A 53,098-nucleotide genomic window follows, 5' to 3' on the forward strand; every position below is an offset into this window, starting at 1 on the left:
TTGAAAAAAGAAAGATAAAGTTTCTGAAGTTCGATAGGTGTCCAGGTACAGCGCCTAGCCCCTGTGAAAGATAACCTCTTGTCTCTAAAAGTAAAAGACACTTTTTGAGACAAGAGAACATTTTTCTTCGGGGCTGGTCAAGGCGCTTTCGCTTTTCTATTAATCAAACGTTTGTTTAACGAATTTTTACTTCTTTTTTCTCGTCAGCTGGAATGCTTACGTACACAGTTTTTGTATTTGTATCATAGAAGAATGTATTCGTTTGTTTTTGTGCTTCTTCTAAAGAAGCTACTTCTGTGTATTTAGTGTTGCCAGCTTTAACGCGAGTTGGCTTTTCTACATTATTTACCTTTAATGTATATTGTGCAAGTTTAGAATCACTGTAGTTCTTCGTTTTTTGCTTTTGTTTAAATGTAATAGAGTTGTATTTTTTCTTCACCTTAAACTCTGTTTCGTTAAACTCGCCGTTTTTATAATCCTCTGTTTCTGCGTCATCTTCATAGAAAGTGTAAGAAACTTCTTTATCTACATACGTATCAAGAACAAGATTTGTTAACGGTTTTTCATCTGTATATTGCTGCACTTCACGTGTAGGGATAATCGAGTCTTTTTTCACGAAAATTGGCAAATGATCAAGCTGTGCGTCTACTGTAATCGTTTGGCCGCCTTGATATTCTTGTCCAGTCCAATAGTCTGTCCAATTTACGCCTTCCGGAAGATACACTTCGCGGGAAGTTTGTCCTTCTTTCACTACTGGTGCAAGCATCATTGAATCACCGAACATATATTGATCGCTAATATCATGTGTGTTTTCGTCCTGTTGGAACTGGTAAACAAGCGGCTGCTGTATTGGCTTCCCGCTGTCTGCAGCTTCTTTAAACTCGTTATACAGATATGGCAGCAATTGATAGCGCATTTCGATATACTTTTTGCTGATTTGTTCTACTTCTGGACCAAATGCCCACGGTTCTTGCCCTTGTTTTACTGGTGCTTTTGCATCTGAATCATAATGAATGCGAGCGAATGGCAGGAAGGCGCCAACTTCGATCCAACGTGCAAATAATTCTGGACTTGGACGACTAGCAAAGCCTCCGATATCATTTCCGACAAAAGAAACGCCAGACATTCCAACATTCATATTCATAGGAAGTGACATTTGCAGATGTTCCCAGTTACTTACATTATCACCTGTCCATAATGCAGCATAACGCTGTGTACCTGCATACATATCACGTGTTAACACAAATGGACGTGTTCCTGGTTTATTGACTTTAAATGCTTGATACGTAGCATCCGCTTCATCATGACCATATGTATTATGGTACTCCGTATGAAGAATCTTATTATCCTCTGTACCAAAATAATTATCTAATGGCATTGTATGGGCATGGCGATCGTCATCACGGAAGACTGCAGGCTCATTCATGTCGTTCCAGATACCGTCAACTCCCTCGTTTAACAAGACATTATGGTTTTTAGCCCACCAATCACGCACTTCTTGTTTCGAGAAGTCAGGAAATGCAGAGTCTCCAGGCCAAACAGGACCAATATAAGGAGTGCCATCTGGATTTTTCGCCCAAAAATCTTTTTGTGTTCCTTCTTGATACAAGCTGTAATTCTCATCTTGTTTTACAGCTGGATCGTTAATCGCAATCGAATGGAAGCCTGGCATTGATTCTAACTGTTTCAACGCTTGTTTATATTGCTCGTTCCAAGTAAACACGCGATATTCATCCATATAGTCGATATCAAAATGCATCGTGTCGAGTGGAATATTTTTCTCACGATACGTTTTCGCTACATTGAGAATTTCCTCTGGTGTGTAGCCCCATTTACTTTGGTGCAATCCTAATGTCCATTCTGCCGGAACATCCATTTTTCCAGTCAGCTCTGTGTAGCGGTCAATAACATCGCCAACTTCTGGACCATAGGCAAAGTAATACGTTAACTTCCCGCCGTTTGCATAGAAGTAATAATAATCATCCGATTCACTTGCCATTTCATAATAAGAGCGATACGTGTTATCAAAGAAAATCCCGTATGCCTTTTCATTTTTTAAGCCAATGAAAAATGGAATAGACGTATAAAGATATTTTGTATCCTTTGTATAAGAATAAGCATCTGTATTCCATAATCCAATGCTGTCCCCACGTTTATTCACATCTAAACCGGATTGTTCTCCAAAACCATAGAAATCTTCATCTGTATCTGTTTTCTTGAAAACATAAGGTTTTCCATTTTCATAACCGGATGTTTTATCTTGATTTACATAATCTTCATTAATGACATTTCCTTCTTTGTCGAGGAATTTAACACCAAAAGGCTCTTTTTTAATTTCAACGGTTAGATCATCTGTTTTTAGGGTAATGATGCCATCTTTATCCTGTACTTTAAATCTAGGAGTCTTCCAATCTGCTTCTTTTTTCGCAATCCCTTGCGACTCAAATTCCTTTTCACCTTTTTTAAGGATGGATACTTTTACTAAGTCTTTGTCAAAAATCTTGATATAGGCTTCATTCGTGCCTAAATCAAATTTGACCCCAGTTGGCAGGTTTTCTACTCCCAAAACTTTTAGCTTTTCTAAATTTTCCTTTACTAATGGTGTATCAGGCTCTGGCTGTGTTACCGCTGCAAGTGCGTTTGGGGCTACCGTTGTTAAACTGACAGCAGCTGCAAGTGAAAGACTTGCTATCACTTTTAGTGGTGTTTTCTGTTTCTGTTTCACTTTACCCATTTTCTCACCTCATCAATTAATTGCATTACGAAGCAAATATACGAAACAGCAAAATAAACTACAATGAGATTTATTTCCAAAAATATCTATATGAAGGAAGGCTTATAAATAGCGGAAAATATAGAATGAAACCGCATACATTATTGGTTGATAGCAGTTTTAAAGAAAACAAAATTCCTTCTATATATCTGTTCATTTTAGGAATTAACATAAAAAACAAGGTAATAGACCTAAAAATGTAACAGAAACCAAAAACAAAATTCAGAATTTTTTCAATTGAAATAGTAATGAAATAATTTTAATAGAAATAAGCGAATAAATTAGTTAAAAGGAAGTGTTTTTAAAAATAGGCATGGGTAAATAAAGGAGTATATATTTGGAAATATAACTATTTTAGCGGGTTTTCTAAATATCAGCATCTTTTATTAATAACTCAACTTTCGCACCCAAATAATTCAGGAAACGAGTTGATCTTGTAACCATTATTGCACTTTCATTATGTTCCTTGACATTATTTATACAAATGAAAAAACACCTCGTTCTATGGTAAAGTGAGATTGACGAGAAATCACTACCATACAGAAGAGGTGTCCTCTATATGATAGAGCAGAAGGAACAAAATAATCAACTACCAAATGAATTAAAATCAGTATTCAATGAATTAGAAATCTTGAAACATCTTCGAAAATCAAACATTAAAAAGAATTTTGGCTTTACCTGTTCTTAATTATTCCAATTGGTGTTTTGTCTTATTTTCCAACAGAAGAATTGGTTTCGCCTTTTGGAATCTAAGAAAGCGGACAAGTTACCAGCAAAAGACGCAATCTATCGTTTCTTGAACCATTCGAAATTCGCTTGGAGACGTTTCCTATTGTCTTTTAGTTCTTCAACCATTGTCAAAGTAAGTAACCTAACGGATAAAATGCGTATCAAAGTATTTATTATTGATGACTCTATGTTTGACCGCAATCGCAGTAAGAAAGTCGAACTGCTTGCCCGATGTATGGATCACTCATCGCTGCGAAAACGATTCTATAAAGGTTTTCGTATGCTTACTTTAGGCTGGTCTGACGGCTATTCCTTTATGCCAATTGATTTTTCTTTATTAAGTTCCAAAAAGGCCCAAATCAACGGGATTTCTGAAGAAGTTGATAAACGTACATCTGGATATAAACGCCGTGTTGAATCATTACAAACAGCTCCTGAACAAATACCAGCCATGCTTAAGCGTGCCTTGAGTGCAGGAATAGAAGCCGAATATGTCTTGATGGATACTTGGTTTACTCAACAGCCTCTAATTCGGTCTATCGTGGAACAAGGACTTGATGTGATTGGCATGGTGAAGGCAACCAATCAACGGTATCTCATAGAAGACCGTTCTGTCTCATTAAAAGAACTCTTTCGTTTGTCTCGTTCATTCCAAGGAAAGAAAGGGATTCTTCGTTCCATTCACACAGTGATGGCGAATGGAGTTCCGGTTAAAGTTGTCTTTATTCAAAATCGAAACAAGAAAAGCGAATGGCTAGCTATTTTAAGCACAGATTGTACGCTAACCGAAGAAGAAATCGTACGTATTTATGGAATGCGTTGGGACATCGAAGTCTTTTTCAAAACGACAAAGTCACTTTTACGTCTACAGAAAGAGTTCCAAGGTCGTTCTTATGACTTGCTTATTAGCATACAACCATCGGTTTACCCGTTACATTGTCCTCTCTTGGCAGAATCGATGTAACACGGATGATCGTACCATTGGCGGTCTCTTTTATGAATTATGTGATGAAATTAGTGAACTCGATTGGGCTGTCGCTTTACAGCAGTTAATCGCGCTTCTTCAAGATACCCTAAAAAAGACAAACAGAATGACCAAAAAACTCATTGAAAGTCAACTACAACAGTGGATTGCAGGCCTTCCAAGCTACATCAAGGCTTATTTGCCAATTTCACTCTGCGAAAGTTGAGTTAATAATTTATATTCTTCTATTTGTAAAACTATCCGGATTCTGAATAAAACTAGATATTTATATAAAAATTGGTATAAATAGGGTAGGATAAAAATGAACGATGCAGCTGAATTTAGAAGGATATTAGGTTCTATTTAGAATGAAAGGAGATTAAAACATGGGAAAAAAGGATAGATTTTATGAGTGATATAATAAGTTATTACAGTCAATTTGATGAGTGGGGCAGACTTGAACGTGAACCGGTTGAATTCCAAGTAAATTGGCACTATATAAAAAAGTATATCCCGAAAACAGGATGTGTACTTGATAATGGTGCTGGGCCTGGAAAATATTCAATGGAACTTGCAAACGAAGGTTATAAGGTCACACTGACTGATTTAACGCCAAAGTTAGTTGAAATTGCTAAAGATAAAGCAAAAGAACTTGATTTAGAAGGACAATTTGATGGCTTTTATGCTGCTGATGCAAGAGAACTTAATATGCTTAAAGAGGAACAGTTCGACGCATCATTAATGCTTGGTCCTATGTATCATTTACAGGAAGAAAATGATCGCATTAAGGCTGTTAAAGAATTAAATAGAGTGACGAAAAAGAATGGGATTGTTTTCGTTGCTTTTATGCCAAGAATTAGACATATACTTGCATCACTCTTATCTCCAGAGAATTGGAAGCCAAACAACTACATGGATTCCATTATTCAATTTTATCAAACAGGTTGTTTTAATCACGCTGATAAGGGACGTTTTACAGGAGCGTACTATTTTAATATTGAAGACATCAATCCTTTTATGGAAGCACAGGGATTTGAAACTTTGGATTTAATAGGATCCAATGCAGGGGCTATTTTAAATAATGATAGTTGGAAGCACTGGCAAGACAAGGGTGAGCAAGAAGTAAAAAAAATAATAGATTTGATTAAGGAAAAAGCAACAGACCGTTATATTCTTGGGATTTCATCTCATTTACTTTATATCGGGAAGAAAAAGTAAACTAATAACATTGTTATAAACAAACAGACCTTTAAGCAGTTGGTTGATTAAAAATAAAGTTGTTTTACAAATTTCAAAATAGGGAGGAATTTTAAGTGAACTCTCATGCATTACAATTATATGATTATCACGTATGGGCAAACAGAAGAATTTTTGAGCATTTAAAAAAACTACCACAGGACATATACGACAAGGAGATTCAAAGTGTTTTTCCTTCCATATCAGAGGTGTTGGTGCATATGTACAATGCCGATACTATATGGCTGCGTGTTATGTCCGGTGACAGTTATGATGAAATCGTAAAATCAAGGAAACAACTGCAGGAGAAAACAAAAGGAAAAAGTATAGAAGAATTAGAGAAAATGTATTTTGATTTATCAGAGCAATATATAGTATTTTTTGATCGTCAAGGGAACTTAGATCAAACAACTTTCTACGAGCATCCTAAATTTGGCCGTCTGGAAACCAGTTTTTTTGAATTAGTACAGCATGTTGTCAATCACGGAACATATCATCGCGGAAATATAACAGCAATGCTAAGGCAGATAGGGCATTCTGGGATCATGACGGATTATGTTGTTTATTTGTATGACAAGAAGACAAAAAAATAGCTTTTTCCGAACTATTTAGAAATAGATGATGCTTTTTTTATTCCGTAATCGGACGTGATATTAAAAAGTTTCGTGAATTGATCTTGATGAACTTTTAAATCACGTCAATTTACGGTAAGCTAATAAATGAAAGCGGTTGTTTATGAAGGGAATGAATATAAATTGAGCACAAGGAGTCGTGGGAATTTAATAGGACCTCCTCGTTTTAAAATTGCTGTGCGTGCGCTTGTATGGCTATCACGGAGTGAAGGAAAGTTGTCCAGTGCATCGATTGCATGTCAGGTCAATTCGCACGCCACTTTTCTAAGACGAGTTTTAGTTTTATTAGTAAATGCAGGAATGGTTGAGGCAAAGGAAGGACGAGAGGGAGGCTATATCTTAAAAAGACCTTCATCTGAAATTACGCTTGCAGATGTTTATTTGGCTGTAAAAAGCGAATGTTTAGAAACGGAAGAAACACCAAACTGCGGTGAAGCAGGAAAACAACTAGACATGGCTTTAGAAAATATTATGAATGAAGCAGAGCAAAAAACGCTTGATTCTCTTCGTCAATATACCATATCAGATTTAACAGCGAATATGGATTTTTTCGCTGAAATAAAAAAAGTATAATTTTGTTAGCATTATCCTTGCTTTGAAGATAATGTTCTTTGTATAATGTGCTTATAAAAGTTGCAGTTAGTTTTTTGCTTGCTGCATTTCTTTTTAATTGTAACTGTGCTTTGTTTAGTTGCAGTAAATTTACTCTTACTAGCGTAAACTGAACACCAAGGGAAGCTTTTAAAGAAAACTGTGCTAAATATTGAATAGTTTTTTGATTCAAGAGTTTTGGAAAATAGTATGAATTTAAGGCCGTTTTCTCAAAGTTTGTTGTTTTTCACCTGAAAACATGGGAGAAGAAGTACTCAGCAGACTGAATACACGTAGACTCCTGTGGGAATGCGAGAAAGACGAGACTTAAGCAGAGCGTAGGCGACGAGGAGGCTCGACGCTCGCCCACGGAAAGCGAAGTGTATTCAGGCTGCGAATTTAAAAGCAACAATCTATACGAAAACAGTCTAATTTAAATTACTTATTTTAGGAGGAGAAACAATGTCAACAAAAGCAAAACAAGAAGCGTTATTTTCTACTGTCATTCGAGATCGCCATTCCGTGCGAAAATATGATTCCAATTGGAAAATGTCTAAGGATGAATTAAATGAAATTTTACAAGAAGCGACACTGGCTCCTTCTGCTGCCAATATGCAGCCGTGGCGTTTTCTCGTAATTGATGATCAAGCCAAAAAAGATATTCTTTTGCCGATTGCACATAATCAGGAGCAGGTCGTGCAAGCATCTGCTGTTATAGCGGTATTAGGGGATTTACAACTAATAGAGAAAGTGGAGCAAATTTACAGTGATGCTGTCGAGGCTGGCTATATGACAGAACAGGCAAAAAGTCAGATGATTAATAATATACATGGCTACTTCTCTGATCCCCACTCTGACATAGTAAAGCGTACCGTGCTAATTGATGGCGGATTAGTATCTATGCAAATCATGCTGTCGGCTAAAGCAAGAGGATACGATACAGTACCAATGGCAGGATACAGCGAGCCAGCATTTCGAAAAGCTTTCGGCATTTCCGACCGCTATGCAGCAGTCATGCTTATTGCAATTGGTAAAGCGGCTCATCCTGCCCATACAACAGTGCGATTGCCTTTAGAAGAAGTTACATTTTGGAATACGATGCCAGAGCAAGGTTAATTGCACCTTATATTCAAAGAAAAAGGGCAGGAGATATAAAAATAGAGGAAGTAAGTTTTTGATATTGGGATAACTGAGCATCATATGGGGAACTTTGCTCTGAGGTAAGCGGAAGCACTCAAATTACGGGTGCTTTTTCTTCATTTTTATCATAGTTGAGCGAGAAGACTCCTTCCTCAAGGAACGAAGAGAGTAGGTGGGAGATGAATCGCCTTCTTTTTTTTTGTTTAAAAGAAGATATAACTGGAACATTCGTTCTTATTTTGGTAAAATATTCTTATCAAAAGTAGGTGGTGAAACAAATGCCAACCATTACGATTAAACTGCCCTTGTTTCAACCAACAAATGTGAAAGAAAAGATGTATGAAACGATGCAACAAAACTTTTCGGAAGCTTGTAATATAGCTATTCAATACAAAAAAGAACATCCTGCAGTAACAAAGTCGGAATTAGATAAAAGATTAGCTCCTATTGAACTTCCTTCTACCCTCATTCAAGAAGCTAGAAAACTAGCACTTAGTCGATACGAGGACTGGAAACAGAATGAGAAAACGAAAGGCTTTCCTTCTTTTCGCGGAAGAATATCCATTCTATTTAATAACCAGAATTGGAGGTTAAAACAGGATAATGGTTATCTTAAGTTGGGAATTCCTACAATGGAGAAGGGAAATCTTACAATAGATAAATACGTTCCTTTAAAGACCAATGCGTATAATCATTTTTGGATTGGTTTTCTTTTGACGGGAGAAATGGACAAAAACTCTCCATTCTTTCAAGCATCCTATGACAGTATCTCCAAATTAAAAAAGGGAAACGGACAATTGTTCAATAAGAAAGGAAAATGGTATTTTTCTTTTGCGCTTTCGTTTGAATTAGAGAAAAAGTCTACAGGTACAAAATCTATTGGGGTTGATAGAGGACTAAAATATATTGCGGTAGCCGGAGATAGGGAAACAGGCAAGTATATTCATTTTAACGGAAAACAGATTGGTCATATTCGTAGGAAGTTTTTTAAACTTCGCAGAAAATTACAAAAAGCGAAAAATACGAAGGCGTTAAAACGATTAGAAAATAAAGAACAACGTATCATTCAATACTGGAATCATGTCATCTCAAAGAAAATGGTTCAGTTTGCTAAAGATTGTGGTGCTTCTATCATTAAAATCGAAGACCTCTCTTCTATTCGTTCTATGAAAAAATATTGGAAAAAAAGCGACAGAAATATTCATTCCTGGTCTTTCTTTGACTTAGAAACAAAACTTATATACAAAGCACAATTAGCCGAGCTGGAAGTGCAAAAAGTAGATCCGTACAAAACGAGTCAAGAATGCTCCAAATGTGGACATACACAAAAAAAGAACCGTCGAGGCTCTTTGTATACAGGTTCGTGTGGATATAAACAAAATGCAGATGTCAATGCAAGTTTTGTTATATCTACACGACCATCAAAAGATATAACTGCGGCTTTAATATCCTTCGCAAGGCTCCTGACTGAGCTGTACACCTAGCTGATGATTCCCTACCGTTCTTTGTTTTAGAAACAACGTGCGGACAGGGAGGAGGTAATGGTAACACTAAAGGCACTGACGGTTAGTACCGCAGTGAAATCCCTTTGGAATCCCCTTCCTCAAAAAACGTTAGGATTTTAGGTAGGGGAGGATGTCAAGAAGTTCAGGTAAATAGGAATCATTTAATATTCAATGACTAATTTAAGACAAACAATGGCAGCCCTAACCCAGCTATCCATACCATGGGAACTAAATTAATTATAATCGCTACACGCTTGCTCCGCTCTTGAAGAAACCAAGCGAAAATGGAACAAAAGACGACGGCGATTGGATATAGACCAATTCCTACAACAAAAGCAACGTTAAAGACATGGATACCGCTGTCAAAACTCATAAATGAGAATCCAAAAACAACAAGCCAAGGTATGGTACATAGCAAATAAAAGATTTGGCTGATTACTAAAAATGTTTTCATATAATTCCCCCTTGAAATGGTTAGGTATAGGTATCATATGCTGTAAATATAACTTTAGAGCGGGAAATGAAAAAAAGGAATATGTCCATAGAATAAAACAAAAGAGGGAAACAGGAAAGCCTTCCTAAACTGATAAATTTTCTAACAATATCAATATAGTAAGTTAAACTACTAAATAACCTTTAACTTACTATTATTTGAAAATTACTTAAACTTAACGTTTTACATAAAATCACAAAAAAATGTAACATTCAACAAAATTTCCTCTTTATTCTAAAAAAAATCACTGTTATAATTAACCTAACCTAATAGTTCTGTAAAAAGAACGATAACGTTCTTTGTTAGCGACAAACGAAAAGAGGTTTTGTAGTGATTGATATAAATTGTCATTTATTATCGAATATAAAGCAGCCAGTTAAAAATTTTACAGAAAGCATCTCTATGGCTAGAAAGGCTGCGGAACAAGGTATTCGATTTTTGATCGCCACACCAACTTTAACGATAAATGATTCAAAGGATAATATTATTAACCAGGTGAAGGAGCTCAATATTAAATTGAAAGAGGAAGGTTTAGATATCACCATCCTTGCTGGTGCTGAAACTACAATGAATGATTCCTTTGTACGCCAAGTGAAAGAAAAGAAATTTATTCCGCTTAATCTAGAAAGCCCGTATCTGCTTATTAATATGTCATCAGAAGAAATACCTCATAATATAACTGAAATCATTTTTGAGTTGCAAATTCTTGGTTATCAAATTATTTTAGCAAATCCTGAACTGAATCTTCACTTTAGGAAAAATCCAATGGAGTTATATCATTTAGTGAGACAGGGTGTTCTTACACAAATATCTGCAGCAAGCATCATTGGAAAAAATGGATGGAAAGTTCAGAAAGTAACTGAACAATTAATTAAAAGGCAAATGACTCATTTTATTGCTAGCAGCGCTCAAAATGATAATGGCTTGTGGCTAGAAAAGGCTTATAACTATATAAGAAAACATTACGGCAGTGACCAAGCATTGTTTTATATGGAAAATGCCCAAGCAGTCATTGAAAAGAATAATATATATACTGATCAGCCGATAAAACCCAATAGTCGAAAACTGTCTCGATATTTTAGGGGTTAAATGTTCTTTATAACGAAAAATCCCTGTTCATTTTATAAAAAATCTTATCTTATCATTCTTTTTTAAGAATTTTTTGTTTAATTATGACTCTTTGTCATAATCAGTGTTCAACATTCTTTTAATCTAGCAAGTCATTATATTAGAAATAAAGGATCTTTTTGATAATATGGAACAATTAAAAAAAAGACATATTGCATAGGAGGATTTATGGACAAGCAAAAGATAATAGATATTGAAGAATTGGACAGTGAATGGATAGATCTTATTCTATATGCTCTTGAAATGGGATTATCACCGGAAAAGGTAAGAGAGTTCCTAAATGACATGAAAAAAATATAATTCTCTTAGAATGAGAGATACTGTACTTTTTTAGTTTTTAAATGGTACAAAAACGTTTAAAAATATACAAAAATGGAACAATTAAAAAAAAGACATATTGCATAGGAGGATTTATGGACAAGCAAAAGATAATAGATATTGAAGAATTGGACAGTGAATGGATAGATCTTATTCTATATGCTCTTGAAATGGGATTATCACCGGAAAAGGTAAGAGAGTTCCTAAATGACATGAAAAAAAATATAATTCTCTTAGAATGAGAGATACTGTACTTTTTTAGTTTTTAAATGGTACAAAAACGTTTAAAAATATACAAAAAAGGAAGACGACTAAAGCCTTCCTCTAACTTATAAATTTATACAACCTAACTTGTTGCGTTGGCTTGTTTTGCTAGTAGACACTTTCCCGTTCCCTGTAAGATTTCTTTCTGAAATTTCCTAAAAACAACACATTCGTTACTGGAGATTGTTTACTCAACTTATAAAAAATCAGAGGAGCAGCAAGTCCAATCAAAGTAAACAGCAGCCAGTCGTAACTTGGCCACTCTAAAGCAATTAATCTATTAATAGGCATGTGCAAATACATAATTGGCATCGTCACTTTGCCGAGATGAGCGATGAGATTTACACCTGGTATTTTTTCTAACCAATAGCAGAACAAGAGCAGTGTTAAACTAAAGGTTATTGGAATCAATAAGTCTAAAACAATATTCGTATATCCATGGAATTTCATATCAAGTTTATAATCATAGATGTTAAAACGCTCGCCTAAAAGTAATAGAAAAGAAAGAGAAATGATACTAATGGACATATAACGATTTTGGAAAAAGTCTTTTGCAAATGTTTTTAAATACCAACCGAACGCCACATAAGCAAGTGCCAGCAGGGCTACATCTGCATTTAACGGAAAAGCAAAATCCTTTGATACCAAACTTGCTTCGATATGTGCCAGTATATAACATAATGCAACGATCGATATCCTAATAATATGTGATTTAAAAAGTAACAAGATCCCGGCAAATAAAATCTGCGTAACAAATAAGCAAGTAACAAACCAAAATACAGCGAAATAGTTAGTCAACACTTGTCCACCATAAAATAGGTTATAAAAATCTTTATAAGCATCTATTAAACGAAATTCATTCGTCATGATATTAACGAATTGATAAACAATAAAAAGGGATATTCCAAATGAAACATAAGGAATCAGCAATCTTTTCGTAAACTTTTTAAGCCAAGCCACAAAGTCCGTTGTGTTTGAAATTTCCTTGAATGTATAGCCGCTCAGAATAAAGAATAACGGCATATGAAACCAATAGAAGTAATGCTGCGCAATGTCGTTACTCGTATGGCCCATGATGACAAGTATGATCCCTATCCCTTTCGCCATATCAATCCAAGTTTCTCGTTTATTCATGAAAAATAACAACTCCTTTGGAAAGTTATTTAACAGTCTAACAAATAAATGCAATCATGCAAAAAAGGGAAAAGATGGATAAGGGAAGATGATACTACTGCATATGGAAAATTTTAGGTAGTTTCAAGCCGATATAACCATTCGAAAAAAGAAGCTTATACAACTTAGTAGACATAATGTCATAATGAAAAATAGGTGTTAATGAGGAATTTTGAGAAAAATGTTGGTAAAAACACAGTGGAAGGGCTGGGAACAGGTACCTAAATTTAAAAGGCTGTTTTCGTATAGATTGCTTTTAAACTCGCAGCCTGAATACACTTCGTCCGTTTAGTGAGCGCCGAGCCTTCTCGTCGCATACGCTCTGCTTAAGTCTCGTCTTTCTCCCATTTTTTTACGTGAAAAACAACAAACTTTGAGAAAACAGCCATTTAAAAAAACTCGATATTTAGCAATAAAAAAATAATTCGACAAAACATTCTCTTTATTCTAAAAATAATCCTTGCTATAATTAATTTCATCAAGTAGTTCTTTAAAAAGAACACATGTATTCTTTTTAACTGCGAATGAAGGGAAGGTTTGTAGTGATTGATATAAGTTGTCATTTATTATCGGATAATGAGAGAGATAGAAATTTTGCAGAAAGCATTTCTATAGCTAAAAAGGCTGCGGAACAAGGTATTCGATTTATGATTGCTACACCATCTTTAACGATCAATGAATCAAAGGAAGAAATTATTCTTCAGGTGGAGGAGCTGAATGCTAAATTAAAAGATGAAGAATTGGATATCACCATCCTTGCCGGTGCCGAAGCTACAATGAATGATTCGTTTGTACGCCAAGTGAAAGAAAAGAAATTTATTCCGCTAAATATAGAAAGTCCATATCTACTTATTACCATACCACCAGAAGAACTACCTCACTATTTAACTGACACCATCTATGATCTGCAAATGCTCGGTTATCAAATTATTTTGGCAAACCCTGAACTTAATCCTAACTTTATAAAAAATCCTATAGAATTATATCATTTAGTAAGAATGGGTGTTCTTACACAAATATCAGCAGCAAGCATTATTGGGAAAAATGGATGGAAAGTTCAAAAAGTAGCCGCACAATTCATTAAAGGGCAAATGACTCATTTTATTGCCAGTGGCGCTCAAAGTGACAAAGACTTATGGCTAGAAAAAGCATACACCTATATAAGAAAACACTACGGAAGCGACCAAGTATTTTATTATATGGATAATGCTCAGGCAGTTATTGAAAATCATAATATTCATACTCGGGAGCCAGTTAAACCCAAGAAACGAAATCTTACTACGTTATTTTAGAATGGGGTGTGATGAATAACGGGAAAACATTACTTTATTTGTTGCGAGCAAAAATCAAAAAAAAGAAGATGACTTTAACTTATCCTTCCCAAATGACCACTCTATTTAAAGAGTTAAGATCCCACCTCCACGCAAAGTGTAGGTGGGATTTTTTAGTTGGATGGGGTAGAGTCCCATAGCCATTAAGCTAACGAAAGTTATGTTCTATTCACCTTTCGTTAGCTTTTTTCTATCTCATTTCATACCATTTATTTATGAAAAGTCGATAACTAAAAAAGCTTTTTTTTGAAGGTTTCGATATCTACATAATTATGTAATACATTATCTTTATCAAAATTTTACAATAAAAGGGTATGGAAAAAACAAAACTTTAGTATGGTAATCTTTGATTCAAAAAATTATCTAGATATGTTGATTATGTATGATAAAGGAAGAATATTGAATGAATATCTGTATAGTAAATCATAATTTTAAATTAGGCGGAGTTCAAAGAGTGGCAATAGAGTTAGCGAATTCATTCCAAAAAGAAAATCATCATGTAACATTAATTGATTTTTCTGGTGAAAATAAGTTTTATTATGATTTAGCTGTTGGAATCAAGACACCTTGCGTAATAAGACGTAGAAAAATGACTAGGAAGATACTAAGGAAAGCCTTATATGTTAAATATAAGATAAATAGAACTCCTTTACATACAGTTAGGTTGTATAAAGAACAGGTAGAAGATATAATTAAATACCTAAAGAAAAGTAATCATGAAGTTCTAATACTTTGTCAAGGAATATTAACTGCATTAATACCAGTAATAAAGGAACAGATACCCGGGATAAAAATAGTAACTTGGCAGCATAATGATTATGATGTTTATACAAAGCAATATTATAAAGAAATTATTAATGACTATTTAAAAGGTATTGAGTTAGCAGATTTGGTTGTATGCTTAACAGCTGCAGATATTGATAAATTTAAGAAAATAAACTTTAAATCTTGTAATATATATAACCCTTTAACCATATCGAAACCTAGAATTAGTGAATTAAATCAAAAAAATATTGTATTTGTCGGTAGGTTGAGCATAGAACAAAAAGGTTTAGATTATTTAATCGAAATAGCTAAGGAACTAGAAGAAGAATGGACAATAACAGTTGCAGGTGATGGGGAAGATAAAGAAAAATTTATTCAGTTGATTAAGAAAAACAAGCTAGAAAATAAAATAATTTTAAAAGGACCTTTAAAAAGTGCAGAAATGCAGGAATTATATTATGGAGGTTCTATATTAATATCAACATCAAGATGGGAAGGATTTGGATTAGTCATTACAGAAGCAATGGCTTGCGGTTTACCAATTATTAGTTTTAAAAATTTAGGACCAACAGAAATTTTAAAAAATGGAGATTGTGGAATTTTAATTGATCAATATGATATAGAAAGCTTTGTTTCTAAATTAAAACGACTAATGGAGAATAAGAGGCATAGAGAATTATTGCAAAAAAAGAGCTTAGAACGAGTAAAAGATTTTAATATAAATGTTATTTCAAATAAATGGATTTCTAAGTTAAAGGCACTTTGATTTTTGAACCCCTAGGGATCTGACTAAAAGTGCCTGTCCTTAAATTATTGGGGAAAGGCACCTTCATTCTTATTCTGTCACTAAAAATGAATTAATATAATCGCTCCAAATTTTATATCCTTTTTCATTCACCATACCATCAGCATGTAAAAACTCTAATACTTGTTTATCATTACCAGCTGGCCAGTTCTCCAAATGGTTTAAATAATAAATACCGTGTCTTTCGGCATATTTTTGTAAGGCGTCTACTTGTAATGGATAGAGACTTGCGTTATAAATTTGGTTTGGAGGCTGCAATATAAATGTTGTATCTGACAGTTTCTTGTTAGTAGATTCTATAATTTTAGAAATATTTGCAAGCGATGTATCCATATCAATAACATTATTATCGTTTAAAGTAAACGGCTCAAAAATGACCATATCCGGTTTCTTCTTTATTAAATCGGTTACTTTATTGTCATTAACATACTCTGTAGAGGTTCCATCATATACAATGCTTTCTATTGTGACATAATTTTTATATACAGTAGATAATGTTCTTTTAATATTCGGCAATAATCCTAATTTATCATTACCAATTGCTTCCGAGCCTAATAACACAATATGATATGTTTGTTTATTTTCTAGTGTTGCTTCTAATTGCTCTTTAGCGTCTTCAGGCCAAGCAGAAGCAAAGCGTACATACTCTTCAGCACGGAAATCGTCTTGGAAATTGGCTTCAGTTTCAGTTTTGTTGTTTGTTTCGATTAAGTAGTTTAGTTGATTAGGAGAAGAGCTAGAATGTTTTTTTGTCCATTTCATATTACCAAAAAATAGAACAGCAGCTAGAATAATGACAAGAACAGAAATAATAATCGCTTTCATTACACCCTCCACATTATATTTGTAAAATATTTCAATCGATAGTTAATAACGTAGTATTTAAGTAGTAAATAGTATGCTTTATGAAAAAAATGCTGTTAAATCTGTTAAAAACTTGCTAAATTAGATTCAAAGAGAAAACTTATCTACTAAAAGTATGACAAGAAAAGACATTTTTAGCAAATCTCTTATGCTACAATATGTTTGCTTTATAATAGTTTAGGAGGAAATTATGGAAGAAACGATTAGCTTAAAAGAATTATTTCAAACATTAAAGAAAAGACTAGCATTAATCATCTCCATTACATTGATTGCCATGATTGCAAGCGGAGTAATAAGTTATTTCGTCATCACCCCAGAATATAATTCTTCAACACAAATACTTGTCAATCAAGCAAAAGACGATCAATCGATATACAATTACAATGAAGTTCAAACAAATGTTCAGTTAATCAATACATATAGCGTCATTATTAAAAGTGCAGCTATTTTAAATACTGTAAAAAGTGATTTAAATTTAAATATGAGCATAGCGCAATTAAATAATAAAATCACGGTTGAAAGTGCACAAAACTCACAAGTTATGACAGTATCTGTTACCGATCCAGATCCTGCTGTTGCATTGGAAATTGCCAATAAAACGGCACAAGTTTTCGAAAAGGAAATAAAAAAATTAATGAAGGTCGATAACGTAAGCATCTTGCCGCTTGCATATGACCAAGAAAATCAGTCGCCGGTAAGTCCAAACCCACCGCTTAATATAGCGATTGCAGCAGTTGTTGGATTAATGATTGGTGTCGGTTTAGCATTTTTATTAGAATATTTGGATAGTACGGTGAAAACAGAGCAGGATATTGAAAAACTATTAGAGCTGCCTGTATTAGGTGCAATTACAACGATTGATGAAATGAAAGAAACAAGTGGAAGAGGAAATAGAAGCAATAGTAGAAACAGAGGTGATTTAGTTGGCACTAAATAAAAAAACAACGAAAAAAAAATTATTAGATAGCAAAAGAAAGCTCATCACTAAATTAGATCCTAGATCACCAATTTCTGAGCAATACCGTACGATTCGGACGAATATTTTATTTTCCAGTGTCGATAAAGAAATCCGTACCATTATGGTAACTTCCACTGGACCTGGAGAAGGAAAATCAACAACTGCTGCAAACTTAGCGGTTGTCTTTGCACAGCAAGGGAAAACAGTTTTGTTAGTGGATGCAGATTTGCGGAAACCAACTGTTCATTACACATTTAATCTGATTAATACAACAGGACTAACGTCTGTGTTAACGAATCAAGTTTCATTAAAAGAAGCAATTCATATAAATGATGAAAATAATTTGTATATCCTTCCGAGTGGTCCTATTCCACCAAATCCATCAGAATTATTAGGGTCACGTGCGATGCAGTATTTTATGGAACAAGCACTAGAAGAATTTGATATGATTCTATTTGATACACCGCCAGTCCTAGCGGTAACAGATGCACAAATTCTGGCGAATGAATGTGATGGCAGTGTGTTGGTTGTTAGCAGCGGTAAAACAGAAAAAGATGGTTTGTTAAAAACGAAAGAACTTTTGTCTGCATCAAAAGGCAAGATCTTAGGAGTTGTCTTAAATAATAAGAAGCGAGATAAAAAAGGCGGATATTACTATTATTATGGGACAAATTAACAATAAAAATATAAGATTCGACAAAGTTAGCTATTTACTAAAGATATAGTAGGCTGATAACATTTTGTTATATTAATAGAATAGTTAAACAAATAATGATTGGGAGGGGGTGTTACGATGATTGATATTCATTGTCATATACTGCCTGGTGTTGATGATGGCCCAGAAACAATGGCAGAGAGTGTAGAAATGGCAAAATTAGCTGTACGGGAAGGTGTAAAGACAATTGTCGCTACACCTCATCATAAAAATAATAGATACGAAAATACGAAATCTAAGATTATACATCATGTTAATTTATTAAATACAGCGCTTCAAAAAGAGAAGATTCCATTAACCATCCTTCCAGGTCAGGAAGTACGTATGTATGGAGAAGTGTTAGAAGACTATCAAAAAGGAGAAATACTAACCCTTTCCCATACAAACTATTTATTTATCGAATTTCCCTCATCTACTGTACCAAGATATGCAGAAAGACTATTATATGATATTCAAACAGAAGGACTAATCCCAATTATTGTTCATCCTGAACGCAACAAGGAACTGCAAGAAAATCCAGATTTGCTATATAAACTAGTAATGAACGGTGCACTTACGCAAGTAACTGCAGCGAGTGTAGCTGGATATTTCGGGAAGACAATTAAAAAATTTTCTGAACAGTTAATAGAATATAATTTGACTCATTTTGTGGCTTCTGATGCGCATAATACGCATAATCGAGCATTTAAGTTGAATGAGGCTTATGACTTAATAGAAGAACGATTTGGAGTAGACTACGTTTATTTATTTACGGAAAATTCTAACATCCTATTGCAAAATAAAAACATCATAAAAGAAATACCAGAACAGATTAAGAGGAAGAAGTTTTTGGGGATTTTTTAAGCTAATTTTCGTTAATAAGAATAGTATTTGGACATGTCTCTTTATCCGTTATCAGTAGAGGCACTCGGTTATGCTGTGGGAATGGTATATTCCTTAGACGCGGTAGTTGTCGGTAGTATGGTGTGAGGTTGGGTTAGATGCCCGTATACTATTAAGGGAAGCTAAATAATTAAAGATTAAGTATAGTTGAATGTGCGTTATCTTTAGCTATTTGTTTCTTTACATAATTTACATATTCGTATAGACAAATTTAATAAAAAAGGTGTATGAAATCTTTCAAGCAAAAAGGGGGGAATAGGGTATGTCGCGAGTAGTAAAGAAACAAGCCAGCTTACATGTTTCTTTATCTGAAAATATTGCAAGTATAACTGTTAGTGGAAATTACTTATATTTATTAGTGAAAAGAATATGTGATATTTTAGGTTCGTTTGTAGGGCTTATTTTATTAGCTCCATTATTTGCTATTATTGCGATTATTATTAAGTTAGAAGATCCTAAGGGTACAGTGTTCTTTTGTCAAAAGAGAATTGGGAAAAATGGTATAGCTTTTGATATGTATAAATTTCGTTCTATGGTTACTGATGCAGAAGAAAGATTAAAAGATTTATTAGAATATAATGAGACAACAGGTGCCATGTTTAAAATGAAAAATGATCCACGTGTAACAAAAATTGGTCGTTTTATTAGAAAAACAAGCATTGATGAACTGCCACAATTATGGAATGTTTTAAAAGGAGAAATGAGTTTAGTAGGGCCAAGACCACCGTTGGACAGAGAAGTAGTAGATTATACAGATTATCATAAGCAACGCTTGCTTGTTACTCCTGGATGTACTGGATTATGGCAAGTAAGTGGGAGAAGTAATATCGGATTTGAAGAAATGGTTGAGCTTGATATTAAATATATACAGACAAGATCTTTATTTTTCGATTTAATAATTATCTTTAAAACCTTTTCTTTATTATTCGGGTCGAAAGATGCCTATTAAATCATAAGGTATTTTCTAATTATAATGATATATTGGCTATTAAACGATTCAATTAATAGCCAATATATCAACAAAAATTGTGAGGATGATTATGAATAATAAAATTTTATTACTATGTGAGGCATATGGTGGTGGAGTAAAAACTCATGTAGATTTAATAAATACGTATAATAAGAACATTAATGGTAATTTATATACAATGGTAAGCTCAAAAAGAATTGATAAGAAAGAGTATGATGATAAAAATTATATTTGGGATGATAATTTATCTTTTGGTAAATCCCCAATCAAATTATTAAAAGCGCTAAGAAATATTAATTATACAGTTAAAGAAAATAATATTAATATTATCCATGCACATAGTACTTTTGCAGGATTATTAGCTTATCTATTCAAAAAAATTTATAGGACATCTAATATTAAGTTTATTTATACTCCACATGCATATTTTTCACAGAAAAAATTAAATAGATTGCAAAGTTATATAATCAAAACTATCGAAAGAAGATTCTTGAAAATACAAAATTTAGTCATTCATGTTTCACAAGAAGAAGAAAAACATGCTTTGGTTAATAAGTTAGTTAATAAGACAAACTCAACAATTATATATAATGGGATCCCTAAGGGTGAAATTAAGAAACAAAATCAAGATACTATCAATATAATTAATTTAGCGAGAATTGATCAACAAAAGAATTTGTTTGAATTCGTAGAAGTAGCGAATAGGGTTTTGGAAAAAACTGAAAAAGATGTTCGGTTTATAATTGCTGGAGATGGTAAACTTAAAAGTCTAATCGAAACAAGAATAAATCAATTGAGATTGGAGAAAAAAGTAATATTAACTGGTTTTATTAAAAACAAGGAAGAGTTGTTTAATAAAGCTGATATTTATTTTTCTACTTCTCTTTACGAAGGCTTACCCTACTCAGTTATTGAAGCAATGTCATACGAACTACCATTAGTTTTATCAGATGTAATTGGACACAATGAACTTATTGATAAAAATGGATTCTTATACTCAATAGGAAATATTGAACAGGCAAGTGAATGTTTATTAAAATTAATTAATAACAAGGCTTTACAAATAAATAAAGGTAAAGAAAGTTTTAGGAAATTTTCACTTGACTATGATATTAATACGATGATAAGTAAGTTAAAAAAAGTATATGTATAATATTAAGGTAAGAAATTTATGGATTTCCTTAATTCTACATATGTAGAATAAATTAACTTTCAGGAGTTCTCTTGAAATAGGAAGTGTATTATGAGCATATATATAATCTTTGGAACCATTATATTTTTTTATTTGCTGTTGACCTCAACTACAATTTATACAACTAAATTAGGAGTAGTAAATTATTTCAATAAAATTTATGTTGTCGTATTCGTTCTTTTCACCTTACTTTTTTCCGTTCTAAGAAATATAAGTGTAGGAACAGATTACGAAATGTATAGTTACTTTTTCTATAATAGAAATTTTACTGAAAAATTTGACCCGGCAATTAATTTAATATATTGGATCTCTTTATTATTCAATAATTTTCAGTTGTTTGCTATTCTTACTACTTTAATCTTTTTGTTGGTTACTTTATTTCTTGTTAAAAAATATTCTTATAATATCATTGCTTCACTTTCTATATTTACGCTATCGTACTTTTATTATTTAATTTTCAACCAAACTAGACAAGCTCTGGCAATTGTAATTTTATGGATTGGTGTATTAGCAATTAACAAAAATAAAAAAAGAGGTTTATTAATCTTTATTCCATCCATATTAGTTGCTGCTCAATTTCATTTCAGTGCCTATTTAACGTTTGGCTTTCTCATATTCTATTTTGTAAAAGTTAATCGAAAAGTTTTAATTTTAGGATTTTTAATCGTAGTATTTGGATATTTTACTGACGCAATTAGGTCTGTGGTAAGTCCAATTTTAACTAGTATAACTTTTTATGAAGCGAAGTATAGCACTGAATTAACAGAATTCTTTAATCAAAATAAAGAAAAAGGAATTATCCAATTCCTACCAATATTAGTTCAATTTGTTTTCCTATATTTATGGATTGAATTTAAAGCAAGAAAATTTATTTCTGTAAAATATGGTTTATTCTTAGAAACTTATTATTTTTGCTATTTGTTTCTTTATTGTGTTGCGGGTATTGAAGCTACGGACCGCTTCCAATTTTACCTATATCCGTCAATAATCTTTTTTTATGACATGGTTTTCTACCATCTTTTAAGTCCAATCGTAAGTGGAAAGAACGAGCGTTTATTTAGATTAATATTATTTATTATTATTATTATCTTTTGGTTTGTCTATTACCTTCTTCGGCTATTTCAAAATACAAATGGAATAGTACCTTATTTACTTTGGTAATATAAAAAATGAGGATTGTTTTATTATTGTTAGATAATAAATATAAAAACATTTAAAAACAACTAATCAATAAAATTTTGAAAAAATTTGAGGGATATTATGAAACCAATCTCAGTAATAATGACCTGTTATAATGAAAAAAAACAATGGGTAATCCAAAGTATAAATTCTATCCTAAACCAATCATATCAAAACTTTGAATTAATTATTGTATTAGATAATCCAGAAAATGATGAACTATACGAATTAATTACTAACTATAGCCTAAAAGATAATAGGGTTAAAGTAATTAAAAATGAGATTAATTTAGGTCTTGCAGAGAGCTTAAATAAAGCGATAAAAGCATCAAAGTATGATATTTTAGCACGCATGGATAGTGATGATATATGTTCAACGGATCGCTTTGAGAAGCAAATTGAATACTTATTAAACTGTGATACTGATATTCTAGGTAGTAATACTTATTTTATAAATGAAAACGAAGAAATAATAGATGAAACGAAAGAGTTCTTTTCCCCAGAGGAAATAAAAAAAGTATTACTATACAGAAATCCAATCCAACATCCAACTTGGATGATAAAGAAAGAAGTATTTGAAAAGCTAAATGGATACTATCCATATAAAATTAGCGAGGATTATGACTTTTTATTAAGGGCTACATCACTAGGATATAAAATTCACAATATGGAAGATAAGTTGGTCTACTACCGGTTAAGAACCACTAGTATTACAAATTCAGCCAGGTTAAATTTACTATATACAAATAGATACTTAAAACAGATGCATAAAAAGTATCCTAATCAAAACTATCCTAATGAGTTAGTTCGTAATTTTATTTTGTCGAGTGCACGAAATGAAAACCTCTCAAAAATTATACTAGAAATTAAGAATAGTGATGGCAAATTTAATAAATTATGGATCTCACTAAAATATATGATTATAAGTAAGGATGGGAGATTTTATTTAATTGACTGGATGACAAATAAATTGAAAAGCCGTTTTCTCATCAATTAAATATAGGAGTATTAATTTTTAACAAACATTATCTTTGTACCTAATTTTAAATTTTAAAAAATGGAGGAAAAATAGTTGCTAAAAAAGAGAATACGTTCATTTGTGGAGTATTTTAAAATTAATATTTATAATTATATTTTATATATCATTATGAATGCTCGTAACCCAAAATTGAACTTAACAAAAAATCAAAAGAAAATCGTCATTTTTTCAACACCTGTTTCCGGTAATCTAGGGGACCAAGCTATTGCATATGCCCAAAAAAATTTTATTGAGACATATTATAGTGATTATATCTATATTGAACTCGCTTTAAATGAAGTAATGCCTTATGCTAAAAATCTGAAAAATATTTTAACAAATAAGGATATATTGTTCATTAATGGCGGCGGAAATATGGGTGATGAGTATTATAATGAAGATTATACAAGAAGATTTATTATTAAATACTTCAAGGAGTCAAATATTATTTCATTTCCACAAACCATTCATTTTTCTGAAACTACTGAGGGCAGAAAAACTTTTGAAAAGACAAAAGATATCTTCAATAATAATATTAAGTTTCAATTGGTTGCTCGTGAATCAAGGTCGTTAGAAATAATGAAAAACAATTTTAATTCAAAAAAAGTGTTATATACTCCTGATATTGTACTATCATTAGATAAAAGAAGACCTGGAACCAAAAGAGAAGGGGCGATAATTTGCCTGAGAGATGATTTAGAAGGAAAACTTGATAATAATTTTAAAAAGGTATTAGAAGAAGTACTAAAGAGAAAGTTTGAAAAGACAAGATATTTTGATACAGATATTGATGCAAAACTTGGTAAAGAAACAAGAGAAAAGGAACTAAATGTAATTTGGAATGCGTTTGCTGAGTCTGAGGTTGTTGTTACAGATCGTCTTCACGGAATGATTTTTTGTGCGATCACCGGTACTCCATGTATAGCTTTTAAAAACTATAACCATAAAATCCAATATAGTTATATTGACTGGTTAAGTAAAATCCCTAATATTAAATTTGTGGATTCGGTTCAAGAAAATGTAAGTGAAAAGGATGTTGAAGAGATGATCGATGAAATTAGAGGTGTTGAAACAGATGAGAGTTTCTATAAGTGGATCATTAAACAATATCAACCAATATTTAATCATATAGAAAAATTAGAAGGGAAAAAAGGGGCTCAAGCTATTTAAATTTAAGAAAAAATATGCCATTCATTCGAAATTATAGAAGAAATGAATGGTTTTTTCAGGTGGGAATAAATGAGTATGTATTCAAAACTAGCGAAAAACTCAATCGTATTTGCAATTGGTAATTTGGGCAGTAAAATCATATTATTCTTACTTGTACCAATCTATACCTATACATTGACAGTAAGTGAATATGGTCAGGTCGACATCCTAACTTCAACAATAAATTTATTACTTCCTATAATAACATTAAGTATCTTCGATTCTGTTTTAAGATTTACGTTAGATAAAAATTACAATCCATCTAGTGTATTGACAAATAGTTTTATTATTATCATTTTGGGTTTTTTAATTTTAATATTATTTATTCCTCTATTCCAGTTGATCCATACGTTTAACAAGTACTTAGCTTTTTTCTTTCTTATACTGTTATCTCAAGCTGTAAATACAACTTTTTCGCAGTTTGTTCGAGCGGTTAATCATGTTAATATCTTTGCGTTAAGTGGAATTGTTAATGCGATAATGGTCCTATTATCTAATCTGGTATTCTTGATATGGTTAGATATGGGGATAGAGGGTTATCTTATATCTATTTTTTTAGGTAATATTATTAGCATTTTGTTTCTTATGTTCATGTCTAAGATATATAAATATATTGATATTAAGGAAATTAGTCCAAAATTAACAAAGGAATTATTAATTTTCTGTTTGCCTCTTATACCCAATGCGTTAATGTGGTGGATTATGAATACCTCAAATCGTTATTTTATTACCTTCTTTATTGGTATGGGAGCAACGGGTTTGTTCGCTGTCGCTACAAAATTTCCAAGCTTATTAAATATATTGAACACAATATTTTTCCAAGCTTGGCAAATGTCAGCTATTGAAGAAGCAGAAAGTAAAAATAAAAAGGGATTTTATAACAATGTATATAAATACTACTCGTTTATATTAATAGTAACTACTTCATTATTGTTAGTATTTATTAAACACATTACTAAAATATTGGTTGCCCCAGAATTTTATGATTCATGGAAATATATCCCGCTTTTACTTTTAAGCATTGTATTTTCTAGTCTTTCCAGTTTTTTAGGGACGAATTATATTGCAGCAAAAGACACTAGAGGAGTTTTTAAAAGCTCAATGCTGGGAGGAATCATAAATTTAGTTTTAAACTTAATTTTAATACCATTTATAGGAACTTACGGGGCTGCAGTATCTGTATTAATTAGTTATTTTATCATATGGATTTATAGGCTAAGAGACACAAGGTCATTTGTAGAAATAACAATTGATACAAAAAAGTTCAGTTTAGCATTCGTATTACTTTTTTGCCAAATTGGTGTGTTATATTTAGATAATCGCTTCGAAATAGTAATTGAATTAGTAATTTTCATGTTAATTCTATTTATTTATAAGCGTAATGTTAAAATGATTATTTCTAATTTAAAGAAATTAGGAAATCGTTTAATAGGTGAACGTTAGGTAAAAGTAATGTTTAGGATTTATAGATTATTGGCACCAAAATCAAAAATTATTAATAATCGGACCCCTTTGACTTATTATTATAGGCAAGGGTTCTTAATTATAAGAGTGTAATGAAAAATGGTTTATGCTAAACAAATAATATAGGATAAAGGTATCCTTCATAGGTTAGAAAAAAAGGATATGATACATATGAAGTTTTTTAAGATACTTTTAAAGGTTTGTATTACTATATCTTTAATAGGATTTGGATTCATTATTGGTAGTAAACGCGAGTTAGATCTGACTGAAACAGAATTTGCAAGTATTGGAAGAGACAATATGAATAAAAATATTTTTTCAAATATTATACCTGATGGATTTGGTGTTAACGTTCACTTTACTGGAAATCCAATAGATGTTGATATGATAAGCGATGCTGGTTTTAAAATTGTAAGAATGGATCTCTTTTGGAAGGATATCGAAAAGAAACGAGGTAAATATGATTTTAAAAGCACAGGATATGACCAATTAACTAATGCATTAATAAAAAAGGGAATTCGACCTTATTATATACTTTCCTATGGTAATAAGCTCTACGAAGAAAAAAGGTCTGTAGTAACAAAAAAAGGTCAAGACGCTTTTGTAAGGTATGTAGAAAAAGCTACATCTAGATATAAAAACAAAGGAATTATTTGGGAAGTGTGGAATGAACCAAACCATAGTTTCTATTGGGAAACACAACCCAATTATAATGAGTATGCTTCTTTAGTAAAAAATGTTTCAATAAAAATTAAAGAAAATGACCCTAGTGGTATAGTCGTAGCACCAGCTCTATCGGGAGTAAATCACCAAAGCTTAAAATGGTTAGAGGAGATTTTTAAGAGGGGAACATTGGATTATATAGATGCAGTTTCTGTTCATCCTTACCGTGGAAGCAATCCAGAAACAGTAGCAAATGATTATAAGACTCTAAGGGTTCTAATAGATAAATACGCAACTAAAGATATACCGATAATTTCAGGTGAATGGGGTTACTCTACTGCAAATGGATGGTTAGGTAAATCTGTAAGTGAAAAACAACAAGCGCATTATCTTGTTAGAATGTTTTTAATTAATTTGTTATATGATGTCCCTATAAGTATATGGTACGATTGGAAAAACGATGGTACAGATTCAAATAATATTGAACATAACTTTGGAATAAGACAAAACAACATTACCATTCCTAAGGAAGCTTATATTGCAGTGAATAATTTAACATACATATTATCTGGATATAAATTAACCGAAAGGATTTATATAAGTGATCCAAATGACTTTTTCCTAAAATTTATTGATAAAAAAGGTAATATTGTAATAGTTTTCTGGACAGTGGGAAATATTCATAGAATATCCTTTTCTGAAAACAAATTTAGAGGACGGATCGTATCGATGTTTGGTGAACATCTTAGTGATTTAAATGATAATAACAATAGATCTATAGAAATAACCAATAGTCCTAAATATTTAATTGTTCAGTAAATATACATTAGAGAAATTTAAATCATTGAAGCTTGGCTACAAAAACGAATTTTAACCTCATATGATTGCAGTAAACGACTACCAAATCACTAGAAAGCTTCACATCTACTTGTAGATTGATGTATTCATATGGTACCGAATAAAACATGCTTTCAATCGAAATATGGTAATCAGGTCGCACTTTCGCCGTTCTCCACTCGGATATCTTATACGGCGTGTTTGGAAGAGGAGAAAGCGCAAATTTCTCCTCTTCATCAAATCCATAAAACCGACACCCTTTTTTACTGGTAAAAGGACGATGGTTGAATTCCTCTAATTTTTTCCACAATTCACTGCTTCAGTTCTTCAAGACTAAAGCAGTGAATATTCCTTAATGCGGCTATAATCCAAGTGGGAATCACTCCTACAGAGCCTTCCACACTCGCTTTATCTTTTGGACTGCGCACACGTGCTGACATGATAATCGTATTGTAATGATTGGTCATTTCCTTGTAAGTAGGATTCAGTACAAGTTCCCTTGAGGTATGTTTCGTCACTCCTGTCTTCAAATTGTCTGGAACAACAATCTGGGTAACTCCACCGAAATAGTCAAATGCATGAATATGTGCATCAACCCAAGAGGACAAGTCCATGGATAAGGTCGCTTCTGCATAGGAGAGCTGGCTGCACGGCAATGTTGCGACGAAAATATATGCCTTAACTTTTTCTCCAGTATCTCTATCAATGATAAAAGCAGTGGAACCTGCCCAATCCACCTCCATTATTTCTCCAGGTTTTCTATGGATACGCAAAGTCGCTTTGTATTTCTGAGCATAACGGCTATAATGGCGGACGAAACTTCGATAAGAGTAAGGGATTTTGTTATTCGCCCGACTTTCAGCTTCATATTCATGGTGTAAAAGTGAAAGAGTAACGTTGGGTTTTGCCAATTCTTTATGAATGTAATCAAAATCGAGTGGCTGTCTCCCGGAAGATTCTAATGATTTCTCTGGAAACAGAAACTCCTCAATCCATTTATCATCCATTTCCTCGTCTAACGGACACATCAATCCTTTCTTTTCAGCCAATTGAATATCTCTGTCACTTTTTGACGAGAGTGACCAGTACTTGCGGAAATGCCCCTCAAACTGATCCCCTCATCGTATAATTCCAATATCTTTCGGTAATGGACCATAAAAAATACCTCCCATATAAAAAGTGTCATACTGTTAAGTATGCGAACTCATTATAAAGGAGGCTGGTAAATTACTTGTAATTCATTGGTAAATTCATTGTAAATTAGTGGTTAAAATTATGTCACTAATGGTACATTTCGGTGGTGTAACTGCTAAACTAAAGTGGTTCTTACGTAATTTTGATGAATAGATAAAGGAGTTAGAAATAAATTTACATAAATTATTTCAAAATAGTATTCATAATCTATAGAGAACCCTTTTTTCTAATGTCTTCAGTCCAGCTCGTCCGTAAGTTATCCGTTTTATTGTTTTTAATCGATTGATTTGTCCTTCTAATAACCCATTGCTGTATGGAGACAAAAACGAGTTTTTTACTGCTTGAAAATCACTTCGAAGTCTAAGGGCATAGTAGTAAAAAGGATTTTTCTTACTAGATAACTGTTCCTTCAACCATTGCAAAAAGGATTCTAAATCCTTATTTTGAATAGCATTACGGTATGCTTGTATTGTACAGTATAGTGATTTTAAAGAAGGATACCGTTCAAAACATTGTTCTAGGGAATCCTTTGCATCTCTATTTAGTTCTTCTTCCAGTTTCCACAACCAAGAGCTAAGTTTTTTTCTTGAAATATGAATCTTTTGTTCTTTCGATAAACCATATTTACGCTCCTTGCGGACTCTTTCAATAATTGTGCGTACAGCTGAATAAGTGCCCCTATACCCCAGTTCTCTGATAGAGTTATAAATTTCTTTCACTGTGTTTCCTTCTTGTTCTAACTTGATAATTTGATCATGATACAAATCAGAAGGTCGATTTCGGTAACGATGGAATAAAGGCGGAGCTTTCATGTTTATATATTTCTGTATAGTTCTTCTACTAAATTTATATTCTCTTGCAAGTCTGGAAATATTTTTACCATTTTTATGTGCGTATTGAATCTCTTGAATAAGCTCCCACTTTTTATCACTACGATTTTTAATAATCTGCTCAGCACGAGTTAACGGAATCTCTTGAGATGGTTGTTTAGGTTCACTCCAAGTAATGGTGGCAGGTACAAGAGTGGAAAGAAAAGAATCAAGCTGCTTTTTCGCATTCTTAATAAAGTGCCAGCGATCATAAATCTGAGTAATAGAAGTACTTGCATTTGATATTCCTTGACGGAAGCCGGTAAAACCGTCTCGGCTTACTACTTTAATATATGGATGCTTTGTTAACCAAGCTGTGACTGTTTCAGGTAGCCGATCTGGTAAAAGGGCTAAAGGAGATTTAGATTGAAGGTCACAAATTAGTGTGCTATAGGTATGGCCTTTACGAAATGCAAAGTCATCAAGACCCACGAAAGGGTGATACTTCCGATTTAACATCTGTTTGGTGGACTAAGGTTAATAACGTGTCATGACTAACAGGGATGTGTGCTGATCTGGCTACTTTTTCAGCTGAAATACAACTAGTTGAAAAGGTTATTTTACGCAGAACTTCCTCTGTCCTTGCGGTACGACAACCATTAGGTGAGAGCCAATTATATCGTTCTGTAAAGATTTTTACTCTGCAATTTGGTTGATCACAAAACCATCTTTTTGTCATGATTAACAGTTCAACAGATTTACCACTGATAGGAAGATCCTGAACTTTACGTGTATATTGGCTGTGTATGCGTGAACTAGGCTTGGAGCATGCAGGGCAATAAGCAGAAGTTCGTGTACTTTTGACTGTTAAAAGTAAAGAATCATTAGTTGACGATACATGAAGGAGTTCTAGATCAGGATCCGGAGAGGGCCAAGAAATGGAGATCATTTTGAATCACTCCTTTTCTTTTATTATACCAATCTAATATAGAATTAGTCTCTCACCAAAGCTCCGTAAGAACCAAATGTACTTGACGCTTACAACAAGTATATCTCATACAATCACTCCGATACTTTTTGTAAATTTTACCACGCTCTCTTGTTTAACTAAAGTGTTACTTGAACTCTAGGTCAAAGTAACTCTTCGAATTTTTTCGAATTTGAATAAATAGAATGAATAGCAACAATTGCACGTGAAGCTCCCTATCTCCCTATGACGTATGATGAGTAGTAGCTTTTTAAACAAAAAGAAGCGGCTGTCTTCCAGGTGAAAAGGATGACGGCTGCTTACATAAATCTCAATTCAGTATAGGCGAAAATGGTCAAGCACCCAGAGTTTTATCCTTGGAGCAGTTATCATATTTATCAGGATGAGATTACATTTGTTCCTTGTTTTATGAGTTGTTATTCATACCCTTTTAACAGCATATAATTTTGCACAATTTTTTGGACAAAGTACACCGTCAATTGCGAATGAAATTTATTTATACAGTTCATTTCCATCGCAAACTGTCGATAAATAATATATCAAGTTAATCTCGCTTTCCCCTCTAAACATGGTGAAAAACAGACTTTCTCATTGCTTAATCATTCAATGCCAAAAAAGTCTGTGCAAAAACTGGAGATTGGCAAAGACATAATAAACTTTTAGGGAGCGATACATATGATCAAGCAATCGCCAAGATCATCAAAACTCAGCTTACGGACCATTCAAATTTTACTAATGATTTCTGTAGTTCTTATTCCTAATATTTTCATCTTTTCCATTGTATATAAAGATGTCAATAAAGCGCTAAAAACAAGGTTGCATGAAGAAGCAACAAATAATGTGAAAATGCTTAATGATAATCTCACGGAGTTTATTCAAAAAGAGGCATTTACAGTAGAGACTGTAAGCAAAGAATTATCTAGTGATTTATCAAATGAAAAAGAAATTCGAAGCCTTTTAAAACATGTACAGGAAACAAATAATAGAGCGAGCGCTTTGACAATTATCAATAAAGATGGATATGCCCTGCGCTCCCCTATTATAGATAGCACCAAGAAAAAGTATAAGCTGGAGTTTTGGTTCAACAATGCAATTGAGAATCCTGGAAAAGTAATTATTACGCCTCCATTCACATCATCAGCAACAAACAAAACAGCTATCTTAATTACCAAAGCAACTCCTGATCGGAAAGCCGTAGTAGCGATGGATGTCGATATCAGTTCTTTGCAGGACATGGCGAATAAAGTAAGTGTGGGGAAAAACGGCTATGCTTTTCTATTGGACGGAGGGGGAAACTGGATTGCTGACCCGATCGCAAAAGCTGGCGACCAGGTAAATCAAGATTTATGGAATTTCTTGTCCAAAAATAAAAACGGCATGTTTAAAGACCCTGAACCAGGCAAAGACAATACAATTTTTTATACGACGAATCCTTTAACTGACTGGAAAATAGGAGGTATAATGGTCAATCGGGATGTCAGTGCAATCATCAACCCATTGCTATTGAAGCTGTTCTTCATTGCGCTAGCATTGCTGATGGTATTCCTAAGCATCGCACTCGTTTATGTAAGCAAAAAAATAATTAATCCTCTTCAACATTTTGTAGCGTTATTTGCTCAAGTCAGCGAAGGAAACCTAAGCAAACGAATGGGCAAACAGGTGGCTGTCAATCGTGAATTTGCAAATTTAGGCAATGCTGCAAACCAAATGATGGAAAACTTAAAAGAACTTGTTGACAAAATCAATCAAAAATCAGAGACGTTGGCGGCATCCTCTCAAGAATTAACGGCTTCCGCCGAAGAAAATAAAGCAACAGGAGCTGAAATTACGTACTCCATTCAAGAAATAGCCGTTGGAGCCAATGATTCAGCGGAAAAAATTGAGCAGACGAATGAGTTTTCGGCAACGATTTCTCATCAGCTGGAATTAATGACAAGGAAAGCAGATTCTCTGAGCGGCGCCTCATCAAATGCCGTTCATAAAGTCGGCGATGGCAAAAAAGCCTTGCAGGAAACAGTAAAGAAAATGCAGGATATTCAAGGCACGCAAAAAAATGTCACTGTGTCTTTTGATGATTTACTGCAGCAAGTAAGCAGTATTGGAAAGATGAACAGGCTAATTGATGAAATTGCCGCACAAACACATTTGCTTTCCTTAAACGCTGCCATCGAAGCAGCACGTGCTGGAGAAGGAGGCAAAGGATTTGCCGTAGTTGCCGATGAAATTCGCAAACTGGCAAGCGAATCAGCTGATTCAACCAAACAAATTTCCGAAGTCATCCACTCCATACAGGAGAAATCGAAAGTAGTGATGCAGTCAATGGAACATGGAACGATGGAAGTAGAGAAAGGCATCGCAGCAGTTCACCAAACGGATACATCATTCGGAGACATTGAATCATCGATGAACACTGTCTTCATAGAAATTACAGATGTGACCGAGTCCATCAAAACCATCTTCAGTGAAATGGAGCATGTCAATACTGCATTAAGCAATCTTTCCCAACTTTCTTCGGAGGCGAGCGCTAATTCTGAAAATGTATCCGCCGCAACAGAAGAACAACTAGCTGCGATGGAAGAAATCTCCGCCAGCGCGACAATCTTATCGGAAATGGCTGAAGACTTGCAGAAGCTAGTTTCTGTCTTTAACGTCAATGAGTCGTAAGTAGATCATCACATTATTTTTTATCCTACTTATAGCAACAGGGCTGTCCAAAAGTCAAATTTCTGGACAGCCCGCTGTGAGGGTGGTTGGTTGTTACTCTTCTTTCCAGTTTAGGAAGGGAGGTGATAATCATGGAAAACATTTCTTGAATATATACGGGAGATTTTGAAAGGAATTGTACGAGAAATAACTGCTTATACCTTTCGGAAAAACGTACTAGAAAACAAGAAAACCACCCTATGCCGTCGCAAGCAAAAGGGTGGTTCCTCGAAAAACGAACAAGTAATTTTGACAACCATCACCCTGACGGTAGAGGTTGCAGGGAGAAGTGTTAGCAGCATTTCTCTTTTTATTATATGTTCATTATACATAAAGATATACTTGATTTCAATTTGGCGCCTGACTCCGGTTACTGGTAGAGGTGCGGATTTCGCATGATACGGAATCGATGGAATATTTTTTTGAGAAAGTTCTTTAATGTATAAAACATACTTGACAGATTGGTATACTAATATTATTATTCTTTTAATACTTAATTTTTAACTTGTTAAGACTTCTTAGTGAAAGAGAGACGATGCCCTACATATTTCATCATAATATGCTTGATAGGAAAAGATATGTTTATAATTTTTTTTTACACTAAAACAGAGTATTTTTATAGGAATAATATAATTAGGTATTAAATACTAACAAGAGACAATGGGGGAAAAGAAAATGAGAAAATGGTTAGTTAGTATACTTACGGTAGTATTAGTGCTAGTTGTATCTGCATGTGGATCAAAAGATACAAACGGTACAGCAGGAGACAGTAATAAAGTAACGGTCGGTTCATCGGGATCTGATGCACAAGCGTGGCAATTCATTGCGAAGTCTGATGCTGCTAAAAAAGCAGGTCTTGATATTACTGTAAAAGAATTCAGTGATGGTCTTCAAATTAACAATGCCACAGCGGATGGTTTAGTTGATGTGAATGCTTTCCAATCGCTATCCTATTTTCAAGATTATAACAAGCAAAAAGATAACGCACTTGTTGCCATCTCTACAACATATCTAGAGCCAATGGGGATTTACTCTCAAAAAATAAAATCTATTGATAAAATACCAAATGGTGTAGAAGTAGCGATCCCTAACGATGCAGCTAATACCGCTCGTGCATTACGCGTGTTAAAAGCAGCAGGATTAATTACATTAAAACCTGACTTTATTTCTTTCTCTGGTGTGAACAGTATCGCAAGTAATCCTAAAAACTTAAAGTTTACGGAAGTAGATGGAAAAACGACTGCACGCGTGTTACCAGATGTAGACTTAGCTTTAGTTGGTAATAGTGTCGCATTAGACGCTGGTCTAAACTCTGTGAAAGATTCTATCTATCATGAAGAAATCAATCAAGATACAGAAGCAAACATTAATATTCTAGTAACAAAAAAAGGTCGTGAAAATGATAAAACCCTAGCAAAACTACATGACCTTTACCATACAAAAGAAGTACAAGATTATATTAAAAAAGAATTTGGTGGCACAAAAATCCCTGTAGATAAACCAGTAGATAGTATTATAGATAATAAATAATGTATAAGTATTTACTAATGAAAGATAAGTAAAGTATAGGAGATTAGAAGGTCCAATATCACAATTGGTACCTTCTAATCTCCTATTTTCATTTAGGCTCTGTTAAAGGATAATGTTGATTAGTTTAAAAGCAAGCGGCAAATAGTCCCCACCTATATTCTGGCGGGGACTTGGCGTACTTAAATTTATTAGTAGGGTAAAAAATGGTATAGAGAGTTTGAAAACGATCATCATTTTGGTTAGGAGAGGCGTCCGCACGACTCCTGCGGGATTAGCGAGACAGACGAGACCCCACAGGAGCAAAGCGACGAGGAGGCTCGGCGCTCGCCCCGCGGAAAGCGTGTGGTAAGCCTCGGAAAACCGAACGAAAACTTCTTCGTTGCTTGGATTGTCACTACCTATATTTTATAGCATTCACTTTTTCAGTGGCCTCAGCATAGCGACGAGGAGGCTTGGCACTCGTCCGCGGAAAGCGAAGTGTATTCAGGCTGCGGGTTACATAACAACAAAGAGCGGAAAAGTTAAAACAAATGGAGCAAGATAAACAAGTAAATCTACTTACGCAATAACAAAGAAGTACAACAGTTTCTAGAACAAATAAGGTCAGCAACTTTTAGTGAAAAATCCACATAGTTATTTAACAGAGCCAATAAAAAAAGCAAGTCCATCAAAATGGACTTGCCCAGAGTGTCGAAAAAGTAAGACTGCAAACTTTCAGGCTGATTGAAAACGTTTGTCTATCGAGGAACGACCCTTTTTGAGGAGCGGCGGGCAACAGGACGTTGGTCAGAACGACGTTGTCACAGGACGTGACGTACTTAGTCGTTCATCCTCTTTTACCTAGTAATGAGCACCGCAAAAAACGGGGAGTGACGAAGAGAGCGAACGTTTTTCAACAGCCTGAGCAAGTCCATCAAAATGGACTTGCCTTCCTATTATCGGCGTCTAATTTTCTTAGCAATTAAGTTACCCGATGATTGTAGTGCTTGTACGATAATGACAAGTGCGATTACTGTTACGATCATCGTTGGTGTGTCAAAACGTTGGTAACCATATGTTAAAGCAAGGTCACCTACACCACCAGCACCAACAGCTCCAGCCATTGCAGATGCACCAACTAATCCAATCGTTGCAGTTGTGAACGTTAGGATAAGAGAGCTTAGTCCTTCTGGTAATAAGAAACGGTAAATGATTTGCCAAGTTGTTGCACCCATTGCTTCAGCCGCTTCAATAATTCCCTTATCGATTTCAAGTAAAGAGTTTTCTACTAAACGTGAAATGTAAGGTGCTGCATAACAAACAAGTGGAACGATTGCTGCTTCTATACCGATCGCTCTACCTACGATAAAACGAGTAAATGGAATAAGTGCAACTAACAAAATAATAAACGGTACGGATCTTAAAATATTAATAATAGGATTCAGGATGTTAAACACCCATCTATTGCTTAAAATATGTCCTTTTCTAGTGATTACTAGAAGAACCCCTAATGGAAGACCAATTAATGCTGAAAACAGTAAGGAAAATGCTACCATGTAAAGTGTATCCCCGAACCCTTGGATTAATTGATCTAATGAAATGCCCATTCCGAATAAGTTATTTTCATTGCCCATTTGCTACAACCTCCTGTAGGGATACATTTTCATCTTTCGCAAATTGATATGCTTTTGTAATTTCGTCTTGTTCTCCAGTAACATCTACAATTAAATTACCAAACGGTGTATCTTGAATTTCCGAGATGTTTGCCGATAGTACACTTATATCTACATCAAATTTTTTCGCAAGTGTAGAAAGCAAAGGTCTACCAGAAGACGTACCGATAAAGTTAATTTTCCAAATGCTTTTCTTACTTGCATGTAATTCATTTAAGATGCTCTGTGGTACTTCATCGTGAATAACCGTTCGTACAAAGTTCTTTGCAATTGTACTTTGAGGATTAGAGAAAATATCAAATACGGAACCATTTTCAACAACTTTTCCATATTCCATTACAGCTACTTTATTACAAATTTCACGAATTACAGACATTTCATGTGTAATTAAAAGAATCGTAATGTTATATTCTGCATTGATCTTTTTCAGTAATTGCAATACTTCACTTGTTGTCTGTGGATCAAGTGCAGACGTTGCTTCATCACATAATAGAATGGAAGGGTTTGTAGCAAGCGCTCTTGCGATTCCGATCCGCTGTTTTTGACCACCAGACAATTGATCTGGGTAATTTTTCGCCTTATCTGCTAAACCGACAAATTCTAGAAGCTCTGATACACGTGCTTTAATTTTTGCTTTTGGCGTTCTACTTAGGACAAGTGGCATTGCGATATTATCAAAAACCGTTTTAGAGTTTAATAGATTAAAATGTTGAAATATCATACCAATTTTTTTCTTCTCTTGGCGTAACTTACTCGGTTTTAAGGAAGCTAAGTTTATACCATTAACAAGTACGGCTCCTTCAGATGGACGTTCCAATAAATTTACCATTCGGATGAGTGTACTTTTACCAGCACCACTATAACCAATTACACCATATATATCTCCTTGTTCTACCTTGAGGTTAATCCCAGTTAAAGCTTCTATTTGTTGTTTATTTGATTGAAACACCTTTTTTACATCTTTAAATTCAATCACAATAAAACCTCCTTTAATTTTGTTCTAAAAAAACCTCTTCTGTTTGTAGTCAGAAGAGGCAAGCATGTAAGATTGATTCCTATGTATCATCAGTCATTATATGTGTATTTGCGTCTTCTCATCTTTCAAACAGCTGTTTGATGGAGTTAGTACAGTATTTATCTATTAGAGAAACCTGCTGCCGATGCTTCATGGGGCCAAATTCCTCCACATCTCTAGATAAGAATAAATGTATTATGTGATTCCTAATATATCGGCAATTTTTAACAATGTCAACCCGATAATTCCCATGAAAAAAGTTGGTTATTATAAAAGCAGGATTTTTTTATAAATGTAAAATGGGATAAACCCTTGGTAGAACTATGTTTACCGAATATTTCGCTGTACCGAAAACTAAAAATGAAAATAGTAATAATCGCATCAATTACTACTATTTTCAATAATTAGTAATTGACTTAAAGAAGAGAGGATTGTATAGTTACCATTATTCTAAGTTTTTGAAAAATATAACAGCTTATCGAGAGAAGTTGAGGGACCAGCCCAATGACACTTCGGCAACAGACTTTTTCATGAAAAAGCACTGTGCTAATTCCAGCAGGTTGTACCTGATAGAATAAGAAGGGTGTACTCTCATACGAGTCTTTCTCTTCTTATTTTCATCCCCCAACTTTTCTAAATTAGGAGAATTGGAAAGCCTTCTCCTGAACAATACTAATCTATTGAAAGTAGGTTAAGAAAATATGACACAATCAAGGCAAATCAAACTTGCTGCTTATTTGGTAGGAACAGGGATGCACATTGCTTCATGGCGTCACCCACATGCAAAACGTAATGCTAGTATTGATATTGACTACTATCAAGATCTTGCGAAAAAAGCAGAGGAAGGGAAGTTTGATGTTGCGTTTATCGCGGACAGTTTAGCCATTAATAGTGAATCGCATCCAAATATCCTCAACAGATTTGAACCAATTACGTTGATTACTGCACTCGCAAATGCAACGAAGAAAATTGGCGTTGTTGCGACAGCTTCTACGTCTTACATAGAACCATTTAACCAAGCGAGACTTTTTGCTTCTGTTGACCATATTAGTAAAGGTCGCGCTGGCTGGAACGTTGTCACGACAAGAGATTTATCTGGCAACACGGCACGGAACTTTAGTAAACAAGAACATTATGAACATGATTATCGTTACGAAAGAGCGGAAGAATTTCTAGACGTTGTGTTTGGTCTATGGCAGTCGTGGGAAAAAGATGCCTTTATTCAAAATAAAGAGACAGCTACATTTTATGATCGTAGTAAATTACATACGCTGAATCATAAAGGAGAATTCTTTCAAGTGGAAGGCCCATTAAATATTGGTCCATCGCCACAAGGTAGACCCGTGATTTTTCAAGCAGGTTCATCTCCAGCTGGTCAGCGACTCGCAGCAAGATCTGCAGACGTTATATTTACCCATCAATTCGATTATGAAAAAGGTCAACTGTTTTATAAAAATATAAAACAACAAATTGCAGATGCAGGTAGGAATCCGGACGATGTATATATTCTACAAGCAATATCGCCTATTATCGGAGACACCTTAGCAGAAGCGAAACAAAAGAAAGCAGATCTAGATGCGCTCATTACCGATGAACAAGTACTGTTATTTTTACAAGATTACTTTCATGGGAAGGTTGATTTCCACGGAGCAAGTGCAAATGAACCGGCATTGTCTTTTGGTTTAGATACGTTACAGGGCGTTCGTTATGAATTTAGAGAAAGATTCCAAAAAGATTTACTTAGTGCAAATCCAACACTAAGAGAGTTATATTCTTGGTTAACTGGCAGTAAAGAGATCGATGCGCTAGTAGGAACACCAGAACAAATTGCAAATGAATTGATTCGTTGGTTTGAAGGGCGTGTCGCAGATGGATTTATGCTCATGACGCCATTATTACCAGACGGCTTAGATGAATTTGTAGACAAAGTAGTACCATTGTTACAAGAAAAAGGATTATTCCGCACTGAATATGAAGGGAATACGCTAAGAGAACATTTTGGCATTCCATTTCCATTACAGACTACAAACAAACAGAGTGAGGTAAAGACAAATGAAATTTAAAAAGTTAGCTATTATTTTTTTAATTATATCCCTACTATCCTTATCGGCTTGCTCAAGTAAAAGTAGTTCAGAAGATAAGCCAGTTGTGATAGGAACAACAGAAGCGCAGTTAGATCTATGGAATTTTGTAAAAGAAAGAGCGAAGAAACAAAATATTGAGATTGATGTCAAAGTACTTACTGGGAACGTAGACATTGACCAATTAACGGCAGATGGTGAAGTGGACGCAAATGCATTTCAACATATGGCATATTTGTATAGCTGGAATAAACTTAAAAATCAGGATCTAGTTCCCGTCGGTTCTACTATAATTGCACCACTTGGCATTTATTCTAAAAAGATAAAAAATCTGAAGCACTTAAAAGATGGAGCAGAAATCGCAGTTCCTAATGATGATAGTAACTGGCCTCGCGCACTTGTTTTATTGCAAAGTGCAGGATTAATTAAGCTGAAGGATGATTTTGATGGAAAAGGCGGAGACGATAAAATCAAAGAAAATCCGAAACATATAAAAATTACGCCAATGCAAAGTGCGACGTTGCCACGTGTACTTGATGATGTCGATGCGGCAGTTATTATTAATGGCACAGCATTGCAAGCAGGCTATCCTTTAAGTACATCCCTTTTCCATGAGGATAAACAAGCAACGCCATATATAAATGTCATTGCGACAACGAAGAAAAATCAAGATAATACGCAATTAAAGAAAGTGGCAGAAATCTTCCATTCTAAAGAAGTAAGAGAGTTTATCGATCAAAAATATAAAGGTAATTTTATCCATGTTACTCGTCCTATTGATGAAGTGATCAAAGACTATGAAAATAATTTTGTAAAATAAGAAGGGATAGATAGTAACATGCAACCTACATTTAGTATTTTGGATCAAAGTATTATTGGTCACGGTGATACAGCAAGTGAAGCTTTATCTCAAACGATCTCGCTTGCCAAATTAGCGGAGTCTTTAGGGTATCATCGGTTTTGGGTGGCGGAGCATCATGATACAAATGAAGTGGCGGGTACTTCTCCTGAAGTTTTAATTGCTTATATTCTAGCTGTCACGAGCAACATTCGCGTAGCATCTGGGGGCGTGATGCTTCAGCACTATAGTCCTTATAAAGTCGCAGAAAATTTCGGAGTGCTAGCAAACCTTGCACCAGGCCGTGTTGATTTAGGAGTTGGGCGCTCACCAGGTGGTTTGCCGAGAGCAACGAAGGCACTGCAAGGGATAAACGCTGAAAAGAATGAATCTCTTTTTGAAAAAACGCAGCAGTTAAAGGATTTTTTATATGATACTTTATCTACTGACGATCCTTTATCAGGAGTAAAAGCTTACCCCCGACCAACAACAAAAATACCGTTGTATCAGTTGGGTGCCAGTGTTTCAAGTGCAGTGTCTGCTGCAGAGTTAGGTTTGGCTTACGTGTTCGCTCAATTTGTAAATGGAGATCCGGATACATTAGATGAAGCAATACGAGCATACCAAGAGAAGTATGAAGAGAAATGGCATAAAAAAGGATCGCTTTCGCTTGCAGTTACGGTTGTGGTGGCAGATACTGAAGAGGAGGCGGAACGACTCGCAAGTGAATTAGAGACAGTGAAGCTTCACTTTGAAAATGGCAAAGTTCTAACGATTAGTAATTTGAAAAACGCAGAAGCATATCGTGCGGAAACAGATGAGTCCTTTACGATTGAATTAGTAGAGGCGAAGCACGTGATTAAAGGAACGAAGGCGCAAGTTGCGGAGAAAATTCGTGCGCTTGCGACAAAATATGATGTAACGGAATTTATTATTCATACTCCTTTAAAAAATTATGAGAAAAGACGTTATTCTTATGCGCAATTAGCAGATGCTTTTTCATTAGGGCATTTTTCGCAAGTATAAGGTATCATTAACGTATTAAAGGAGGAACAATTATGACATTAACGTATCGCGTCGCTACTTTGGAAGATGCAAAAAGCTTGTTATCGTTGTCGCACAGATCATATGAGCCGATTCGTAAACTCGGCTTACCTTTTCCAGCAGCAACGGCAAGTTTATCATTTGTAGAAGAAAATATTACGAAAAACACAACTTATATCGCAGAAAAAGACGGGAATATCGTCGCAACGGTTACATTAAAGTTTCCGTGGAATGATCCGAATGTCCCGTTTAGTTATCCATATTTTTGGTGGTTAGCGGTCGATCCAGATTACAAAAATCAAGGGATTGCTGCTACTGTTTTAACGTATATAGAAGAAACAATCGCAAGAGATACGCTGAAAGCCCCAGGAATAACATGTAATACGTCGGAGGATCATCCTTGGTTAATCGACTTGTATTTGCGGAGAGGATACGAACGAGTTGGCAAATTGTATTACGGTGAAAATGGTGAAGGCACGTATATGAGAAAAATCCTGAATCCGCATTTAGTGAAGGAAAAGGATGAAGATTTAAATTTCGTGATTTCTTATCGGTAAGGAAAAAGGTAATGCTCAAGTCGTGGGTATTGCCTTTTTGGATGGGATTACTCTAGGTCGCAGGGACACCCCGAAACACCTCAAAGTTTGTCTATTATTAACAGATAGAGTACCCGCATAAGAAAAAGCATATATAAAAACAAGTATAGAAGCAGTGGATTTCGCAAGTGAAATCTCACTAGTTTTCGCATTTTATCAGGTGAAATGGTGTAAAGTTTTTAAAACTAAATGGAGTAATTCAAGCAACAAAAATATATACTTTATGAATTGCCTAATAATTGTACTTACCGATAGAGATTTTTATCTGTCGTTCTTTTTTTTAAAATTTTGATAGGATTGAATCATAAAAAACGTATTACTAATCAGTTACTGAATAATCAAGGAAGGAGGAGGGACCGAGTTGCGTGTTTTAGAAGAAAATGTTGTGCAACATATAAAGTTAAAAAATGAAGAGAGTATTAATTTTGTACTCCAAACATATGGAGGGCTGCTTAATGCTATTATTCGAAAATATCTTCAAGGAAATCAGCAGGACATCGAGGAATGTTTGGCTGATGTATTAGTTTCCATTTGGTTTCATATTCATTCATTTGACCCTGCTAAAAATGAATTTAAGCAGTGGATTGCCGCTATTGCTAAGTATAGAGCGATTGATTATGTCCGAAAGGCTGAAAAAGAAAAGAAATATGCAAGTAAATTTGAATGGGAAGATAAAATATCAGGTCAATCGGTTTTAGAACCATGTATGTTCGATATGGAAAGCATGTTAAATGAACTATCTGATGTGGAGCGGACTATTTTTGAAAAATATTATGTAGAGGGTGTACCTTCCAGAGAAATTGCCACTCATTTTCAAGGTAAGGAATCCTGGGTACATAATAAGCTATCTAGAGGAAGAAAGAAATTAAAAAGCATATTATTAAAAAATGAGGTGTAATGGTATGTCTATTTATAAAGAGCTTAATAATGTCAATTTAGATGTAAGTGAATTTGAGGAAATACCACTGTCAAAAAATGAACAAAAAAGAGTGTTAAAGCAAGTAAAAAATAAACTTTCTTTAAGAAAACCGAAGAAAAAGTGGATGAGAGCAGGTGTTGCGACTGCCGCTGTTTGTGTGCTTAGCTTATCGCTGACAATTAATAAAGAAACGATCGCAAGCGTGCCATTTATAGGCGAAGTGATTGAAAAATATATCAATTCAAATGAAGATCTTAATTATTCATCCTATAAAACCGCTATTGGGGAAACGGCTGAAAATGAACTCGGTAAATTAACTTTAAATGAAGTAATGTTGGATGACCGACAATTATTTTTAAGTTCCACATTCGAACCAGCAGACAATGTAGACTTTGACTATCAGACAAGTATTACCCCAAAAGTAAAGATCAACGGCAAGGATTATATGTTCACAACAGGAGGACAGTCTATTGAGATAAATAATACAATGTTTACGATTTATAACGATATTGATTTAAAGCAAGACATTGACACAGAAGATGTTAAAATTGAAATCAGCTATGACAATTGGAATTTTGACAAAGTGATTGAACAGCCTTGGACTTTTCATGTTGAAGTTTCACAGGCAAAGATATTAGCAGAGAAAAAAACGTTTGAAATGAATAAACCAATAAAGTTAAGTAATGGAGAAACGGTTATCATTCAAAAAGTAGTGACAACGCCAATTTCAACAACTGTTTATTATGATTTATCACAAAGTAAGAGTGAAGATATTTATTTTAACATCCAATCTGAGGAAGGAAAGGAAGAGGGACATAGGTCAGGTTTTACTTCTAATGATGTAGGTGCTGTGTCGGTCGTACGTTTTAATGGACTTTCACTTAAAGATAACAACTATTATTTAGTTCCTTTTGATTCTAACGGTAACAAGCTGAGCGAAGTATCTATTCCAATTAAGTAAATGATGAAGGCTATTGTATTTTATACCGTAGCCGAGGAAGAGAAAACTGTTATGATAATTAGGATTCTTTATATCAGAAGAGATGGGCAGAATTTATTATAATATGAGTGCCTGAACCCGGTGCGGTAACACTTTAATAAGTTAATGTACTGGGACAGGCACTAGATTAAGGCACCCAATGGGTAGCTCTTTTTTCTTAAATCTCGTTAAAAACCTCTCTCATGAATATGTTAATAAGTGGAGCATTGAATGGATCTTCCACTTAAATCCTGAATACACATCCACGTTCGATACATTTGTTTTTCTAGGATGAAGGTGGATTCTGTTCTTAGGAGTTCCTGGCCGTTTTTAAAAACAATGATGGAGTGGTATTCTCTTGGTGTGGGTTTCGTTGGTTTTTGGATATGTTTTACATGGTGGTAGAAAATCCAACAGCAGTTAATCTGGCTTGGCGACTTGGTTGGGAAGGCGTAAATCTGCTTTGCTTCATCGATAGGAATAGGTAGTTTGTGTTTGGCTCCAAGGAGGTAGATGACATATACTCTGCGGCCTCTGTAGTCAGAGCCGCCTCTAATTGCTGCTTTTTGGATCAACTGCAGAGCTGTCTTTTTTACATACAGTTTTCGGTTTGTTTCGATTACGATTGTGTCGTATGCATGGTGGAACGCGGGAATTAGTGCCATTGTTTTTTCATTAATTTCATAATCGGATAAACTAGCGCTCATTGAATCATGCTCCTTTGTTTTATTTAATTTTTTCTTGTTGATATTTGTAGAATGTATGCCTGAAATGGATGGCGATCTTGAGGTGTAGTAAGTCCGTATAGATTCTCAGTTTTGAAAATTCAGAAAATAAAAGATGGATTAGTCCTCATTGTCATCTGATTTTTTCTTTCTTTTTAGTAAACTTTCAATAGGATCCAGCCGAAGTTCTATGCATAAAACAATAATCGTCAGAAAATATGGATTTGCTTGTCCCCGTTCAATTTTTCCTAAGTGGTTTGGTGTAATATTCACCCTTTCTGCAAGCTTTGTCAACGATAAATTTCTTTTCTTTCTAGCTGATCTCAGTGGATCCCCTGTGAATACATATTTTTTCACTATATCCTCCTCCTTTACCAATATTATCTAATGATAAAGTCATAATTTCTACATTCTAGTGGATTGAAATTGTTGACAATTTGTGAACAATTATACAAAACAGGTCTTGAGACATAGTGATTTATTCTTAGTCAACCGTTGTCCCGATTTTAAGCAGAGAATTTTCTCGGTTTCTTGCAGTTTCTTGAGGGTTTTTTGGTTGTTGGCAGGGAGTTTTGGCTTTTTTCAGTACATTGATGGTACCTAGTAATAACAAGAAAAGCGCTTTTCTAGAAGGATAAGACAATGGAACTTGTTAGTTTTGAAAGTTTAGTAGAACAGTATACTCCGATAAGAAAAAAACTTCACCCTGCTCATGAAAGTCTTCTTTTCGTTTATTATGTTGCATATAGTGTAAAAAGGATAGAATCACAATCAAAGTGAACATTTCGCCATTTTCATTCTAGAGATGCTGCCATATGTGGATTTATTTTATGGGGTTGAAAAATGGTTAATTATTTAGGAAAGGATGTGTAGCAGCTAAATGGATTTAAATAAATTTATAAAAATATATCAAGAATTTTTACATGAATGTGAGCAAAAGGGATATATGAACGAGGTTCTAATTGAAGAATTTGGAAATTATCTCGTATCGATCAAAAATATGGATGGCATAGAAGTACAATTCTTTATTGAGTTGGATGTAGAAAATTCTGTGCAGCTTTATGATACAACTTATCAAACTAGGCTGAAGTATGGCGTGATAAGGAAAAAAGGTGAAGAAGAATCATTTTCGAAAAAAGTATTAGAGGCATTCCACCAGTGTTGGGCAAAACATTCACCGAAACGGAAATCGATCTTTATTCTTGGCTCTGTTAAACGATAAGGTTGTTTATAGGAAGGGAATCTGCGAGACTCCTGCGGAAAAACAGGCTGACAAGACCCCGAAGTGAGGTACGAACGAGGAGGCTTGCCAGTCTTTAAAACACTCCAAAATCAAAATCAGACAGACATTGTCTTCTTTTGCAGGGCATCAGAAAGGGCGCTGTAGGCGACAATCTTTCTTTTATATTGTTTAACGATATCTACACGGTCATTGTAGCGGAACACTAATACTATTATGTTTTTTCTGCCTTGTTTTGTGTTGATCATGATTGGAGTTCCGCCATTCTCAGGATGTAAATAGACATCTTCATTATAGCCTTTAAAGATCATATATTTTTCTAAAAAGGAAGCTTCGTTAAAGGAGTGGATCAGATTCCTTTTTTCTTCGCCTTTCAACTGTTTTCCATCAATGCTTATCGTACAATTTTCTTCGGTTAGTGTAGCATGTATGGCATATTTGCGGAGCAGCTTCTCCACAATACCTGTTGGTAGGCAGGTCATTAATACTTTAATTATGCATACAATCATGGTTGCAATAAAAACCGTCCAAGTCATTTTTCTTCATCCCCTATGATATATTAACATGTTATTAATATATCATAGGGGATGATACAGTAACAGGGATTTTACTAATTTTTGGTTACAGTGATGCCCAAAAATGCCTCAGAATTTGTTGAACATTAACAGCAACTTGATAAAATAAGTCTACTTTGTCTATAAGTATATTTTTTGCAAGAAAAAAAGGCTTTATATACAAGATTTCCATAATTTGTATATAAAGCCTTTTTTAAATACTTCTGTAAAAAGTCGATTTGTCACAAAAGCTCTTTCATTTCCTTCGTTAGCTCATTAAACCTCTTATCTAATTCTGCATACCTCTTGTCATTTGGCGTCATAAAGCTAAGTTATTAATTGGTTTCGTTATTTCTTTTTTATAAAATAAAAAGCAGTAATCGCTAGATATATAACTAGTGTTATGCTGGTGATGATTATTTTGGTTGTCATAATAACACCAACCAAAATGGCTAATAGGAAAATAATCGCGATAAGTGTCGTGATTGGAAATTTTCTTTTTTCCGTACTATGCTGTTTTATCCTTGATTTAAAATGAGCAGAAGCAATGATTAACCAAATGAAAAGAACAGTATATCCTAATGAACCCATTAAGTAATTAAATGTATTTTCCCCTGCAATAATAGAAATAAGTACACCGATATAAAGGGAAGAAGTACATAGTAAAATGGCATACGTTGGTACTTTTCTTATCGATAGTTTGCTGAATATCTTTGCAATGCTGCCATCTATTGCTTGTGTGTAAATAACGCGAGACGATGCATACAAACCTGAATTCATGGATGAAATAAGTGCTAATAAGATAACACCATTCATGATGTCAGCAGCGTAAGGAATGCCTAATAAATGAAAGACCGTAACAAATGGGCTTTCTGCTGCCTTATTTACTTGATTCCAAGGAATAAGGCTGACAATGATAAAAAATGGCAGTAGATAGAAAGTAACGATGCGTGTTAATGTACCGCGGGCAGCTTTCGGTATGACCTTTTCAGGGTTTTTCGTTTCTCCTAATGTCACGCCAATTAATTCTGTTCCACCATAAGAATAAATAACCACTAACATAGCTGTAACTAAACCGCCTATTCCATTAGGGAAGAAACCACCATGTTTGGTTAAATTAGATACACCAACTGCTTCATGGCTGCCGGTAGTAACAAACATTAAAAATAAACCTGCAATAATAAAAATAATAATGACACTGATTTTAAGAAGAGCTAGCCAATACTCTGTTTCTGCAAATATTTTTACAGATAATAAATTTACTACTGTAACAGCAACGGAAATAATTAAAGCCAATGCCCAAATAGGGTACTGTGGAAACCAGTATTGTAAAAAGATAGCAGCAACGATCGCTTCTGCAGCAATGTTTAATACCCACATTTTCCAATAAATCCAGTCTAAGAAATAAGCTGGGTACGATCCAATAGCAGGTTTGATCAGATCATGAAATGTTCTTGCTTGTCTATTTTTAATTGTCATATCAGAGATGCCCTGCATAATAAATAGCAAGATGAGGCCACCTAAGAGATAGGCAATTAATACAGCAGGACCAGCCATATCGACTGCTACACTGCTCCCTTTAAATAATCCTGCTCCGATTGCGCCGCCCAATGCCATCATCATAATATGTCGTGTTGTCATGGTACGGTTTAATGATTTGTTTTGTTCTGTACTCATTTTTTTCTCCTTCCAAATAAGAAAAGCGCAGGCGCCTTGCTCAGCCCCGAAGAAAAATGTTCATTTGACTCGAAAAGTGCTTTTTACTTTTAGATGCAAAGGGGTATTTTTCACAGGGGATAGGCGCCGGAGCTAGACATTCATCTAACTTCAGATATAAATTCTGATATTAAAATAAAAAAACACCGTCTCTTATCTTATATATAAATATATAAGATAAGAGACGATGAGATTTGACTTACCGCGGTACCACTCTTATTAATTCTAACGTATTAGAATTCAGCTTTGCTAGTACATGTAATTGTACTAAAACCTAGTAACGAAGGTTAATCGTTAAAGTAGTAAAAGATAAACAAAGCCTTTTATTTATCTTTTACTACTTTACCGCTCCTGAACAAGTTCAAAGTGTCATTGGACTGCGTTTCACCATCCCGCAGCTCTCTAAACCTAATGAATCAATCTTTTACTACTCCCACTCAACGCGTATCAATTATAATATTAAAATAATATTTTATTTATTGAGCCTTGTCAAGGTCACAGTTAACAAAAGGGTAAGGAAGTCTCTAACAAGAGAACAATCTTACCCTTAAGCTGCTTTAGCATCTATTTTTTTAAAGGTTGTTTTCCAAAATTTTGTTGTTTATAGTTGCGAAGAGACATGGTGGAATTGGCAGAACCAAGGGTAACGGTTGGAAAGCAACCATTCCAGATGGGAAAAAACATAGCTATACTGTCAGAGCAATGAATAAAGGTTCAGGTGGTAGAAGTAAGGCATACTATAAAGTTAGCCATACTAAATGGGGATCCTTTGATAGATATGGTAACATGATTAATGATAAAAGACGCACCCATGTAAATCAATCTAGAAAATCGTATAAGCAAATTAAACACATTCTTAGAGGAAGGAGATAAAATATTGGAACAGCGCGTTTTAAATGACTTTTGGGGTTGTGTATTAAGCGAGATACAATTTGATGTGTTAAATCACAAAATAACTTTAAAGCTAAAGGATGATAATATAATTAATGAAATTATATTTAAAGGAGTAGCAGCTTTTTTCTTCTTAAATGAAGAAGGAGAAAATCGTTTTTCATTTGGTGAATATGGAGGGTATTTAGAGTTAACCGAAATTAGTTATTTACCTAAAGGCATTGGAAAATTAGCTCTTGTGGATGTTAAAGAAGATAAAGAATGGGCACAAAACCAATATGCTAATGCTAATTTTTATATTTTAATTTGGAATTCCTCTCTATTTATTGAAGCAACAACAATAATAATAAATAATATTAAATATGACCTAAAAAAAATTAATACTAATTTCTCAGATGAGAATATGGGAAATACGGTTTCTAGCTTTAAAAAGTTTATAGAAAAATTTAATAAATAAAAAAAGGGCTGTCCGATAAGCTCCTAAAAAGTAAAAACAGCTAAAGAAAATTGATCCATTTTTCTTTTGTAGTTTTTTCATGAAAGTACCGAGGCGAATGCCTGCTACTTTCAGTAGATTGTGTGCTAATGCCACAGGAGGATATATAAATGGGTAAAACAGTTACTTTTTCAGTTGGTACAAAATATAAAGATTCAATGGAAACAGAAACATTCACTTTTGAGAAATTAGGTATTGACGAGGCTATGGATGATACAAAAGTAAAGAAAGTAATAGACGAGATTTTTCAAGCTTGGGTTTGGGATAAACTTAATGTTTCTTATAGTATAGTTATAGTGGAGAAAAACGCACAGAGTACAGATGATATTCAGTAACAAAAGAGAAAGTACTTATTTGATTAACGGGTGCCCATTACTTGAACAAGGCATCAAAAAATGATCATACCTTTGTAAACCAATATTTACATTGAATACATGTAAATAATGTGAGAATCATTGATATTCCAATAGTTCTCACATCGAAGTTAAGATAAACGCGGATTTACAACGCTTAGGAAATTACAATATCAAAAAGCCAAATTTCTCAGTATTAAAATTGAGAAATTTGGCTTTTTCGTTAATACAGAAAAGCGCTCGATTGCGGAATATGGCAAACCAAAACCTACTATTTCTGGACAAGCCAACGCGGTGATGTGACAAGCATTGTAGATAACACAGGAGTAGAAGTAGGTTCCTATACTTATGATGCATTCGGGAATGTCTTAAGTGAAGGTGGAACGATTGAGAAAGAGAATTCGATTCGGTATGCTAGTTATTATTATGACCAAGAAACGAAACATTATTTTTAAAAAGCTAGGTACTATGATCCAGCGAATGGTGATTTCCTAGCGTTAGACCCGCGAATAATTTTAAGAAGATGTCCTTAAATGCTCGTTATTCATATCACAAATACCAAGCAAATGGATGGAAAAGGTTGCCTGGATATGCCGAAGTGGGAAAATATAAGAACGGGTCAAAACTTTACCTTCCTAGAATAAGAAAAAATTATAGAAAATATGATGCTGCCGCATATAGTAAGGGGAAAAAAGGTAAAGAGCGTTATGTAGTACACCAAGGAAGATTTGATAAGAAGAGAATCTACTATTCGTCAACTAATTATAATTCATGGAAACGTATAAAGTGAGGTGGAATGAATGAAGTGGGTTGAGCTTACTGACCGAGAAGAAATAAAACTTTGGAAGAGTATCAATAAAAAATTAGGAGTAAATTATAAATATCGTGAATTTCATATTACTAACCCTACTATTCGGTGTCAAAAATATAAAATGATTCTTCCCCAAAATTTTGAAGCAATAGATAATTTTATAGAAGAGTATGAATCTATTATAAAACGTTTATTTTTACAGTTGACAGCACCAGACGAAAATATTTATGCATTAGAATTAAATAGCTCATGCTATCAATTGAACATGTATTCTAGTAACACATATGAAGGGGAAGAAGAATGGGTCGTACCTGTATATCTTGATGGAGAATTTTATATTTTCATTTCTAGTGAGATGGATTGGGGGATTGTTATTCATCCTGAGGAGCAATTTTTTGCATTTTTTGGTTCTCGTTTGATTGAGCAACTAGAACCTCTAGGATTAGTTCCTACCTATCTACAATTAATCAACGAGGAAATTAAATAATTCCCTTTCTTTTACCAAAACAAATAAGTTGCTCACAGGGATCCCCTTCTATGGTTTGATTTTTTTCGAAAAACAAATTTATAATCATTTCACATGAAAAATTGGAGAAGAAGTACTCAGCAGACTGAATACACGTAGACTCCTGTGGGAATACGAGAAAGACGAGATTTAAGCAGAGCGAATGCGACGAGGAGGCTCGACGCTCGCCCACCGGAAAGCTAAGTGTATTCAGTCTGCGGGTTAAATAACAACAATCTATACGAAAACAGTCTTTTCTAAATATTATTTGTCAATTCTCCAAACGCCTCTTTGAGATATAAATTAAATTGGTCTAAGGTATTTGTTATATCGTAATGACGACTTTTAATACTTCCGCCTTTTGCAGTTATTTCATCAATCTTCACACGTTTAAAATTATAAACATCTTCTTTCCAAACATTTATTTGTGTAAGCTCTAAATCTAAGATTAACGATCCGTGTCCAACTACTGTGAATTCTAGACGATTGGAATCGAAACTAATGAAAATATGATCTGTTGCTCTTGCTATTTCTGATAATTCTTCTTCCAAATTTTTTATTATTTGCTTAAAATCTAAAAAAGCATTCTTGATTGCAGATTCATCTCTATAGATATTTTTTAAATTTAATACTAAATTACGAGAAGCCGACATATATATCCCCCTTTTTCTATGACTAATCCAATAAAAGGATAAATTTACTTCTGCTCTTATAAAACGGTTGATCATTCTCCCGTTTTACACTGTTCGCTTTATCTTTTTTCTTCACTATTTTCATTATGATTAAAAACAAGCAATCCAGCTCTTGTTAATTCATCCATATGAATTTCAGATAACTCTTCTAACAAACCCATTCCATATGCGGTCAATCTTATAAAAATACTGCGTTTGTCCTCCGGGTTTGGGAAACGGCTTACTAAATTCAGGTCCTCACACCGTCTGATAAGTTCCACACATGCATGAGACGTGATTTGCAAGCGCTCTGCAAGTTCTTTTGGCGTTGCGTACTCACGATCGGGAAATCCCATTATTGATAGCATAAGCTGATGATGCTGAGGGGTAAGCCCCTTTGCCCTTGCTGCATCCTCGCTGAATCGAATAAATTTGCGAATTCGATATCGAAAGAAAGCAAGTTGCTCATAAACCTCTTTAGGTAAGTTTTCCTTTTTCATGTCCAGTTCCTTTCGAATAACTAAATATTCCTAACTTCTAAATATCCTGCACTTTTTTATGTTAACTTATCTAACATTATATAATAATTTAAGTCGTAATACGATATATATTTTTTGCAAATTTAATAATATTTTGAACTCAAGTCCTGACCCCGGTATGATATACTTTTTTGAATGTTAATCAAACGTTTGTTTAAGAAATGGTCAATCCCGTTACTGGATAACGGAACAATCCGTTATATAAAGGGCCAACCATAACAAAAAATAAGGGAGAAAGTTATAATAAAACTTATTGTAACAATTTTCTGGATAAAAATGGAGAGGTTAATAGGTGTTTAGGAATATTCATAGAATGATAGCAGTACTTAGTAGTTTTTAAAATAGGCTATGTTAAAGCTCATTGTTGATTTTGGCACGATGTTGATTGGAGTGGAAGGCGTGAGACTCCTGCGGGAAAAGCGAGTCAGAGGGAGACCCCACAGGTGCACAGC

The 53,098-nt window shown here is 34.1% G+C and carries 50 protein-coding genes, 2 pseudogenes, 2 riboswitches and 1 other annotated feature; of the genes and pseudogenes, 35 read left to right on the top strand and 17 right to left on the bottom strand.

Going from position 1 to position 53,098, the window contains the following annotated elements; translation table 11 throughout:
* Positions 1-175: 175 nt before the first annotated feature.
* Positions 176-2,734 carry a glycoside hydrolase family 31 protein gene (locus tag ACTXGU_RS16430; RefSeq protein WP_443482615.1) on the bottom strand — a complete coding sequence of 853 codons (2,559 nt, stop codon included), beginning with the start codon at positions 2,732-2,734 and terminating at the stop codon, positions 176-178.
* A gap of 598 nt (positions 2,735-3,332) precedes the next feature.
* Here ACTXGU_RS16430 and ACTXGU_RS16435 point away from each other — a divergent pair.
* The 6 genes and pseudogenes from ACTXGU_RS16435 to ACTXGU_RS16460 all read left to right on the top strand — a co-directional run bounded on the left by ACTXGU_RS16435 (position 3,333) and on the right by ACTXGU_RS16460 (position 9,549).
* Positions 3,333-4,692, top strand: a pseudogene (locus ACTXGU_RS16435) (IS4 family transposase).
* A gap of 152 nt (positions 4,693-4,844) precedes the next feature.
* A complete protein-coding gene (locus tag ACTXGU_RS16440) occupies positions 4,845-5,684 on the top strand; it encodes a class I SAM-dependent methyltransferase (protein ID WP_443482665.1) in 840 nt (279 codons plus the stop codon).
* Positions 5,685-5,779: 95 nt separating this feature from the next.
* Positions 5,780-6,295 (top strand): DinB family protein, encoded by a 516-nt coding sequence (locus ACTXGU_RS16445; RefSeq protein WP_443482616.1) that lies wholly within the window; start codon positions 5,780-5,782, stop codon positions 6,293-6,295.
* A gap of 126 nt (positions 6,296-6,421) precedes the next feature.
* Positions 6,422-6,907, top strand: coding sequence for an RrF2 family transcriptional regulator (locus tag ACTXGU_RS16450; protein ID WP_443482617.1), 486 nt, complete (start codon positions 6,422-6,424; stop codon positions 6,905-6,907).
* A gap of 480 nt (positions 6,908-7,387) precedes the next feature.
* On the top strand, positions 7,388-8,041 hold the full coding sequence (locus ACTXGU_RS16455) for a nitroreductase family protein (RefSeq protein WP_443482618.1): 654 nt from the start codon (positions 7,388-7,390) through the stop codon (positions 8,039-8,041).
* 302 nt (positions 8,042-8,343) lie between these two features.
* The gene (locus tag ACTXGU_RS16460; RefSeq protein ID WP_443482619.1) at positions 8,344-9,549 is read left to right on the top strand and encodes an RNA-guided endonuclease InsQ/TnpB family protein; all 1,206 of its coding nucleotides are present in this window, start codon (positions 8,344-8,346) and stop codon (positions 9,547-9,549) included.
* A 196-nt stretch (positions 9,550-9,745) separates the two neighbouring features.
* On the opposite strand, the gene ACTXGU_RS16465 is transcribed toward ACTXGU_RS16460, so the two are convergent.
* Complete coding sequence (locus tag ACTXGU_RS16465; RefSeq protein ID WP_443482620.1) at positions 9,746-10,024, bottom strand: hypothetical protein; 279 nt, start codon at positions 10,022-10,024, stop codon at positions 9,746-9,748.
* 369 nt (positions 10,025-10,393) lie between these two features.
* Between ACTXGU_RS16465 and ACTXGU_RS16470 the strand changes: the two genes are divergently transcribed.
* From ACTXGU_RS16470 to ACTXGU_RS16480, 3 genes are all read left to right on the top strand, one after another.
* Positions 10,394-11,152: a tyrosine-protein phosphatase gene (locus tag ACTXGU_RS16470; RefSeq protein ID WP_443482621.1), complete on the top strand. Its 759-nt coding sequence runs from the start codon at positions 10,394-10,396 to the stop codon at positions 11,150-11,152.
* Positions 11,153-11,359: 207 nt separating this feature from the next.
* Positions 11,360-11,491: an anti-repressor SinI family protein gene (locus ACTXGU_RS16475; RefSeq protein ID WP_443482622.1), complete on the top strand. Its 132-nt coding sequence runs from the start codon at positions 11,360-11,362 to the stop codon at positions 11,489-11,491.
* Between the two features lie 113 nt (positions 11,492-11,604).
* Positions 11,605-11,751, top strand: a complete 147-nt coding sequence (locus tag ACTXGU_RS16480; RefSeq protein ID WP_443482623.1) for an anti-repressor SinI family protein — start codon at positions 11,605-11,607, stop codon at positions 11,749-11,751.
* Positions 11,752-11,881: 130 nt separating this feature from the next.
* Here the strand turns inward: ACTXGU_RS16480 and ACTXGU_RS16485 are convergent, their stop codons facing one another.
* On the bottom strand, positions 11,882-12,907 hold the full coding sequence (locus ACTXGU_RS16485) for an acyltransferase family protein (RefSeq protein ID WP_443482624.1): 1,026 nt from the start codon (positions 12,905-12,907) through the stop codon (positions 11,882-11,884).
* Between the two features lie 581 nt (positions 12,908-13,488).
* On the opposite strand from ACTXGU_RS16485, the gene ACTXGU_RS16490 reads away from it, so the two are divergent.
* On the top strand, positions 13,489-14,238 hold the full coding sequence (locus ACTXGU_RS16490) for a tyrosine-protein phosphatase (protein ID WP_443482625.1): 750 nt from the start codon (positions 13,489-13,491) through the stop codon (positions 14,236-14,238).
* Positions 14,239-14,680: 442 nt separating this feature from the next.
* A complete protein-coding gene (locus tag ACTXGU_RS16495; RefSeq protein ID WP_443482626.1) occupies positions 14,681-15,808 on the top strand; it encodes a glycosyltransferase in 1,128 nt (375 codons plus the stop codon).
* Positions 15,809-15,877: 69 nt separating this feature from the next.
* Here the strand turns inward: ACTXGU_RS16495 and ACTXGU_RS16500 are convergent, their stop codons facing one another.
* Positions 15,878-16,672: an SGNH/GDSL hydrolase family protein gene (locus ACTXGU_RS16500; protein WP_443482627.1), complete on the bottom strand. Its 795-nt coding sequence runs from the start codon at positions 16,670-16,672 to the stop codon at positions 15,878-15,880.
* Positions 16,673-16,901: 229 nt separating this feature from the next.
* On the opposite strand from ACTXGU_RS16500, the gene ACTXGU_RS16505 reads away from it, so the two are divergent.
* From ACTXGU_RS16505 to ACTXGU_RS16550, 10 genes are all read left to right on the top strand, one after another.
* Entirely contained in the window at positions 16,902-17,648 is a 747-nt protein-coding gene (locus tag ACTXGU_RS16505; RefSeq protein WP_443482628.1) for a YveK family protein, read from the top strand.
* On the top strand, positions 17,635-18,345 hold the full coding sequence (locus tag ACTXGU_RS16510; protein WP_443482629.1) for a CpsD/CapB family tyrosine-protein kinase: 711 nt from the start codon (positions 17,635-17,637) through the stop codon (positions 18,343-18,345). The genes ACTXGU_RS16505 and ACTXGU_RS16510 overlap by 14 nt, the downstream gene beginning before the upstream one ends.
* Positions 18,346-18,462: 117 nt before the next feature.
* Positions 18,463-19,227: a tyrosine-protein phosphatase gene (locus tag ACTXGU_RS16515; RefSeq protein ID WP_443482630.1), complete on the top strand. Its 765-nt coding sequence runs from the start codon at positions 18,463-18,465 to the stop codon at positions 19,225-19,227.
* Between the two features lie 301 nt (positions 19,228-19,528).
* Complete coding sequence (locus ACTXGU_RS16520; protein ID WP_443482631.1) at positions 19,529-20,215, top strand: sugar transferase; 687 nt, start codon at positions 19,529-19,531, stop codon at positions 20,213-20,215.
* A gap of 91 nt (positions 20,216-20,306) precedes the next feature.
* On the top strand, positions 20,307-21,389 hold the full coding sequence (locus tag ACTXGU_RS16525) for a glycosyltransferase (RefSeq protein WP_443482632.1): 1,083 nt from the start codon (positions 20,307-20,309) through the stop codon (positions 21,387-21,389).
* A 90-nt stretch (positions 21,390-21,479) separates the two neighbouring features.
* Entirely contained in the window at positions 21,480-22,589 is a 1,110-nt protein-coding gene (locus ACTXGU_RS16530) for an EpsG family protein (protein ID WP_443482633.1), read from the top strand.
* 99 nt (positions 22,590-22,688) lie between these two features.
* Positions 22,689-23,603 carry a glycosyltransferase gene (locus ACTXGU_RS16535; RefSeq protein WP_443482634.1) on the top strand — a complete coding sequence of 305 codons (915 nt, stop codon included), beginning with the start codon at positions 22,689-22,691 and terminating at the stop codon, positions 23,601-23,603.
* 75 nt (positions 23,604-23,678) lie between these two features.
* Complete coding sequence (locus tag ACTXGU_RS16540) at positions 23,679-24,794, top strand: polysaccharide pyruvyl transferase family protein (protein ID WP_443482635.1); 1,116 nt, start codon at positions 23,679-23,681, stop codon at positions 24,792-24,794.
* Positions 24,795-24,863: 69 nt separating this feature from the next.
* The gene (locus ACTXGU_RS16545; RefSeq protein ID WP_443482636.1) at positions 24,864-26,276 is read left to right on the top strand and encodes a lipopolysaccharide biosynthesis protein; all 1,413 of its coding nucleotides are present in this window, start codon (positions 24,864-24,866) and stop codon (positions 26,274-26,276) included.
* Between the two features lie 321 nt (positions 26,277-26,597).
* Complete coding sequence (locus ACTXGU_RS16550; protein WP_443482637.1) at positions 26,598-27,779, top strand: cellulase family glycosylhydrolase; 1,182 nt, start codon at positions 26,598-26,600, stop codon at positions 27,777-27,779.
* Between the two features lie 22 nt (positions 27,780-27,801).
* Here the strand turns inward: ACTXGU_RS16550 and ACTXGU_RS16555 are convergent, their stop codons facing one another.
* The 4 genes from ACTXGU_RS16555 to ACTXGU_RS16570 form a co-directional block, all read right to left on the bottom strand.
* On the bottom strand, positions 27,802-28,107 hold the full coding sequence (locus ACTXGU_RS16555) for a Mu transposase domain-containing protein (protein ID WP_443482638.1): 306 nt from the start codon (positions 28,105-28,107) through the stop codon (positions 27,802-27,804).
* Position 28,108: 1 nt separating this feature from the next.
* Positions 28,109-28,846 carry an IS21 family transposase gene (gene istA / locus ACTXGU_RS16560; RefSeq protein ID WP_443482639.1) on the bottom strand — a complete coding sequence of 246 codons (738 nt, stop codon included), beginning with the start codon at positions 28,844-28,846 and terminating at the stop codon, positions 28,109-28,111.
* 345 nt (positions 28,847-29,191) lie between these two features.
* Complete coding sequence (locus ACTXGU_RS16565) at positions 29,192-30,292, bottom strand: ISL3 family transposase (protein ID WP_443482640.1); 1,101 nt, start codon at positions 30,290-30,292, stop codon at positions 29,192-29,194.
* Entirely contained in the window at positions 30,282-30,749 is a 468-nt protein-coding gene (locus ACTXGU_RS16570) for a transposase family protein (protein WP_443482641.1), read from the bottom strand. The genes ACTXGU_RS16565 and ACTXGU_RS16570 overlap by 11 nt, the downstream gene beginning before the upstream one ends.
* 714 nt (positions 30,750-31,463) lie before the next feature.
* On the opposite strand from ACTXGU_RS16570, the gene ACTXGU_RS16575 reads away from it, so the two are divergent.
* Together ACTXGU_RS16575 and ACTXGU_RS16580 are read left to right on the top strand one after the other, a co-directional pair.
* Positions 31,464-33,452 (top strand): methyl-accepting chemotaxis protein, encoded by a 1,989-nt coding sequence (locus ACTXGU_RS16575; protein ID WP_443482642.1) that lies wholly within the window; start codon positions 31,464-31,466, stop codon positions 33,450-33,452.
* Between the two features lie 714 nt (positions 33,453-34,166).
* Positions 34,167-35,021, top strand: coding sequence for a MetQ/NlpA family ABC transporter substrate-binding protein (locus ACTXGU_RS16580; protein WP_443482643.1), 855 nt, complete (start codon positions 34,167-34,169; stop codon positions 35,019-35,021).
* A gap of 935 nt (positions 35,022-35,956) precedes the next feature.
* On the opposite strand, the gene ACTXGU_RS16585 is transcribed toward ACTXGU_RS16580, so the two are convergent.
* Together ACTXGU_RS16585 and ACTXGU_RS16590 are read right to left on the bottom strand one after the other, a co-directional pair.
* Positions 35,957-36,607 (bottom strand): methionine ABC transporter permease, encoded by a 651-nt coding sequence (locus tag ACTXGU_RS16585; protein ID WP_443482666.1) that lies wholly within the window; start codon positions 36,605-36,607, stop codon positions 35,957-35,959.
* Between the two features lie 16 nt (positions 36,608-36,623).
* Positions 36,624-37,649 (bottom strand): methionine ABC transporter ATP-binding protein, encoded by a 1,026-nt coding sequence (locus tag ACTXGU_RS16590; protein WP_443482644.1) that lies wholly within the window; start codon positions 37,647-37,649, stop codon positions 36,624-36,626.
* A gap of 115 nt (positions 37,650-37,764) precedes the next feature.
* Positions 37,765-37,875, bottom strand: a riboswitch (SAM riboswitch).
* Between the two features lie 285 nt (positions 37,876-38,160).
* Positions 38,161-38,269: riboswitch (SAM riboswitch) on the top strand.
* A 120-nt stretch (positions 38,270-38,389) separates the two neighbouring features.
* Between ACTXGU_RS16590 and ACTXGU_RS16595 the strand changes: the two genes are divergently transcribed.
* The 6 genes from ACTXGU_RS16595 (at position 38,390) to ACTXGU_RS16620 (ending at position 44,127) form a co-directional block, all read left to right on the top strand.
* Positions 38,390-39,751 (top strand): LLM class flavin-dependent oxidoreductase, encoded by a 1,362-nt coding sequence (locus ACTXGU_RS16595; protein ID WP_443482645.1) that lies wholly within the window; start codon positions 38,390-38,392, stop codon positions 39,749-39,751.
* Positions 39,741-40,589, top strand: coding sequence for a MetQ/NlpA family ABC transporter substrate-binding protein (locus ACTXGU_RS16600; RefSeq protein WP_443482646.1), 849 nt, complete (start codon positions 39,741-39,743; stop codon positions 40,587-40,589). The genes ACTXGU_RS16595 and ACTXGU_RS16600 overlap by 11 nt, the downstream gene beginning before the upstream one ends.
* Before the next feature lie 18 nt (positions 40,590-40,607).
* Positions 40,608-41,633, top strand: a complete 1,026-nt coding sequence (locus tag ACTXGU_RS16605) for an LLM class flavin-dependent oxidoreductase (protein WP_443482647.1) — start codon at positions 40,608-40,610, stop codon at positions 41,631-41,633.
* A 32-nt stretch (positions 41,634-41,665) separates the two neighbouring features.
* Positions 41,666-42,208, top strand: a complete 543-nt coding sequence (locus ACTXGU_RS16610) for a GNAT family N-acetyltransferase (protein WP_443482648.1) — start codon at positions 41,666-41,668, stop codon at positions 42,206-42,208.
* 400 nt (positions 42,209-42,608) lie between these two features.
* A complete protein-coding gene (locus ACTXGU_RS16615; RefSeq protein WP_443482649.1) occupies positions 42,609-43,145 on the top strand; it encodes a sigma-70 family RNA polymerase sigma factor in 537 nt (178 codons plus the stop codon).
* Positions 43,146-43,149: 4 nt separating this feature from the next.
* On the top strand, positions 43,150-44,127 hold the full coding sequence (locus tag ACTXGU_RS16620) for a DUF4179 domain-containing protein (RefSeq protein ID WP_443482650.1): 978 nt from the start codon (positions 43,150-43,152) through the stop codon (positions 44,125-44,127).
* Positions 44,128-44,357: 230 nt separating this feature from the next.
* Here ACTXGU_RS16620 and ACTXGU_RS16625 read toward each other — a convergent pair whose 3' ends face one another.
* Both ACTXGU_RS16625 and ACTXGU_RS16630 read right to left on the bottom strand, forming a co-directional pair.
* The gene (locus ACTXGU_RS16625; protein WP_443482651.1) at positions 44,358-44,852 is read right to left on the bottom strand and encodes a competence protein ComK; all 495 of its coding nucleotides are present in this window, start codon (positions 44,850-44,852) and stop codon (positions 44,358-44,360) included.
* 138 nt (positions 44,853-44,990) lie between these two features.
* Complete coding sequence (locus ACTXGU_RS16630; RefSeq protein ID WP_443482652.1) at positions 44,991-45,227, bottom strand: helix-turn-helix domain-containing protein; 237 nt, start codon at positions 45,225-45,227, stop codon at positions 44,991-44,993.
* Between the two features lie 285 nt (positions 45,228-45,512).
* Here ACTXGU_RS16630 and ACTXGU_RS16635 point away from each other — a divergent pair, with 285 nt between their 5' ends.
* Together ACTXGU_RS16635 and ACTXGU_RS16640 are read left to right on the top strand one after the other, a co-directional pair.
* Complete coding sequence (locus ACTXGU_RS16635; protein ID WP_443482653.1) at positions 45,513-45,650, top strand: hypothetical protein; 138 nt, start codon at positions 45,513-45,515, stop codon at positions 45,648-45,650.
* 100 nt (positions 45,651-45,750) lie between these two features.
* Complete coding sequence (locus ACTXGU_RS16640; protein ID WP_443482654.1) at positions 45,751-46,092, top strand: hypothetical protein; 342 nt, start codon at positions 45,751-45,753, stop codon at positions 46,090-46,092.
* 116 nt (positions 46,093-46,208) lie between these two features.
* Here the strand turns inward: ACTXGU_RS16640 and ACTXGU_RS16645 are convergent, their stop codons facing one another.
* The 3 genes and pseudogenes from ACTXGU_RS16645 to ACTXGU_RS16655 form a co-directional block, all read right to left on the bottom strand.
* On the bottom strand, positions 46,209-46,646 hold the full coding sequence (locus ACTXGU_RS16645; protein ID WP_443482655.1) for a YfmQ family protein: 438 nt from the start codon (positions 46,644-46,646) through the stop codon (positions 46,209-46,211).
* Positions 46,647-46,906: 260 nt separating this feature from the next.
* Positions 46,907-46,996, bottom strand: a pseudogene (locus ACTXGU_RS16650) (hypothetical protein); the annotation flags it as partial.
* 16 nt (positions 46,997-47,012) lie between these two features.
* Positions 47,013-48,341 carry an amino acid permease gene (locus ACTXGU_RS16655; protein ID WP_443482656.1) on the bottom strand — a complete coding sequence of 443 codons (1,329 nt, stop codon included), beginning with the start codon at positions 48,339-48,341 and terminating at the stop codon, positions 47,013-47,015.
* A 216-nt stretch (positions 48,342-48,557) separates the two neighbouring features.
* Positions 48,558-48,830 (bottom strand) — a binding site (T-box leader).
* 427 nt (positions 48,831-49,257) lie between these two features.
* Between ACTXGU_RS16655 and ACTXGU_RS16660 the strand changes: the two genes are divergently transcribed.
* The 4 genes from ACTXGU_RS16660 to ACTXGU_RS16675 all read left to right on the top strand — a co-directional run bounded on the left by ACTXGU_RS16660 (position 49,258) and on the right by ACTXGU_RS16675 (position 51,418).
* Positions 49,258-49,728, top strand: coding sequence for a YxiG family protein (locus tag ACTXGU_RS16660; protein WP_443482657.1), 471 nt, complete (start codon positions 49,258-49,260; stop codon positions 49,726-49,728).
* Between the two features lie 149 nt (positions 49,729-49,877).
* A complete protein-coding gene (locus tag ACTXGU_RS16665) occupies positions 49,878-50,102 on the top strand; it encodes a hypothetical protein (RefSeq protein ID WP_443482658.1) in 225 nt (74 codons plus the stop codon).
* Positions 50,103-50,419: 317 nt separating this feature from the next.
* Entirely contained in the window at positions 50,420-50,575 is a 156-nt protein-coding gene (locus tag ACTXGU_RS16670; RefSeq protein ID WP_443482659.1) for a hypothetical protein, read from the top strand.
* Between the two features lie 345 nt (positions 50,576-50,920).
* Positions 50,921-51,418, top strand: a complete 498-nt coding sequence (locus ACTXGU_RS16675; RefSeq protein ID WP_443482660.1) for a DUF2716 domain-containing protein — start codon at positions 50,921-50,923, stop codon at positions 51,416-51,418.
* Positions 51,419-51,693: 275 nt separating this feature from the next.
* On the opposite strand, the gene ACTXGU_RS16680 is transcribed toward ACTXGU_RS16675, so the two are convergent.
* Both ACTXGU_RS16680 and ACTXGU_RS16685 read right to left on the bottom strand, forming a co-directional pair.
* On the bottom strand, positions 51,694-52,089 hold the full coding sequence (locus tag ACTXGU_RS16680; RefSeq protein ID WP_443482661.1) for a hypothetical protein: 396 nt from the start codon (positions 52,087-52,089) through the stop codon (positions 51,694-51,696).
* A 98-nt stretch (positions 52,090-52,187) separates the two neighbouring features.
* On the bottom strand, positions 52,188-52,607 hold the full coding sequence (locus ACTXGU_RS16685) for a MarR family winged helix-turn-helix transcriptional regulator (protein ID WP_443482662.1): 420 nt from the start codon (positions 52,605-52,607) through the stop codon (positions 52,188-52,190).
* Between the last annotated feature and the right edge of the window lie 491 nt (positions 52,608-53,098).

This window comes from Niallia sp. 01092, from assembly GCF_052318935.1.
Taxonomy (GTDB): domain Bacteria; phylum Bacillota; class Bacilli; order Bacillales; family Cytobacillaceae; genus Niallia.

Bases quoted from the DNA above. Each gene is read 5' to 3' on its own strand.
- ACTXGU_RS16430 (WP_443482615.1), bottom strand. From the start codon at position 2,734: ATGGGTAAAGTGAAACAGAAACAGAAAACACCACTAAAAGTGATAGCA.
- ACTXGU_RS16450 (WP_443482617.1), top strand. From the start codon at position 6,422: ATGAAAGCGGTTGTTTATGAAGGGAATGAATATAAATTGAGCACAAGG.
- ACTXGU_RS16455 (WP_443482618.1), top strand. From the start codon at position 7,388: ATGTCAACAAAAGCAAAACAAGAAGCGTTATTTTCTACTGTCATTCGA.
- ACTXGU_RS16460 (WP_443482619.1), top strand. From the start codon at position 8,344: ATGCCAACCATTACGATTAAACTGCCCTTGTTTCAACCAACAAATGTG.
- ACTXGU_RS16465 (WP_443482620.1), bottom strand. From the start codon at position 10,024: ATGAAAACATTTTTAGTAATCAGCCAAATCTTTTATTTGCTATGTACC.
- ACTXGU_RS16475 (WP_443482622.1), top strand. From the start codon at position 11,360: ATGGACAAGCAAAAGATAATAGATATTGAAGAATTGGACAGTGAATGG.
- ACTXGU_RS16480 (WP_443482623.1), top strand. From the start codon at position 11,605: ATGGACAAGCAAAAGATAATAGATATTGAAGAATTGGACAGTGAATGG.
- ACTXGU_RS16485 (WP_443482624.1), bottom strand. From the start codon at position 12,907: ATGAATAAACGAGAAACTTGGATTGATATGGCGAAAGGGATAGGGATC.
- ACTXGU_RS16495 (WP_443482626.1), top strand. From the start codon at position 14,681: ATGAATATCTGTATAGTAAATCATAATTTTAAATTAGGCGGAGTTCAA.
- ACTXGU_RS16500 (WP_443482627.1), bottom strand. From the start codon at position 16,672: ATGAAAGCGATTATTATTTCTGTTCTTGTCATTATTCTAGCTGCTGTT.
- ACTXGU_RS16505 (WP_443482628.1), top strand. From the start codon at position 16,902: ATGGAAGAAACGATTAGCTTAAAAGAATTATTTCAAACATTAAAGAAA.
- ACTXGU_RS16515 (WP_443482630.1), top strand. From the start codon at position 18,463: ATGATTGATATTCATTGTCATATACTGCCTGGTGTTGATGATGGCCCA.
- ACTXGU_RS16520 (WP_443482631.1), top strand. From the start codon at position 19,529: ATGTCGCGAGTAGTAAAGAAACAAGCCAGCTTACATGTTTCTTTATCT.
- ACTXGU_RS16525 (WP_443482632.1), top strand. From the start codon at position 20,307: ATGAATAATAAAATTTTATTACTATGTGAGGCATATGGTGGTGGAGTA.
- ACTXGU_RS16530 (WP_443482633.1), top strand. From the start codon at position 21,480: ATGAGCATATATATAATCTTTGGAACCATTATATTTTTTTATTTGCTG.
- ACTXGU_RS16535 (WP_443482634.1), top strand. From the start codon at position 22,689: ATGAAACCAATCTCAGTAATAATGACCTGTTATAATGAAAAAAAACAA.
- ACTXGU_RS16545 (WP_443482636.1), top strand. From the start codon at position 24,864: ATGAGTATGTATTCAAAACTAGCGAAAAACTCAATCGTATTTGCAATT.
- ACTXGU_RS16550 (WP_443482637.1), top strand. From the start codon at position 26,598: ATGAATAAAAATATTTTTTCAAATATTATACCTGATGGATTTGGTGTT.
- ACTXGU_RS16570 (WP_443482641.1), bottom strand. From the start codon at position 30,749: ATGATCTCCATTTCTTGGCCCTCTCCGGATCCTGATCTAGAACTCCTT.
- ACTXGU_RS16575 (WP_443482642.1), top strand. From the start codon at position 31,464: ATGATCAAGCAATCGCCAAGATCATCAAAACTCAGCTTACGGACCATT.
- ACTXGU_RS16580 (WP_443482643.1), top strand. From the start codon at position 34,167: ATGAGAAAATGGTTAGTTAGTATACTTACGGTAGTATTAGTGCTAGTT.
- ACTXGU_RS16585 (WP_443482666.1), bottom strand. From the start codon at position 36,607: ATGGGCATTTCATTAGATCAATTAATCCAAGGGTTCGGGGATACACTT.
- ACTXGU_RS16595 (WP_443482645.1), top strand. From the start codon at position 38,390: ATGACACAATCAAGGCAAATCAAACTTGCTGCTTATTTGGTAGGAACA.
- ACTXGU_RS16600 (WP_443482646.1), top strand. From the start codon at position 39,741: ATGAAATTTAAAAAGTTAGCTATTATTTTTTTAATTATATCCCTACTA.
- ACTXGU_RS16605 (WP_443482647.1), top strand. From the start codon at position 40,608: ATGCAACCTACATTTAGTATTTTGGATCAAAGTATTATTGGTCACGGT.
- ACTXGU_RS16610 (WP_443482648.1), top strand. From the start codon at position 41,666: ATGACATTAACGTATCGCGTCGCTACTTTGGAAGATGCAAAAAGCTTG.
- ACTXGU_RS16620 (WP_443482650.1), top strand. From the start codon at position 43,150: ATGTCTATTTATAAAGAGCTTAATAATGTCAATTTAGATGTAAGTGAA.
- ACTXGU_RS16625 (WP_443482651.1), bottom strand. From the start codon at position 44,852: ATGAGCGCTAGTTTATCCGATTATGAAATTAATGAAAAAACAATGGCA.
- ACTXGU_RS16635 (WP_443482653.1), top strand. From the start codon at position 45,513: ATGGAACTTGTTAGTTTTGAAAGTTTAGTAGAACAGTATACTCCGATA.
- ACTXGU_RS16640 (WP_443482654.1), top strand. From the start codon at position 45,751: ATGGATTTAAATAAATTTATAAAAATATATCAAGAATTTTTACATGAA.
- ACTXGU_RS16645 (WP_443482655.1), bottom strand. From the start codon at position 46,646: ATGACTTGGACGGTTTTTATTGCAACCATGATTGTATGCATAATTAAA.
- ACTXGU_RS16655 (WP_443482656.1), bottom strand. From the start codon at position 48,341: ATGAGTACAGAACAAAACAAATCATTAAACCGTACCATGACAACACGA.
- ACTXGU_RS16665 (WP_443482658.1), top strand. From the start codon at position 49,878: ATGGGTAAAACAGTTACTTTTTCAGTTGGTACAAAATATAAAGATTCA.
- ACTXGU_RS16675 (WP_443482660.1), top strand. From the start codon at position 50,921: ATGAAGTGGGTTGAGCTTACTGACCGAGAAGAAATAAAACTTTGGAAG.
- ACTXGU_RS16680 (WP_443482661.1), bottom strand. From the start codon at position 52,089: ATGTCGGCTTCTCGTAATTTAGTATTAAATTTAAAAAATATCTATAGA.
- ACTXGU_RS16685 (WP_443482662.1), bottom strand. From the start codon at position 52,607: ATGAAAAAGGAAAACTTACCTAAAGAGGTTTATGAGCAACTTGCTTTC.